General features: G+C 44.1%; 46 protein-coding genes (2 of these 46 cut by a window edge). 26 read left to right on the top strand and 20 right to left on the bottom strand.

All coding sequences use genetic code 11. The annotated features are described in order from the left end of the window. From OZ660_RS16115 to OZ660_RS16105, 3 genes are all read left to right on the top strand, one after another. Positions 1 to 2,445, top strand: the 3' portion of a protein-coding gene (locus tag OZ660_RS16115) for an HWE histidine kinase domain-containing protein (RefSeq protein WP_274741627.1). It extends 138 nt beyond the left edge of the window; the window shows 2,445 of its 2,583 coding nt (coding positions 139-2,583); the start codon falls outside the window, past its left edge; its stop codon occupies positions 2,443 to 2,445. Next, positions 2,436 to 4,838, top strand: coding sequence for a GGDEF domain-containing response regulator (locus tag OZ660_RS16110; RefSeq protein ID WP_274741626.1), 2,403 nt, complete (start codon positions 2,436 to 2,438; stop codon positions 4,836 to 4,838). Before OZ660_RS16115 ends, OZ660_RS16110 begins: the two co-directional genes overlap by 10 nt. Positions 4,839 to 5,093: 255 nt before the next feature. Beyond that, the gene (locus tag OZ660_RS16105) at positions 5,094 to 6,485 is read left to right on the top strand and encodes a DEAD/DEAH box helicase (RefSeq protein WP_274741625.1); all 1,392 of its coding nucleotides are present in this window, start codon (positions 5,094 to 5,096) and stop codon (positions 6,483 to 6,485) included. A 16-nt stretch (positions 6,486 to 6,501) separates the two neighbouring features. Here the strand turns inward: OZ660_RS16105 and OZ660_RS16100 are convergent, their stop codons facing one another. The 4 genes from OZ660_RS16100 to OZ660_RS16085 form a co-directional block, all read right to left on the bottom strand. Then, positions 6,502 to 7,335: a thioredoxin family protein gene (locus OZ660_RS16100; RefSeq protein WP_274741624.1), complete on the bottom strand. Its 834-nt coding sequence runs from the start codon at positions 7,333 to 7,335 to the stop codon at positions 6,502 to 6,504. Positions 7,336 to 7,400: 65 nt separating this feature from the next. Next, positions 7,401 to 8,987 carry an MASE1 domain-containing protein gene (locus tag OZ660_RS16095; protein WP_274741623.1) on the bottom strand — a complete coding sequence of 529 codons (1,587 nt, stop codon included), beginning with the start codon at positions 8,985 to 8,987 and terminating at the stop codon, positions 7,401 to 7,403. Between the two features lie 90 nt (positions 8,988 to 9,077). Next, positions 9,078 to 9,728 carry a response regulator transcription factor gene (locus tag OZ660_RS16090; RefSeq protein ID WP_274741622.1) on the bottom strand — a complete coding sequence of 217 codons (651 nt, stop codon included), beginning with the start codon at positions 9,726 to 9,728 and terminating at the stop codon, positions 9,078 to 9,080. A gap of 165 nt (positions 9,729 to 9,893) precedes the next feature. Continuing rightward, positions 9,894 to 12,413, bottom strand: coding sequence for a S8 family serine peptidase (locus OZ660_RS16085; RefSeq protein ID WP_274741621.1), 2,520 nt, complete (start codon positions 12,411 to 12,413; stop codon positions 9,894 to 9,896). Between the two features lie 670 nt (positions 12,414 to 13,083). Here OZ660_RS16085 and OZ660_RS16080 point away from each other — a divergent pair. From OZ660_RS16080 to OZ660_RS16060, 5 genes are read left to right on the top strand one after another with little or no spacing between them, the layout of a single operon-like run. After that, on the top strand, positions 13,084 to 13,587 hold the full coding sequence (locus OZ660_RS16080) for a curlin subunit CsgB (RefSeq protein ID WP_274741620.1): 504 nt from the start codon (positions 13,084 to 13,086) through the stop codon (positions 13,585 to 13,587). A 23-nt stretch (positions 13,588 to 13,610) separates the two neighbouring features. After that, complete coding sequence (locus tag OZ660_RS16075; protein ID WP_274741619.1) at positions 13,611 to 15,059, top strand: curlin; 1,449 nt, start codon at positions 13,611 to 13,613, stop codon at positions 15,057 to 15,059. A 39-nt stretch (positions 15,060 to 15,098) separates the two neighbouring features. Further along, on the top strand, positions 15,099 to 15,491 hold the full coding sequence (locus OZ660_RS16070; protein WP_201283921.1) for a CsgE family curli-type amyloid fiber assembly protein: 393 nt from the start codon (positions 15,099 to 15,101) through the stop codon (positions 15,489 to 15,491). Next, on the top strand, positions 15,491 to 15,940 hold the full coding sequence (locus tag OZ660_RS16065) for a curli assembly protein CsgF (protein ID WP_274741618.1): 450 nt from the start codon (positions 15,491 to 15,493) through the stop codon (positions 15,938 to 15,940). Before OZ660_RS16070 ends, OZ660_RS16065 begins: the two co-directional genes overlap by 1 nt. Before the next feature lie 8 nt (positions 15,941 to 15,948). Further along, positions 15,949 to 16,710: a CsgG/HfaB family protein gene (locus OZ660_RS16060; RefSeq protein ID WP_159626404.1), complete on the top strand. Its 762-nt coding sequence runs from the start codon at positions 15,949 to 15,951 to the stop codon at positions 16,708 to 16,710. Positions 16,711 to 16,769: 59 nt separating this feature from the next. Here OZ660_RS16060 and OZ660_RS16055 read toward each other — a convergent pair whose 3' ends face one another. Then, positions 16,770 to 17,447, bottom strand: coding sequence for a helix-turn-helix transcriptional regulator (locus tag OZ660_RS16055; RefSeq protein ID WP_202262456.1), 678 nt, complete (start codon positions 17,445 to 17,447; stop codon positions 16,770 to 16,772). Between the two features lie 249 nt (positions 17,448 to 17,696). Between OZ660_RS16055 and dld the strand changes: the two genes are divergently transcribed. Continuing rightward, positions 17,697 to 19,430, top strand: a complete 1,734-nt coding sequence (dld, locus tag OZ660_RS16050; RefSeq protein WP_274741617.1) for a D-lactate dehydrogenase — start codon at positions 17,697 to 17,699, stop codon at positions 19,428 to 19,430. An 87-nt stretch (positions 19,431 to 19,517) separates the two neighbouring features. On the opposite strand, the gene mmsB is transcribed toward dld, so the two are convergent. Together mmsB and OZ660_RS16040 are read right to left on the bottom strand one after the other, a co-directional pair. Continuing rightward, entirely contained in the window at positions 19,518 to 20,393 is an 876-nt protein-coding gene (mmsB, locus tag OZ660_RS16045) for a 3-hydroxyisobutyrate dehydrogenase (protein ID WP_274741616.1), read from the bottom strand. Between the two features lie 18 nt (positions 20,394 to 20,411). After that, the gene (locus OZ660_RS16040; protein WP_274741615.1) at positions 20,412 to 21,911 is read right to left on the bottom strand and encodes a CoA-acylating methylmalonate-semialdehyde dehydrogenase; all 1,500 of its coding nucleotides are present in this window, start codon (positions 21,909 to 21,911) and stop codon (positions 20,412 to 20,414) included. A 113-nt stretch (positions 21,912 to 22,024) separates the two neighbouring features. Here OZ660_RS16040 and OZ660_RS16035 point away from each other — a divergent pair, with 113 nt between their 5' ends. Together OZ660_RS16035 and OZ660_RS16030 are read left to right on the top strand one after the other, a co-directional pair. Further along, on the top strand, positions 22,025 to 22,909 hold the full coding sequence (locus OZ660_RS16035; protein WP_274741614.1) for a LysR family transcriptional regulator: 885 nt from the start codon (positions 22,025 to 22,027) through the stop codon (positions 22,907 to 22,909). 141 nt (positions 22,910 to 23,050) lie between these two features. Further along, entirely contained in the window at positions 23,051 to 23,989 is a 939-nt protein-coding gene (locus OZ660_RS16030; RefSeq protein WP_274741613.1) for a 2OG-Fe(II) oxygenase, read from the top strand. A gap of 90 nt (positions 23,990 to 24,079) precedes the next feature. Here the strand turns inward: OZ660_RS16030 and OZ660_RS16025 are convergent, their stop codons facing one another. Both OZ660_RS16025 and OZ660_RS16020 read right to left on the bottom strand, forming a co-directional pair. After that, on the bottom strand, positions 24,080 to 24,841 hold the full coding sequence (locus OZ660_RS16025) for a reprolysin-like metallopeptidase (protein WP_274741612.1): 762 nt from the start codon (positions 24,839 to 24,841) through the stop codon (positions 24,080 to 24,082). Positions 24,842 to 24,862: 21 nt separating this feature from the next. Continuing rightward, the gene (locus OZ660_RS16020; protein ID WP_274741611.1) at positions 24,863 to 25,600 is read right to left on the bottom strand and encodes a hypothetical protein; all 738 of its coding nucleotides are present in this window, start codon (positions 25,598 to 25,600) and stop codon (positions 24,863 to 24,865) included. Between the two features lie 441 nt (positions 25,601 to 26,041). Here OZ660_RS16020 and OZ660_RS16015 point away from each other — a divergent pair, with 441 nt between their 5' ends. Both OZ660_RS16015 and OZ660_RS16010 read left to right on the top strand, forming a co-directional pair. Further along, complete coding sequence (locus OZ660_RS16015) at positions 26,042 to 27,115, top strand: adenosylhomocysteinase (protein WP_274741610.1); 1,074 nt, start codon at positions 26,042 to 26,044, stop codon at positions 27,113 to 27,115. A 97-nt stretch (positions 27,116 to 27,212) separates the two neighbouring features. Next, positions 27,213 to 28,421: a M24 family metallopeptidase gene (locus tag OZ660_RS16010; protein ID WP_274741609.1), complete on the top strand. Its 1,209-nt coding sequence runs from the start codon at positions 27,213 to 27,215 to the stop codon at positions 28,419 to 28,421. A gap of 76 nt (positions 28,422 to 28,497) precedes the next feature. Here OZ660_RS16010 and OZ660_RS16005 read toward each other — a convergent pair whose 3' ends face one another. Genes OZ660_RS16005 through OZ660_RS15990 form a run of 4 tightly spaced genes read right to left on the bottom strand, consistent with a single transcriptional unit; the run spans position 28,498 to position 33,905 of the window. Further along, positions 28,498 to 29,100 carry a hypothetical protein gene (locus OZ660_RS16005; RefSeq protein ID WP_274741608.1) on the bottom strand — a complete coding sequence of 201 codons (603 nt, stop codon included), beginning with the start codon at positions 29,098 to 29,100 and terminating at the stop codon, positions 28,498 to 28,500. 24 nt (positions 29,101 to 29,124) lie between these two features. Beyond that, complete coding sequence (locus OZ660_RS16000; protein WP_274741607.1) at positions 29,125 to 30,078, bottom strand: hypothetical protein; 954 nt, start codon at positions 30,076 to 30,078, stop codon at positions 29,125 to 29,127. 19 nt (positions 30,079 to 30,097) lie between these two features. Then, on the bottom strand, positions 30,098 to 32,929 hold the full coding sequence (locus tag OZ660_RS15995) for a polysaccharide biosynthesis/export family protein (protein WP_274741606.1): 2,832 nt from the start codon (positions 32,927 to 32,929) through the stop codon (positions 30,098 to 30,100). A 13-nt stretch (positions 32,930 to 32,942) separates the two neighbouring features. Next, positions 32,943 to 33,905: a hypothetical protein gene (locus OZ660_RS15990; RefSeq protein ID WP_274741605.1), complete on the bottom strand. Its 963-nt coding sequence runs from the start codon at positions 33,903 to 33,905 to the stop codon at positions 32,943 to 32,945. A 471-nt stretch (positions 33,906 to 34,376) separates the two neighbouring features. Here OZ660_RS15990 and OZ660_RS15985 point away from each other — a divergent pair, with 471 nt between their 5' ends. The 10 genes from OZ660_RS15985 (at position 34,377) to OZ660_RS15940 (ending at position 45,513) form a co-directional block, all read left to right on the top strand. Then, positions 34,377 to 35,264 carry a sulfotransferase family protein gene (locus tag OZ660_RS15985; RefSeq protein WP_274741604.1) on the top strand — a complete coding sequence of 296 codons (888 nt, stop codon included), beginning with the start codon at positions 34,377 to 34,379 and terminating at the stop codon, positions 35,262 to 35,264. Continuing rightward, complete coding sequence (locus OZ660_RS15980) at positions 35,261 to 36,526, top strand: hypothetical protein (RefSeq protein WP_274741603.1); 1,266 nt, start codon at positions 35,261 to 35,263, stop codon at positions 36,524 to 36,526. The genes OZ660_RS15985 and OZ660_RS15980 overlap by 4 nt, the downstream gene beginning before the upstream one ends. A gap of 23 nt (positions 36,527 to 36,549) precedes the next feature. Next, complete coding sequence (locus OZ660_RS15975; protein WP_202262441.1) at positions 36,550 to 37,656, top strand: glycosyltransferase family 4 protein; 1,107 nt, start codon at positions 36,550 to 36,552, stop codon at positions 37,654 to 37,656. Positions 37,657 to 37,670: 14 nt separating this feature from the next. After that, on the top strand, positions 37,671 to 38,597 hold the full coding sequence (locus tag OZ660_RS15970) for a glycosyltransferase family 2 protein (RefSeq protein ID WP_274741602.1): 927 nt from the start codon (positions 37,671 to 37,673) through the stop codon (positions 38,595 to 38,597). A gap of 193 nt (positions 38,598 to 38,790) precedes the next feature. Beyond that, positions 38,791 to 39,234 carry a UDP-N-acetylglucosamine--LPS N-acetylglucosamine transferase gene (locus tag OZ660_RS15965; RefSeq protein WP_159626437.1) on the top strand — a complete coding sequence of 148 codons (444 nt, stop codon included), beginning with the start codon at positions 38,791 to 38,793 and terminating at the stop codon, positions 39,232 to 39,234. Continuing rightward, entirely contained in the window at positions 39,231 to 39,710 is a 480-nt protein-coding gene (locus tag OZ660_RS15960; RefSeq protein ID WP_274741601.1) for a glycosyltransferase, read from the top strand. The genes OZ660_RS15965 and OZ660_RS15960 overlap by 4 nt, the downstream gene beginning before the upstream one ends. 16 nt (positions 39,711 to 39,726) lie before the next feature. Then, on the top strand, positions 39,727 to 41,052 hold the full coding sequence (locus OZ660_RS15955) for an oligosaccharide flippase family protein (protein WP_274741600.1): 1,326 nt from the start codon (positions 39,727 to 39,729) through the stop codon (positions 41,050 to 41,052). A gap of 87 nt (positions 41,053 to 41,139) precedes the next feature. Further along, a complete protein-coding gene (locus OZ660_RS15950; protein ID WP_274741599.1) occupies positions 41,140 to 42,216 on the top strand; it encodes a Kelch repeat-containing protein in 1,077 nt (358 codons plus the stop codon). 206 nt (positions 42,217 to 42,422) lie between these two features. Then, positions 42,423 to 44,066, top strand: coding sequence for a Na/Pi cotransporter family protein (locus tag OZ660_RS15945; RefSeq protein ID WP_226433828.1), 1,644 nt, complete (start codon positions 42,423 to 42,425; stop codon positions 44,064 to 44,066). Between the two features lie 31 nt (positions 44,067 to 44,097). Further along, positions 44,098 to 45,513 (top strand): MBL fold metallo-hydrolase RNA specificity domain-containing protein, encoded by a 1,416-nt coding sequence (locus tag OZ660_RS15940; RefSeq protein ID WP_274741598.1) that lies wholly within the window; start codon positions 44,098 to 44,100, stop codon positions 45,511 to 45,513. A 21-nt stretch (positions 45,514 to 45,534) separates the two neighbouring features. Here OZ660_RS15940 and OZ660_RS15935 read toward each other — a convergent pair whose 3' ends face one another. From OZ660_RS15935 to OZ660_RS15915, 5 genes are all read right to left on the bottom strand, one after another. Further along, positions 45,535 to 46,320 (bottom strand): crotonase/enoyl-CoA hydratase family protein, encoded by a 786-nt coding sequence (locus tag OZ660_RS15935; protein ID WP_274741597.1) that lies wholly within the window; start codon positions 46,318 to 46,320, stop codon positions 45,535 to 45,537. A 58-nt stretch (positions 46,321 to 46,378) separates the two neighbouring features. Beyond that, positions 46,379 to 48,454: an ATP-dependent helicase gene (locus OZ660_RS15930; protein ID WP_274741596.1), complete on the bottom strand. Its 2,076-nt coding sequence runs from the start codon at positions 48,452 to 48,454 to the stop codon at positions 46,379 to 46,381. 101 nt (positions 48,455 to 48,555) lie between these two features. Continuing rightward, complete coding sequence (locus OZ660_RS15925; RefSeq protein WP_274741595.1) at positions 48,556 to 50,289, bottom strand: protein adenylyltransferase SelO; 1,734 nt, start codon at positions 50,287 to 50,289, stop codon at positions 48,556 to 48,558. A gap of 96 nt (positions 50,290 to 50,385) precedes the next feature. After that, positions 50,386 to 50,943, bottom strand: coding sequence for a DUF1439 domain-containing protein (locus tag OZ660_RS15920; protein ID WP_274741594.1), 558 nt, complete (start codon positions 50,941 to 50,943; stop codon positions 50,386 to 50,388). Positions 50,944 to 50,990: 47 nt separating this feature from the next. Next, positions 50,991 to 52,370 carry a winged helix-turn-helix domain-containing protein gene (locus OZ660_RS15915; protein ID WP_274741593.1) on the bottom strand — a complete coding sequence of 460 codons (1,380 nt, stop codon included), beginning with the start codon at positions 52,368 to 52,370 and terminating at the stop codon, positions 50,991 to 50,993. 122 nt (positions 52,371 to 52,492) lie between these two features. Here OZ660_RS15915 and OZ660_RS15910 point away from each other — a divergent pair, with 122 nt between their 5' ends. Further along, positions 52,493 to 53,941: a S41 family peptidase gene (locus OZ660_RS15910; protein ID WP_274741592.1), complete on the top strand. Its 1,449-nt coding sequence runs from the start codon at positions 52,493 to 52,495 to the stop codon at positions 53,939 to 53,941. Positions 53,942 to 54,100: 159 nt separating this feature from the next. Then, entirely contained in the window at positions 54,101 to 55,804 is a 1,704-nt protein-coding gene (locus OZ660_RS15905) for a substrate-binding domain-containing protein (protein WP_274741591.1), read from the top strand. A 46-nt stretch (positions 55,805 to 55,850) separates the two neighbouring features. On the opposite strand, the gene OZ660_RS15900 is transcribed toward OZ660_RS15905, so the two are convergent. Beyond that, positions 55,851 to 56,720, bottom strand: coding sequence for a LysR family transcriptional regulator (locus tag OZ660_RS15900; protein WP_274741589.1), 870 nt, complete (start codon positions 56,718 to 56,720; stop codon positions 55,851 to 55,853). Between the two features lie 172 nt (positions 56,721 to 56,892). Here OZ660_RS15900 and OZ660_RS15895 point away from each other — a divergent pair, with 172 nt between their 5' ends. Further along, on the top strand, positions 56,893 to 57,576 hold the full coding sequence (locus OZ660_RS15895; RefSeq protein ID WP_274741588.1) for a hypothetical protein: 684 nt from the start codon (positions 56,893 to 56,895) through the stop codon (positions 57,574 to 57,576). 74 nt (positions 57,577 to 57,650) lie between these two features. Here the strand turns inward: OZ660_RS15895 and OZ660_RS15890 are convergent, their stop codons facing one another. Continuing rightward, positions 57,651 to 57,671 carry the final stretch of an EAL domain-containing protein gene (locus OZ660_RS15890; RefSeq protein WP_274741586.1) on the bottom strand. The gene runs 4,500 nt beyond the window's last position, so 21 of the gene's 4,521 nt are visible here — the last part of the coding sequence; its start codon lies beyond the right edge, outside the window — the gene reads right to left on this strand; its stop codon occupies positions 57,651 to 57,653.

The raw sequence follows: 57,671 nt of genomic DNA, 5'->3' as shown, positions 1-57,671 counted from the left end.
AATATAGCCGAGTTATTTGCTTTATCTCCACAAGAGCTACTAGGTACCAACCTGTGGGAGCGTTTCGATAGGGAATTTGTTCATAGTATTCGAGGGGCTCAGCAACAGTCGGCGATTATTAATAGAGCGTGCCATATTTACAGTGCTTCTTTGCCTAATAGCAATGATGTGTTTGATATTGCAGTACATCAAACTAGTGCGTTTATCGTGATTGAATTTGAGAAAACGCCCCAGTCGAGTAATCAAGATAACCTCGTTACAGCCTTGATGAAGCAGGTTTCCGGTTCTCAAAAGGTAAAGGAGCTCAATGAAAACGTTGTGGAAGGGGTGAGGTACGCCACAGGCTTTGATAGGGTAATGTTGTATCAGTTCCTAGACGATGGTTCAGGTGAGGTGGTCGCAGAGTCAAAGTCGCAAGATATAGAGACATTTATGGGTCTTCGTTATCCAGCCTCTGACATTCCCGCTCAGGCTCGGCGCTTATACAAGCAAAACCTAATCAGGCATGTTGTTGACGTCAATGCCGACACGCCTTCTATTGTGTCATCTAGTGAAGAGACCGCTGAGTTAGACTTATCACTGTCGAAGCTGCGGGCAGTATCCGAAGTTCATATTCAGTATTTAAAAAATATGGGCGTTGGTGCTTCGATGTCCATTTCCGTGATTGTAGACGGCGAGCTCTGGGGACTTATTGCCTGTCATCACGGTTCAAGTAGGCATCTTCCTGGAAGGCTGTTATCTCAGCTAGAGCTATTTGGTGAAATGTTTTCTTTGGAGTTATCACACAAGTTAGTTAGCGAGAGAATTAAGATTAGTGAGCGTGCCAATGGTGCTTTCACGCGTGTTCTAAGTAACTTGTCATTAGGTTCTTCACTTGCTAGGGCCATTGTTGACCAGCTTTCGCTTATAAGAAGTTTGATTGATATCGACGGTATCGGCTGTAGCTTTAGCGACGAATATACCAAAGCAGGTGTTGCGCTTAGCAAGAGCAAAGTAAAAATGCTAACGGATTTTCTTTCTCAAAACCCGAACGAAGAAATATACCAATTAGATAAATTGGTAACGGCAGACCCGAGACTTTCAAATAGTAACGTTGCAGGCGTCTTGGCTATAAAAATATCTTCTTCGCCAATGGATTTTATTTTTTTGTATCGAACTTCTGTGGTTCAACATGTTGCTTGGGCTGGTAATCCAGAAAAACGTGTCGAAAAAACAGAAAGCGGGGCCATACTTACACCACGTGCTAGCTTTGAAAAATGGCTTGAAACCAATGAAGAGCAGTCTAGAGTTTGGTCTACTTTGGATCTAGAACGTGCAAAATCTCTCAGATCTGGAGTAATGGAACTAAGCATACGCCACTTACATGAAAAAGAAGCGCTTCAGCGGGAAGCGAAAAAAAGACTTGAGTTACTTATTGGTGAGCTTAATCATAGGGTGCGCAACATTCTCAATCTCGTTAGCGCAATCGTCGGGCAAACATCACAGACTAAAAACGATATTGAATCCTTTGTATCATCACTATCATCGCGCATATCTGCGCTGGCCTTAGGTCACGACCAGCTTACACACGCCTCGTGGAACAGTATTGTTTTTAAACAACTTCTTGTTAATGAACTAAAGGCATACATGGTTAATGAATCTGCTTTTACCATTGATGGCCCCTCTATAAAGTTGACCTCTTATGCTGTTACTCCCATCGTGCTTGTTTTTCACGAAATGATTACGAATGCTGCTAAATATGGCGCGCTCAGCGCTACTAGCAATGACGGTAAAGTGTCGATTACGTGGCAATATAATACTCATGGCGACGTTGAAATAAAGTGGAGTGAAGCCGGGGGGCCACCAATTGCCTCAATTGAAAAAGAGGGGTTCGGGATGACGATTATTAAATCAGTCATTCCACACGAACTTGGTGGGAACGTAGTTTTAACCCCATCTGTTGAAGGGCTCAATGCTCTTTTTGTCATTCCGAGTAAATACGTGGAAGCGAATGAAGACGAAAGGGATGATGGGCAAATTAGGGTTTCTAATTCTGAGTCATTGCATTGCGACGGCGAGGTATTACAGGCCGTTGAACGCAATAGTGCGTATATTGTCGAAGACAATTTACTTATTTCACTTAATTTGCAAAAGCTCCTCAAAGCTACTGGTTTTACTAATGTAGAGATTTTTGGCGATGTAGGCACTGCCAAAAAAGCACTAGGTAAGCGCTCGCCTCAAGTTGTGTTTTTAGATGTTCATCTAGGCAGTGAAAATACGTTTCCATTGGGTATAGAGTTAAAAGAACGGGGAATACCCTTTGTGTTTATTACTGGGTACGGTTCGTCTCTAGAATTGCCTGAAGTATTGGCAGGCACGACAATATTAACAAAGCCAGTCGACCCTCTGTTGCTTAGTGAAACCATTAACGCTATGGGCTTTGAGACGAGGTCAGTATGTTATTAGTTCACAGAGCACAAATATTGATTGTTGAAGATCAAATTGTGGAGGCAATGCATACCAGCAGCTTTATTAAGAATTTTGGTATGGATGTCGCAGGTATATCTTCAGATATCGATAGTATCTTAAATATGCTGAAAAAGGTCAAAGTAGACCTGGTTTTGATGGACATCAACCTCGGTAGTGAAAAGTCGGGAGTGGATGTAGCGAAAGCTATTGTCGATGTTTACGACATTCCCATTGTATTTACTACCAGTTATAGCGATGACGCAACCATCGCGAAAGCACTAGCTATTTCGCCCTATGGTTATTTGATGAAGCCTTACAGTGAAGTATCATTACAAACCACCATTCAAATTGCGCTGAAGCGCAAGCGAATAGAGCATGAGTTGGTGAGTTCAAATAAGCGTTTTGCGATGGCTTCTAAAGTAGCGAAACTAGGTGTGCTTGAGGTGGATTCTAGCTCTCGGTCTGTAGTAGTCAAGAGTGTTGATAACCTCTTTAATTTTCCCAAATCATTGTCACTCGACAGTTTTACGGCTCTGTTCCCCGACGAAGAAATAGATAGTTTAAAGCAAGCAATAGAAAATAAAACTGACTTTCTTTCTGTACTTCAACTGGACTTAGACGGAAGAGAAACACAGTGGTATCAAGTTGTACTATCTGATGTAACTTTGGCAAATAACCAAGTACAGATAGGTGCAATCCAAGATATATCGGTATTGCAAAACACCCAATCTAATTTAGGCATTGCTAACAAAATAGTAAACGAGATCCAAGAAGGTGTCTTGGTGTGTGATGAGAAAGGTAAAATCATAAAAGCCAACAATGCTTTCTGTGAAATGATGGATAAGCTTTTGCTTGATATTATTTCAGCACCATTTGAAAGTGTCTTTCCACGTGCGAGAAAAGAAGACCCTCCCATTGATTATTTAAAGGACGGCTTAAGAACCGATATAACCGTAGTCAGTGAAAAAGGAGAGAGACGGCACCTCGTCATGTCGGTATCGTCGTTTTCGACGACTGCACTAAATCAATATTATGTCGCAATATTCACTGATGTAACCGACCTCAAATTATCAGAAAACCAGCTGAAATACCTTGCGTTTACTGACGCTTTAACCGGCGTTGGAAACAGAAACTACCTCAACCGTGTTGTCGAGAGCTTTAAGGAATCGAATGATGTCTGTACGGTCATATTTATTGATTTAGATGAATTTAAACTTATTAACGATACTCATGGCCACGAAGTAGGGGATGAAATTTTACGCGTATGTGCCAGTCGTTTTAAATCGGTATTAAGAGAGTCAGACAGTGTTATTCGTTTTGGTGGCGATGAATTTGTTGTTGTTACCCGCACTACCTGCCGTACTGAACTGCATCGAATCACGTCCCGAATTAATACCGTTTTTCAGCGAGCCTTTAAAACAACCTCTGGGGACTTTCAAATTTCGGCAAGTATTGGCGTAGCCAGTGCTTCAGAAAGTATAACGACAACGGAGTTGCTAAAAAATGCGGACATCGCTATGTATTCCGCAAAGCAATTCGGAAAAAACAACACGGTAATGTTCAATGACGGATTAACTAAAGATATCGAATATCGATTATTCATTCAGCAAGGTTTAGGCTCGGCTATTGCCGAAAAGGACATAGTGGCGCATTTCCAGCCCATTATTGGTGCTTGCGGAAATATTTTGGCTGTTGAAGCGTTAGCTAGGTGGTATTTAGCGGATGGGAATATAGTAAGACCAGACAAGTTTATTCCAATCGCTGAGCGCAGCAAGTATATCCACGAACTCGGGCTGTTGATGTTAGAAGAAGCTTGTGAAGCAATTAAAAAACTAACTCGCTGTGGCTTTGGCGATGTTCTCGTCAATCTTAATATGTCGGCAGCACAGTTACAAAATGATTTGGTGTTAGGCATATTTGAAGAGCGCATACGGGCGCATAACGTTAACGCTGGTAGAATTGTATTAGAAATAACAGAGTCGACATTACAAAGCGCAAAAGCAAGGCAGACTATTAAACGCCTAAAATCGTTGGGCATTAAAGTGTCCATTGATGATTTTGGTACGGGGTATTCTTGTGTGTCTGAACTTGCCGAAGATACGTATGATGCCATTAAGATTGATAGGTCATTGCTTCCCAATTTTCCGCTCGACGGAGATGGTAATCATCGCAGGGCATTGATCATACAGAATGTAGTAGATATGTGTCGTCAGTTAACCTTGCCTTGCACGCTAGAGGGGCTGGAAACCGATGAACAGGTAGCATTTGCAAAGAAAATTGGTGCAACTGCTATGCAAGGCTACTTTTTCGCAAGACCAATGAAACTCAGTGATTTAATGGAATATCTTCAAACAGACTATGCTGTGCCAATTTTAAATATCAATAAATGAACGTGCTGACAGCTGACTAAAAAATGTGCTAGCGAACGTGGCATATTGGTGGTAGACTCCGCGCCGCGTTGTGTAAGAGTAAATATCATTCTTCCTTAATCGACAATTCTTGGTGTTATTGGCATCGGCGAATTGGCGTATCACTATAGAATTTCTTCTTAAGCTATAATCTCACACGGTAAGTGCTATAGCTGCCACGCTACTAATCATTCTTCGACCTATATTTAGGCAAATAGCTATTTCAGGAGTTAGTTAATGTCATTTACCCAGCTTGGGCTTGCTGAACCGTTGCTAAAAGCAATTGAAAAGCGTGGTTTTACCACACCGTCACCGATACAGGAAAAAGCAATACCCGAGGTATTAAAAGGGCGTGATGTGTTAGCGGCTGCGCAAACCGGAACAGGCAAAACGGCCGGTTTTGGTTTACCTATTCTTCAAAAGCTCATGCAGGGTAACAAAGTTTCTGCCAACAACGTAAGAGCGCTAATATTAACGCCTACCCGAGAACTCGCTGCACAAGTAGAAGAAAGTATTCGTCATTTTGGTGAATTCTTGCCGCTAAAAACTGCAGTGGTATTCGGTGGTGTTGGTATAAACCCGCAAATGATGAAGCTTAGAAAAGGCGTTGATGTGCTTATTGCAACGCCCGGCAGACTGCTAGACCTTTATCAGCAGAATGCAGTGAAATTTTCTCAGCTTGAAGTGTTGGTGCTTGATGAAGCCGACAGAATGCTGGATATGGGGTTTATCCACGACATCAAAAAAGTGCTTAAATTACTTCCTGAGAAAAGACAGAGCTTATTGTTTTCAGCAACATTCTCACCTGAAATAACCGCATTGGCTCAAACCATTACTCAAGATCCTGTTAGCATTTCTACAACACCTGCAAATTCAACAGTTGATGCTGTAGAGCAGCATCTTGTTACCATTGATAAGTCAAAAAAGACAACGGCACTTATTTGTCTTATTAAGCAACAAAAATGGGAGCAAGTGCTCGTTTTTAGTCGTACCAAGCACGGCGCCAACAGAATTGCAGAGAAACTTACTCGTTCTAAAATTCCAAGTGCAGCTATTCACGGAAATAAAAGCCAAGGTGCAAGAACAAAAGCCTTGGCCGATTTCAAAAGCGGTGACATCAAAGTGCTTGTGGCTACCGATATTGCAGCTCGAGGCATCGATATTAGCGAGCTACCCATAGTGGTTAATCTTGATTTACCAAATACGGCGGCAGATTATGTGCATCGTATAGGTCGTACCGGGCGTGCTGGTGCCAGTGGTCAGGCTTGGTCGTTTGTCTGTGCCGAAGAACTTCAAAGCTTAAAAGATATTGAAACGCTTATTCAAAAGCTATTACCAAGAGAAACGCTTGAAGGGTTCGAGCCACAACAAGCAGTACCGCCAACAACGTTGTCGAAGCCCAAAAAACCGAAAAAGCCCAAGAAGCCAAAAACGCCCAAAACGCTAAGTAGCGCATCGTCGACAAAGGCGCCTTCTGCGAATACTAAAAGTGATGCCAAGGCCAATAGAAGTGGGGCCAAAAAACAGCATTCACGGCCCAAGCATCGCAACAATAACGCCAATCGCTCAAGAAGCGGCAATACGAACAATAGTGGCAAACACACCCCACAGCGTGCTACTGCACAGTAGCACGCAGATTCTGTCGCTACTTTGATTCCCATGAGAAAGGATGATAATGACGCAGAGCTGGCGAGACTTGGGCGTCAGCTTTCTCATTGTCATTCTGCTCTAGTTGAGTTTCAGCGCGCTTAACCATCGTTTCCTGTAAATCACTTCTATAACCTCGTACTTCTTTCCACAGATCGTAAAAACCTTCAGGTGGCTCTCCAGCAATATCCTTTTGCAATAATGGGCCTAATAAGTCGTACGCTTTTTGCAAACGCGCTGCGTGTTGAGTGTCATACGCAGCAACTTGTGGGTCGGCTTGCCAATTCATCATGGGTAACTTTTGTTTATCAGAAAGTTGAGCAAACTTAGTAAAGTAGTCTACATAATCAGCAAGGGCTATACTGTCTGCCCGTCCCCATATTGCCATGCTAGCGCGATTCAATAATGCACTTGAAGCAGGGTCCACTATCATTACCGTGGGAGTGGCATAATAGGTTGGATAGTCAAATCGTTGAGTAATTGCTCTTCGGTCTTCCAGTAAGCCTACGTCTACAAATATGGTTTCGTAATGAGATGTAAGAATAGGCTGCATTTCTTGAGTTTGGAAACGTTTTGCTAGGCCTGTACTGTCATGGCACCACTGAGCGCCGAGCACTACGAGTAGTAACTTTCCATTTTCTAGAGCACTTTTCTGTGCGTTAACTACGTCATCATAAGCCGTTGCTGATACCTCATAGGTATATTGCGGTGGCTGCTCAGTACTCTTACAGGCAGTAAGTAACGCAATAGAGGCGAATACGGCGGCAATGAGTTTAGCGAATTGTCGCTTTAGTAAGGGAGGCTGGTGATGTACGTTTTTATGCAAATCCATGTGTAGTACCAAAAAGGGAAACTTGGCAGCAATGTATCATAAAAACAAAGGGTAACGCGGGATTATTACACTTCAATAGCGATACTGACTACTGTGCCAGAAGGCGTATTTTTCAAAATGCTGAGCTTACCGCTTATCAAATGCGCTCGCTCGTGCATTGAAAGTATACCCATTGAAAAATCGACGGGTGCGTCTTTGATGCTATCTGTCAGGTAGGAAGCGGGAATACCCATGCCATTATCCGAGATGGTAAACGTAGCAACAGTGGGATGATACACAACGTCAATATTAAGTCTTGTGGCGTTTGCGTGTTTGATACAGTTGGTCACCGCTTCTTGAATTATTCGATAGATGTGAATTTTCTTTTCATTCTCTAGTGCGACCGCTGCTCCAGATACGTTCAAAGTGTAGGCAATATTAGATGCATTGAGCGACGATATAATTTCAGAACGTTGTAGTACGGCTTCGATAGAAAGCGTGTCGATACCACTGGGTCGAAGACTTCCTAAGCTTTTCTTCATAGCAAAGTAAAGACTATCAATTTTCTCTGACAGAACCGTTGATAAATCTTCTTTCTTTCTGAGAGAAAGTTGAAGTTTTAAATCTACTATTCTATGACCAAAATCGTCATGCAAATCACGTGAAAGCGTTCTTCTCTCTTCTTCTTGCACCGCCACGAGCTTTGCGGTCACTGCGCGAGTATTATCGATTGCTTTGTTAAGTAATGCGTTTTTTTCGCGAATTTTCGCGTTAGATAGTGCAAGGGTCGTGTTCATTCTTTTAGCTTGTGTTACTGATGCTCCTAGGATCAAGCTACTTACACACAAGGCAATGATATAGAACTGATGCTCTAACGGATTCAATGTTGTTTGTGAAGAAACTAAAAATGCGGTTACTCCGATAAGAATACAAGACAAAGAGCTTCCATAAATGCCAAACCGATGGGCAAGATAAAGAGCCGGAAGTACAGCGATATATTTTAGTTGGTAGCTTAGGTTTATACCGTTATCGAATGCTAAGACACTGCCACTTAAAGCGAGCAACCAGCCCGCGACGATATAATAGAGCTGCCCCCCGCCATGCTTGAAACACTGTTTGGTATAAAGCGTTATTAATATAGGAACAATAACAATTATTCCTACGAAGTCACCTAATGAGAATTCGAAAAGGGTAACTAAAAACGATACTAAATCCATGTTGGATTCCAATGCTCTTCGCCCCAAAAACATAAACCCCAGTGCGATACTCAGTAACATTGAAAAGCTGAGTAAAGACAGTGTACTCGATACATTATCGAGATAAGGGCTGCTATAGAAACGACGAAAGGTATATACCGCAGCGCACAGCAATAAAGGGGTAATCATTAAGTGGACTAAATACCAATAAACACTACCACTCATAAATTGGCTATTGTCTAAAATCCCACCTGGGGAAAATAAAAGTAGATGAGTAAGTTTCTCGCAAAGTAACAAAGCAGGCCAGCTTCGCATTGGCAGCAGTAAAAATGCGCCTAACCTTACACCTGCAGGTAAGTACCAACTTACGGTACTGGTAACGGTTTCAAAATGGCTGCTAATTAGCCAAAGCCCGTGAAAACAACACGTATAGAGCAAGCCATAAAGAAGATAGTGTGGTGAAAAAATGGAAGACATAGCGGATTGTGTCGAAATAGTGCGGGAGCTGTCAGAGGATTCCATTTAAACAGTGGAAGTGTCTTGTTAATAAGTCAAATATCACAGAGTTTACTGCGATACTGTATCTTCATTGATGAAGTCTGCTAAGTCTAGCATGCCGGTTTCCAGCGCAATCTTTAACAATCCAAACTGTGAGGTGGTATTAAGTTTTCGGTAGATATTCGTTCTGTGAACCATCACTGTTTTGGGCGCGGTATCTATTCGATAAGCAATTTGCTTTGGTTGTAGTCCCTTCGCCAGTAATAAAAAAACTTCTTTTTCTCGTTCAGTGAGCTGGGCAATCACGCGCTTTTCTCCAAATGCCAGCTTACTACTGATATCTGAACTCAAGTAGTTTTCATCTCGCTCTAGCGCTTCAAGTGCATCCATTAGTTCTTTCGTTGCCGCTGTTTTTGTCACGTATCCATCGGCACCAAGCTCTAATGCTTTAGTTATGTATGCCACGTGATCGTACATACTTAACATCAGGCACTTTACATGGGGTGCTTGCGATTTAATTGTGGTTAGTACATCGAAACCAGACTCATTAGCAAGCGAAATGTCTAATACCACAACATCGACATCATCGAGACTAGTGTGAGAGGGCAGAGCGGAAAGGGTACTGACGGAGTGCTTAACATGCCACCCATATTCTTGCTCAATAAGTGCGGCAATACCATCTCTTACTACTTCGTGATCGTCAATTAATACAATTTCCATATACTTACACACGGCTCCAATATTCTTGTAAGTGTATGACTAAAATAGTTAATGTGGAATAAGCCAAAGGCTTAGATGACGAAGTTATAGTCAAAAAAGACCGGCCCTTCCATGGGCCAGTATTTACTTCAACTTGCGCTGTGTAAATTCACAGCACTCACACGATTAAAGATTAACCGTTACAGGCGCAGAGCACGCTGATGTATAGTCACACACCATATAGGTGAAGCTACCAGGATTAACGCCACGGCTTCTATCGCGATAGCGACCTGTGTTGCTTACCTCTTCCAGTAATTCACCATTGCGATAAATCATAACGGTGTCAGCGGTAGAGCCGCTATACGAAAGGTCAACACGTAGCGAACCAAAACGAGATAGCATAGCGCGATCGATCTCGGTCACGATATTGCTATTGGAAACCGAGACAGTTTGAGTAGAAACACCTGTTTGACCCTCGGCATCTGTGACAGTGAGTGTTACGTCATAGGCCCCAGTCGCTGCATAAACGTGAGTGGGGTTTTCATCTGATGACATTGCTCCATCGCCAAAGTCCCAGCTGTAACTCACAATATCGTCATTTACATCACTACTGTCGTTGGTAAAGTCTACAGACAGTCCCGAAGCGTCGAATGTGAATGCTGAATTTGGAGGTGTTGGACCAACTTCACCAATACCCGTTACCACAATGCTCCACGTGTTTACGGTTCCGTTGTCACCGTTGAAGGTGTCTAATACATTGAGTGTCCAATCTCCCGTCGCAACTTCACCATTGAATGCGTCGGTATTGTAACTTTCAACAATGTCATCAGTGCCGCCACCTTGATTCTGGCGAAGAACTGTCGTTGTGCCTTGAGGCGATGTAAGTGACAACACTAAGTCGCCGCTGTAGGTGTGCGTGATATCTACTGAAGCTTGCATGCCAAATACAGTGATATCGTCTGGTACATTAATAACAAGATCTATACCCACATCATCTGGATCATCTTCGTTAGGCAATGTTGGGACTGCCTCGCCTGAATAGCTGTAAGGGAAGTCGTTCAGTCCTACCGGGTAAACGTAAAGGTTGGCTGTTTTCGATTTTTCGATGTCGCCACTCACCCCGTTAATGGTAAAGCTGTACTGTCCCCACGCTGTATCTTCTGTTGTAGTAACCGTAAGTGTAACTGTGTCACCAGGCATTGCGCTGGTAGCACTTAGCGTTGCAATAGCGCTTGGTTCTGATAGCGATAGAGTAACGGCTTGGTCGTAGCCTGCAATCGCACCCACCTCAATATCAAACGTGGCGGTTTCACCGGCAACAATTTCAGCTGAGCCTGGTGTAATACCTAACTTGAAACCAGGCGTTGGGTCAGCTTCTTCAAGTGCATTAAGTACATTTAAGCGATTGCCTGATGCCGTGCGTCCATCTGCCCACAAACTGGTTTCGCCAGTCAGCATAAGTAGTTCTTTCATTTCTGAAGGTGTTAGCTCAGGGTTGAGAGACCAAACGAGTGCAGCTGCGCCTGCCACGTGGGGTGTTGCCATTGATGTGCCTGAATAAGCAGCATATCCGTTACCTGGGACGGTCGATAAGATAGCTGTGCCGGGCGCAGCCAAATCAACGGTTTCAACGCCATACGAATAACCGCTATCGCCGTCGTTACGGTTAATACTCGCCACTGCCAGAACACTGTTTGTTGAGGTCTGGTAGTTTGAAGGGTAATTATCAACATTGTCGTTGTTAGAGCCAGAGTTACCTGCAGCAGCAACGAATAGAATGCCCGCTTGACCCGCTTCTTCAATAGCGGTTTCTAAGGCTTCACTGTAGCCACCACCACCCCAACTATTATTGGTCGCTTTAATATTGATTCCGCGGTTAACCTTTAGGTCCGTGAAGTAGTCGATACACTCAATTGCGCCAGCAGTAGAGCCACCGTCAGGGCCTAAGAATTTACATGCAGCAATAGACACTTGATGGTTAACGCCCACGACGCCAATGCCGTTATCGCCAACAGCACCGATGGTTCCCGCTACATGGGTACCATGAGAGTCATCATCCATCGGATCGGTGTCGACGTTGAACGCATCTATCCCATACACATCGTCAATGTAGCCGTTACCATCATCATCAACACCGTTACCTGCTATTTCACCAGGGTTAACCCATGCATTGTCAGCAAGGTCTTCGTGGTTGTAGTCAACGCCCGTATCGATAACACCGATAACAACGTCGCGATCACCGGTTGTGATATCCCATGCTTCTGGCGCATCAATATCTACATCGTTCGTACCGCCAGCTTGTCCAGTGTTATTCAATCCCCAGAGATCGCCCAAAGAGGGATCGTTCGGAATAAGTGCTTTTCGGTATAAATAGTTTGGCTCTGCAATTTTGACAGCAGGGTTTTTGCTCAGGATCTCAATAGCTTCTTTTACCGATTTACCGCGTAGCTGTAATTTTGCAATTCGGCCATTTAGCAGGTTTGAAAAGCGATCATCAATTTCGTCGCGATTTGCGTCGCTAATACGTGCACCTACTGATGAACGCGCGCGCATCTTGTCGGTTTTGCTGACATTTTCTTTGTAAACAACAATAACGCTGTCATCAAATATTTCGGCTTTTGAAGCATGCGCATGGCCTGCAGCAAAAAGTGGAAGTAAAGCTACAGATAATGCTGAAAGACCCGTTTTAAAAGGCTTTGTTTTCATTTTTAGATTCCATAATTAGGACAATGCGTACAATTACGAAATCCTCTCATTCGGTCTGATATAACTAACGGTTAAAACTTATAACCGAAATTTTAGCCATCGCCAGTAATTAAACTCAAAATACAACTATTCGATGAGGAAAAAGTGTATTTGCTAGAGAAATTAGTACTAATTTACTAGAGCGTGTTGACCTTTGCAGTACACTTTTTGTTCATTCCAAGCGAGTATCAGGCAATGAACGAGTTGCGTGGTTTGGTTATTCCAAATTAGCGACGAGTAAAGCCGCATGAGGCTCGCTTGGATGAACCTTTCAGGCAGCAATTGTTTAGCATTTATACTGCGTCTGCGCACACTTATGTAGATGGCTACACGACGTGTGCACTTCCTTGTCTAAATGCTAAACACTTTGCTGCAAAAACGTACGGCAAAGGTCAACACGCTCTAGAGCGTTTTGTTCTCACTGTGTGGTCTTACCAAACCAAATTACGTGATTACTTTCTGTGCAAAACTAGCACTAAGGTGCGACAAAAAGTCGTTAAGCTGCTGATTTTTCGTAGTCAAGTAGTATTAAGTTCGTCATAAATACAACTTAAAGGTGATGGATTCTGAAACAATTACAGAGTGATATAGAAGGGTCACATTTGTTGTTTCTCAGGAAGTCATTGTTCACATGGATAAGAAGTTCGCAGACCTAGAGTGCCAAGCACCGTTTTCTTTGCAAGTAAAAAGACTCGCGATGTTTGGGCTTCTACTTGGCGCTATGCTTCCTCTGTCAGTTCGAGCGGAGTCTTCCGACCTATCAACAAATGCAGACATGGTGGAATCTTCTCTTTCAATGAGTCTAAATACCCAAGCGATCACGGTAGACAATGAAACGGTCCTCATCTCTGTCAGTCAGTTTGGGTTAAATAACATAACTAACATCATTCAAAGCGGTAACGCGTCAAACCTTTCAAATGTAGTACAAGCCGGCAATAACAACGAAGCCATCATCACACAGCTTGGTGAAGGAAATGTAGTGAATTTATTGCAGCAAAACGACAACAACTACTTTGAAATTGTTCAAGACGGTTTTGACAACGTTGCCAATGTTAATCAATTAGGTGAGCAGGCCTTTACTGTTTATCAAATAGGGAACGAGATGGTGATCAACATCACACAATATCAACAATGATGTGATTACCATAGGGAGACAAAATGAAAAGAACAAAAATCGCCAGTGCATTATTACTTGTTGCAGCAACAGGATGGGCATCTGCGCAGGAAGTACCTGACAGCAAAAATGTAGAATTTAGCGCAGCGGCAGATTTTCTTGCTGCGGCAGAGGGCAACAGCATCACGCTAACCCAAACTGCGCCAGAAGGTAATGAAATTGGTAACGAGTCAGTACTTAGCCAAGAAGGTGACCTGAATGTTATTGATGTTGAAGTTGTAGGAGATGCCAATGAAGTGATGGCCTCTCAAATGCAAACGGGTAATACGTTCCTAACCAACATTTCTGGTAATGGTAACCTTGTTGAAGCTGAGCAGGACAGTATCCAAAGTACAGCTGAATTTGCGATAGAGGGTGATGATAACGCGGTGTCGCTAACACAACTGGGTGATGGTGGACCAATCGGCTTTATCTTCAATCGTTCAATTAACAGTATTACTGGTAGCGGTAATACCATGTCGATTGTGCAAGGTGACGGGGGCCATTGGGCAAATAACACTGTGTCTGGTAATGACAATACGCTCTTTGTTGAACAAGAAGGCGATTGGCACGAGTCTTATGTACGTGATCTTAGCGGCGATGCCAACGTGATTGAAGTTGTCCAAGACGGCTATTACAACGTATCTAACCTGACCGCAGTAGTGGGCTCTGAAAACGAAATTGTGATTGATCAAGATGGTGATCGAAATGCAATTGAGTGGAGTGTTGTAGGTGATGGTAATACGATTGAATTTGAACAAGATGGCGATGGCAATGAAATTGCCACAGGTGTTTTTGAAGGTTCTAGCAACGAAGTCAATATCGACCAAATTGGTGATGTGAACCTGGCAACGGTTGAAACGATTGACGGTATTCTAAATACCTTCGAGATTAATCAAGCGGGTAGTGAAAACACAGCTTATGCGGGTGTTATTGGTTTATTCAACGAATTTGATTTAACACAAGTAGGCAGCGGCAACGAAATAAGCACGGTCAATTTTAACGGCTTCTTTAATACTGTAGAAATTGAGCAAAGTGGTGAAGCTAACTTAGCCTTAGCGCAAGCCGGTATCGGTGAAACTAACTATTATGCTGATGGCAACATTATTGAAATGGCGCAAGACGGCATTGAAAATACCGCATCTGTAGAGTTAGCGAGTGCAGTACCGACAAACTACAACGCCATTACAGTAGAACAAAGTGGTGAACTGAACTTACTTGATTTACTCGTTAACGGCAGTGATAACACGATTAGTGTTATGCAAGAAGGTGTGGGTAACTGGGTGACGAATGATGCCGGTGGCCAGTTTGCTATTAGTGGAGATGCTAATACCTTTGAGGTAACGCAAATGGGTAACGACAACTTGGTTACGGGCAGCATGACCGGTAGTGGTGGTACTATCAGCGTAACTCAAGTGGGTGACTACAACGTTGCAACTGTTGTTCAGATGTAACAAGAAGCAGGCCGAGTTCTCTCGGCCTTTAACACAGTTATGAAACTTCTCTCTTTTTGTTTTGCGTACGTTGTGGTGGCGTGCGCTTTTTTAACTATCTCTCACGCCGAAGAAATAAGACTCGGTGGATTACTCCTTGATAACAGCATTAGTCGTCAGGGCCATGAGTTTGCCTCCAAAATAAGCCAGTACTGGCGAGAAGTACCAGATAGCTCAGGCAAAAATCTTATTGTAAAAGAAATTATTGTACCTCAGGCAGGCACGCTACTTTCTGTTATTTATGATAACAAAGTGGTGTATCAAACCTATATGGGAAGAAGGCAAGTGCCATTGGATGAGAAAGTGCAACAAGCAATCATGTTAGTGCTCGATGCAGTAGCAAATGCAAATGTGGACAGTCGAAGTCCAGATCTAGCAGCGGATGAATTCTAATGAAAAAAATAACGAAGACAGCATGGGTTTTAGTCGGCGGTATCGTCTTATCGCTTACAACATCTGCAACTGAATTGGTCTATGAACCTATAAACCCTTCTTTTGGTGGAAATCCGCTTAATGGATCTTTTCTGTTAAGCAAAGCGAACTCTCAAAATGCGCATTCGGCGCCTTTTAATGAACGTTCATACGATGAAAGACTTCAAGAGTCGCTAGAGCGTGCTTACATCAATCGTATTGTCAGAGAAATCACTGATCTTGCGTTTGGAGAGCAAGAGCTCGATGAAAACGGTAATCCCATTCAAAGTATTTTTGACCAAGATAGTTTATTTGTAAGTGGCGACTTTCAGGTTGAGCTAATAACTAGTAACCCTGATAGCATTATTGTCAATATCACCAACTTATTGACGGGTGAAGTCACAGTTGTAGAAATTCCACGGTTTGGGTAGGGACGCACATGAGAAGTACCGTATTTATTGTATTAACTATTTTGTTATCAGGGTGTCAATCAATTACCAATACATTGCCACCTGACACCACAGAAGCAGCCATTATTAAAGAAAGTGACACGCTTTCTGAAGTAAAAAGTTTACCGCAACCTATGGGGCAAATACCGGTGTCGGTATATGCATTTCGCGATCAAACAGGTCAGTATAAGCCGAGCTCTGGTGCAAGCTCGTTTTCCACAGCAGTTACCCAAGGCGCAACCTCTATATTAGTGCAGACATTAAGTGAAACAGCGTGGTTTCTTCCTGTTGAACGGGAAGGGTTACAAAACATCCTTACTGAAAGAAAGATTATTCGAGCAGATGAAAACAATAATGCCGACTTACCACCTTTGACGACGGCGCGCATTATTATTGAAGGGGGAATCATCAGCTATGATACGAATATTCGAACAGGCGGTGCTGGTGTAGAGTATTTTGGCATTGGTGCAAGCGAGCTATTTCGTGAAGATCTTATTTCTATTTATATGCGTGCGGTGGATGTAAGAACCGGGCAGGTACTCGTGTCTGTGTCTACGTCGAAAAAAGTACTAAGCCAAGAAGTCAGAGCGGGCTTATTCCGCTATGTTTCATTGAAGCGTTTACTTGAGGCAGAAACCGGCTACACAACCAACGAGCCAATGTTTGAATGTGTTAAGCAAAGCATTGAAAAAGCGGTAGCTGAATTAGTTATACAAGGAATGGAAAAAGGAGTTTGGCGCGCTAAGGCTTAAGCGCTTTCCACTGTAAAGCGCCACTTACCTGTAAGAGGATATGGCGCTTTTGCCTCTATTTAATAGTTTACTGACTGTACTTGGTCGAACTGACTGTCAAACCATTTGATCAATTCAACACGATTTCTGCAATCGGTTTTGCGAAAGATGCTGTATACATGTGTTTTTACCGTATTCACACTAATGTGAAAGCTATCAGCAATTTCTTGATTTTGGGCGCCTTCTGCAATTTTGCGGGTAATAGCCATCTCTCTTTTCGTTAGCACAGACGCGGTTGCTTGAATAGTCGAAGTCGCCTTGGTTTTGGTGGCCAAATTAGCATCTATATAGCGGCTCATAATTTCTCTGCTAAACCACTTATTTCCAGCCTGAACCTGTTGAACGCCTCGAACAATCAATTCCAAGTTATCTTCGGCGTGAAAAATCCCGTTGATCCCTTTTTGAAGTGCGTTGAAGTGAAATTCAACGTTACTTTCGGGAGCATTAAAAATAACCTTATTGAGATGTGGATAGTCACTGACAACCGGAAGATTGAGCATAGCTTGAGGATTACAGTAGTCCGCGTCTATAAAAAAAGTATGAGTGTTAGCTAATACGCTTCTAGGTGGATGAATTGCACCCGTTGTAATGGTAAAACCACAAGAAGGTAAAATTGACAGAAAACGCTCGTGAACCCCTTTATTTTGAGTGCTTTCAACATGGTTATTTCTTGTTAGTACAAACGCTTGGTGTGACATGAAAGCTCCTTTTCCTATCACTCAACCTTACGAGCATAACCCTATCTTTACAATAGGTGTGTGGTCTTACTTGATGTGTCAAAGCGTAACAAAATGTAACAGTCAGAAACGGGCAATTAGGGGGCCTAAAAGCAGCATTAAATATAAGTAAATTGTCAGCTTAAAATGCACTCGCCCTCTTTGTTAAAAATGTGATTAGTGTATAGTTCGTCACCAATGTCATTTTCCACTATTACCACAGAGAGAACCATGACCGTAAATGTTGACACTCAGTCTTTGATTGCATCAATGCGCGATGTAGTAGGGCAAGCCTATTTGTTAACTGACCAAGCGAAAAAACAGCCTTATTGTAAAGGTTTTCGCTTTGGCGCGGGTGAGGCCCTCGCTGTCGTGCGTCCTGGTTCACTTGTTGAAATTTGGCGCGTGCTAAAGCTGTGTGTTGAAGCCGATGTGGCGGTAATCATGCAAGCCGCGAACACTGGTCTTACTGGCGGTTCAACTCCTGATGGTAAAGACTACGATCGCCCGCTTGTTATTATTAGCACAATGCGAATTGATGCTATTCAACTTGTTGACGATGGCAAGCAGATAGTTGGTTTAGCGGGAAGCACATTATTTGGCCTTGAAGAGACATTAGCGCCTTATGGCCGTGAGCCTCATTCGGTCATTGGTTCATCCTGCATTGGCGCGTCTATTGTTGGTGGTATTTGTAATAATTCAGGTGGCGCATTAGTTAAACGTGGACCTGCTTATACCGAGCTTTCTTTATTTGCTCAAATAAATGCAAACGGTGAACTTTCGTTGGTTAACAACTTAGGCATTGAGCTTGGAAGTGAACCAGAAGAGATACTGGCTAACCTTGAGCAACAACGCTATCAAGCAAGTGATGTTAAACATCCCGATGCGAGGGCGTCTGACAATGAATACGATGAGCGCGTGCGCGATGTCGATTCAGATACGCCGTCACGTTTCAACAATGATGGCCGCAGATTACATGAGGCATCAGGGTGTGCAGGCAAACTTGCAGTATTTGCAGTTCGATTAGACACCTTTCCTATTCCTGAAAAGAAACAGGTATTCTATGTAGGGTCCAATGACGCAGCCGTATTTACAAAAGTACGCCGCGATATTCTCTCTACGTTTAAAAACCTGCCTGATTCGGGTGAGTATTTGCACCGCGACTGTTATGACGTATCTAAAAAGTACGGCAAAGACATGTTTATCGTTATTAGTAAGCTAGGCGCAAAATTCATTCCCAAGCTTTTTGCGTTTAAACGCAAGTTCGATGCATTTACCGACAAGTTGGGGTTTTTACCGAACAAAATGTCAGATCGTGTAATGCAATACATGAGCTACCTTTTCCCCAACCATCTGCCGAAACGCATGGAGTTGTACCGCGATAAATATCAGCATCACTGGATTTTAGAGATGAGTAATGAGGGAGTTGATGAAGCTAGAGCGTACCTTGATGAATTCTTCAAAACTAACGAGGGTAGCTACTTCGAATGTACTGAAGAAGAGGCAGATAAAGCCATTTTACATCGCTTTGTGGCGGGTGGCGCAATAGGCCGCTATCACGTTATGCACAGCAAAGAGGTCGGCGCTATGATGACCATTGATGTGGCACTTCGACGAAATGATCCCGACTGGTTTGAAGTACTGCCTAAAGAAATAGACGATCAAATAGATACTAAGTTGTACTACGGCCACTTGTTTTGCCACGTGATGCACCAGAACTATGTGTTGAAAAAGGGTGCCGACGCGAAAGTGCTTAAAGGTAAAATTCTTGAAACGTTCGACGCGCGAAGCGCCGAGTACCCAGCTGAGCACAATGTGGGGCATGAGTACTTTGCAAAAGATGCGCTTAAAAACTTTTATCGTGAACTTGACCCGACAAACAGCTTTAACCCGGGCATTGGTAAAACCACAAAATTAAAGAATTGGGCAGAGCATTCTTCGTCCTGCTGCGGTGGCCACGATTAGCGTGCTGTCATCATTACGCTAAATTACTGCACACACAAAAAAGCCAACATTGTTGGCTTTTTGTTTTTAAGAGCGTGTAAGTTGGGACTACGCGAGGCGATTGATGATAGATGAGAAGTCCATGCTCGCATTGCCTTCTTCGCAGTGCATTTCAAACCATTTTGCTGCAAGCTCTCCCATAGGCACCTGAGCATTCACACCCTTAGCGCCCTGCATAGCAAGCCCTAAGTCTTTAAGCATTAATGCTGATGCAAAGCCGCCAGCAAAGTCATTGTCGGCTGGGCTCTGCGGGCCTACGCCTTTCACTGGGCAGTAGCTTGTCATAGACCAAGTTTGGCCTGATGCATTAGAGGCAATATCGAAGAAGACTTGGGCGTCTAAGCCAAGCTTGTTGGCAAGCTGAAAGCTTTCACACGTGGCTATCATAGTTGCGCCAAGCAGCATGTTGTTGCAAATTTTAGCTGCCTGTCCAGCGCCGTGTCCGCCAGCGTGCACAATTTTCTTACCCATGGCGCCAAGCACGCCTTGTGCTTTTTCAAACGCTTCTTTGTCTCCACCAACCATAAAGGTGAGTGTGCCACCAGCTGCGGCTGCAATGCCACCAGACACCGGAGCATCAAGCATTTGAAGCCCTTTGCTTGCAGCCAGCTCAGAGACCTTATTAGCGGTTTCAACATCAATGGTCGAGCAGTCGATAAGTAGCGTGTTTCCACCAACATTATCAAGGATCTGCGATGTGTATATGTCCATTACATGTTTGCCCGCTGGCAACATAGTTACCACGATATCGGCATTACTTACGGCTTCTTGTGTACTTTGCGCAATAGCGCAGCCAGCGTCTTTCGCTTTAGTCAGTGCCGCTTCACTTAAGTCAAAAGCAACTACATTAAAGCCATTTTTGACAAGGTTATCCGCCATGCCTGAGCCCATATTACCTAGGCCAATAAATGCTACTGGTGTCATTGTCATGTCCTCGCTGATTTAGCCCATGGTTGGAATAACAAAAGCGTTATCGTTAGAGTCTGAGCCATCAGGCCAGCGCTGGGTAATGGTCTTCACTTTTGTCCAGAACTTCACGCCTTCCATGCCGTGTTGGTTTGTATCGCCAAATGCAGAACGCTTCCATCCGCCAAACGTGTGGTAGGCCACAGGCACAGGGATAGGTACGTTAATACCAACCATGCCTACATTAACGCGCTGGGCAAACTCACGTGCGGCATGGCCATTTCGCGTATACATAGCAACACCGTTACCGTATTGATGATCGCTTGCTAGGTTTACTGCTTCGTTGAAGTCTTTAGCGCGCACCATCTGGAGTACCGGGCCAAAGATTTCCTCTTGGTAAGAACGCATGTCTTTGGTGACATGGTCAAAGAATGTTGGGCCAATGAAATACCCATTGCTATCCGCTGGTATTTGACTGTTTCTGCCGTCGTATACTAGCTCTGCGCCTTCTTCGATGGCTAAATCGATATAGCCTTCTACGCGCGCTTTGTGCGCTGCAGTAACAACAGGGCCGTAGTGCGCGTTAGGATCTTCACTGTTACTTACCATAATCTCTTTAATGGCTGGAATAAGTTTGGCTTTAAGTTTTTCTGCGGTCTCGTCACCGACAGGTACTACAACAGGTAAAGCCATGCAGCGTTCACCGGCAGAACCATAGGCTGCGCCTACAAGGTCGGTGACTACCTGATCTAGATCAGCGTCTGGCATAACAATACCGTGGTTTTTTGCTCCACCCATTGCTTGCACTCGCTTACCTGCGCGTGCACCACGTTCGTAGACGTAATTAGCAATATCTGATGAGCCAACGAAACTGACGGCCTTAACGGTTTGATGATCTAAAATACCGTCCACCGCTTCTTTGTCGCCATGAACAACGTTAAGCACGCCTGCAGGTAAACCAGCTTCAATCATTAACTTTGCAAGTTCCACCGGAACCGATGGATCGCGCTCAGAAGGTTTGAGGATAAAAGCATTGCCGCACGCTATAGCCACACCAAACATCCACATAGGGATCATGGCTGGAAAGTTAAACGGCGTAATACCCGCAACAACGCCTAACGCTTGACGCATTGAGTAAACGTCAATACCAGGGCCTGCACCTTCGGTATATTCTCCTTTTTGAGCATGAGGAATACCGCACGCGAACTCGATAACTTCAAGGCCACGCTGAATATCACCTTGCGCATCAACAAGTACTTTACCGTGTTCGCTTGAAAGTAGTGCGGCAAGTCGATCGCGGTTAGCTTCTACCAACTCCTTAAATTTGAACATAACACGAGCGCGTCGCTGAGGGTTGGTAGCGGCCCATTCAGCTTGCGCTGCTTTTGCCGTTTCAATTGCATATTCTAGCGTTGCTTTGTTTGCCAAACTTACTTCAGCTTGAACCTCGCCGGTATTAGGGGCATACACCGGCGATGTGCGCTCGCTGCTATCCTCAAAATCTTTACCAGCAATAAAGTGAACAATTTTTCTCATGACATGGCTCCTGACTAAGCGCTTCAATTATCTATTAACAATATTGAAACCTTGTGTTTGCAATAGCAATACATATACTTGCAGCTAGGTGCTGTAAAAGTGCAGGTCAAATTATGAATTGGGATGACATGAGACTGTTTCTTGGGTTGGCAAGAAATGGTCGTGTAGCTATTGCTGCTAAAGGTTTAGGTGTGGACCCGACAACATTAATACGTCGTGTAAAAAAGCTGGAAGACTCGCTAAATTGCAAATTATTTGAACTAACAAAAAAAGGTTATGTACTCACGACCCAAGGCAGTGAACTCGTTCGTTATATCGAAAAAGCCGAGCATTATTTTTTAGAGGCTCAAAACGAGCTTAGCGATGAACGTTCTCATTTAGCCGGCACCATTCGCGTAAGCGTATCAGAAGGCTTCGGTAGCTGGTTTTTGGCACCACTATTACCTGAATTTAAACGACTATACCCCGGTATTTGTATTGAATTAGTGGCGACCAGCGGCTTTTTGAACCTGAATAAACGCGAAGCAGACATGGCTATTTTGCTAGAAAAGCCAAGCAAGGGGCTACTCGTTACGCAAAAGCTTACCGACTATAGCCTTTACTTGTATACGCATCAGTCGCTTGTTGAAACGTCTAAGCCTAAAACACTACAAGAGCTCAGCCAGTTCAATTTAGTGAGTTATGTTCCAGACCTTGTTTATGCGCCTCAGCTAAAATTTATTGAAGAAACTGCATTAGCGCAGCTTAGCGCGTTAAGCAGTACAAGTATTAATGCGCAATATCAAATGCTGATAAATGGTGCTGGCGTTGGGATCCTGCCTACTTTTATTGCTGAAGCAAACGAAGGGCTTGTAAGACTATTAGATAATGACATCCATATTAAACGCACCTTTTGGTTAGCAACGCATAAAGAGACGCACTCGCAAGCTAGGTTTCAGGTATTTACCAAGTGGTTAATTGAAAAGGTTGAAGCAAGCCGAGCGCGGTTTGTCGGTTAAGAATATAGCATTATCAATATAATCTATATTCTGATTATAAAATGCGTCTATTTTTATACTATTTGATGTGTAATAACATTGTCCTATTGAAATGTTGGCACTGCGTTTCGCATAGCCTCAACATGTTTAGGAGAAATTGTTATGCATTCACCACAATCTTTGTCATCTTCGGGTTTAGGCGCACTCACTAGCGCACGAGCGCTTGCTCTTCCTTCTAGAGACGAAATGCTAAAACGCGCACCAAGTGTGCAGCAATTCTGGGATAGTAACCGCGAGTTGCTAGAAGCTGCTTGGTCTGAATGGGACATTGAGCATGCCGCTTTTGGAAAGCATATTAATGAATCACTGATTGCCAAGCCGCTGCGCGATGCTGTAAGTCAAGCATGGCAACATCCAGAGCGCGAGGTTGAGGTTGCGAACTTGTGGGAAGAAGTGCTGCCAGGTGTATATCAAGCACAATTTTTCGATGTAGATAAACTTGCGCAACTTCGTTCGTATTTAGATGAAGTGGCCAAAGCTGGCATTCCGCTTAGACCACCCTATGGTATTGCGCTGAATCGCAACGGTGGCATGTTGGACAAGCGCTCAGAAGGGTATTTGGCGGCCCCGGCTTTTCAACAGTTTTACCAGTTAGTTATGGATAGGTACATGCGCCCGATATCTCGTTTGTTGTTTCCTGAAATAATGGGGTTTGATACGCAGACGTTTGGTTTTTCTATTCAGTACCAAGAAGGAATGGATACTTCATTGCGCCCGCATACTGATGCATCGGCCGCCACAATGAACATAAATATGAACCTTGAAGGCGAGAGTTTTACGGGGTCTGAAGTTGATTTCTTTAACTCGTCAACATCAAAAGTTACGCGTACGGTTTTTCAACCCGGCGTTGCGATGTTGCATCGAGGAAGTGTTGCACACGCGGCACAGCCAATAACCAGCGGTAGTCGCAGTAACATGGTGCTTTGGTTATACGGTGATCGCATGCAAATTCCACGCGGCGTTTTAAATACAAGAACGAGTAGCGCGGCTACGCGATGGACTATTCCAACTAATCAGAAAGACACATTAGCGCCTTTTTAACTGGCAAGTAAGAAAAGGAATAACAGCGTTAAGTTCTCTTAACGCTGTTACATTTCTTATTATTATTTATATCCCCTGAAGGTCACTTAATTAATAGTAATTAGCAATTTGGTCGATGACGGCATTAACCGCGCGGTATGCGTTTGATTCGTTGACGACTCCACAGGCTTGGCCATTACATCCAGACCAGTATGGATCTGAGAAATAGTCTAATTGAGTCGCACTTCCAAATGCTTGTGGATAGGCCATAATAGTTGAGAAGTTGTTATCTACACCGTGGCCAATACCATCATTGTAAACCCCACCAACTGAGCCCTGACGGACTGAGTGGCCTAAACCCATATTGTGACCCAGTTCATGAACAAAAGTAGAAAGCCCACAATCTACAGCACTAATGCTATACATCCGGCTTTTAGAACTAGAGTAAAGTGTACCGTTATTACCTTGACCTACCCAGCCAATACCACAGACATAGCCCACAAGCTGGCCGTTTTCATAGATATTTTCTCGTTTTCCGAGTAGCACAACCATATCTGCGCTTACTGATGTTCTAGCGTTCTGAACGCCGGAGCTATCAGTCAGTAGGTTTAATGCACTGTCCGTAGGTTGTAAGTCGCTTGACGTTGCCGCAGAAGATTGTGCACCAACAAGGCGAAGTTCAAGGTCAACGGCATTGTTGCGATAAACCCTATTAGCATGGGAGATATATTGATTAATCTTAGTATCAATACTCGACACACTACTGGCGGCCGGTTGTGTATAAAGTACCATCACATCAATGGTTGCCGCAGAGGCTGTCGAGCATAGCAACGAAACTGCCAATGCCGTTAAACACTTAAATGTGTGTTTCATTTTTATTTCCTTCTTGTCGTTCTAGTTTCCTACAGGGGATTCGGTGTCATGCAAATCAAACACATCGTCAGTATTGCTGTTATCTGGCGTGGCGTGTTGCTGTTGAGTAGGCTCTCGCTCAATGTGGTTTTTCATCATTGCCGATTTAGGTGCGATCCAAGCGTATTGATCGTTGCCTTCTAAAATGAATACATCACGTGGAGTAGCGAGGTTTCCGTAAGTGGCGTTTTCCCCAACCGTGATAACTGCCGCGAAAAGCGTACCTGCTCCGGGTATGTGGGCTTCTACTGTTCGATCGCCGTTGGGGTGCGTCTGGATATGATCAACTTCACCAGTGTAGCTACCACCAAATTGGGGGATGTATAAATCAAGATATTCACCCACTTCCACACTAAGTAACTCTTCGCGATCAAGCTCGATATATGCTTCATCGGTCACATCAGCGGGAATGAGGCCGGCTTGTGTTAAGACCTGTTGGCCTTTATCCGATTCTTGCCAAACTATTGTGTCTTTGACGGCATTTGAGATTGAGTCGGGTGACTCTTTGGATTTCGTTTTCGGTTTAAAAGTATCAATGCCTGTTGAAAGTACTTTGTCTTGTCTTACTTTTTGTACCTCGTTGGGAAGCACTGGCGTGTGTTCATTGTCTTCTAGTTGTGCTAGGGCATCTTCCGTGTCGTTTGAAGAAAAATTGTAGTTTATCGATAGGTATACTCCTGCAATAACAATGCTAGATACCAAAATAATACGCTTAAGCATACTGCTTTCTCCTTGTTGTAATTTGTATCCGAATCAAAAAGCGCTAATGCCTATGAAGGGCGGCATCTTTGAATGAAAGAGTGCTGATCAAGAAAACGTTGAATGAATGTTTAATAAAAATGTAACTGCTTTTAATTTTTATTTAGGTATAAGTGAGGATACGAGGGTATAGAATATCAATTCAATTAGGTTGTTGTTTTTGTTGGTTTATTTTTTGTAAGCCTTGCTGCGCAAGGCGTTAGCCGATAATGAGTAAGCTGAAAGAACAGCACAGAGGTGAATAAAAAATAGTCTTTTAGGGTGTTTTATGACCCATCAATATTGCTGAAAACATAATTTTCACAGATCCGCTTCAGTAACGTATCATTACTTTTTTCTTTTAATTTAATCCTTGTCATGTACCAAAATTTTAACGCTGAACTGGCGTGGGCATCGCTGCACATGCCACGTACTCGCCAGGCAATCGCCGCACTTCCTGATTTAAGTGGAATAAGACTCGCTTGCAATATGCATCTTGACTTGAAAATGGCTCCGCTTGTTGAAGGGTTATTGTCTCGTGGTTGTGAAGTTTTTCTTACTACCTGCAATCCCACTACCGTGCAAAACGATGTGGTTAACTACCTTGTAGAAAAAGGGGCAACTGCGAAAGCATGGCGCGATATGAACAATGAAGAGTGGTCTGCGTCATTTGACGACGCACTTGTGTGGCAGCCCACACACCTTTGTGAAATGGGGGCCGATCTGACAACGCGTTTACACGAAAATGTAGCGTTGGGTAAGTCAGTACCTACTATTGCAGCTAGTCTCGAAGCCACCGGATCTGGCATTAACCGTTTAAAGGGTATGAAGCCGCAATATCCTATTTACAATTGGGATGATCTGCCGGTTAAAGAGGGGTTGCATAACCGTCATATGGTGGGGTTAAGCGCATGGCAAACTTTCTTCCAAACTACCCATCTAACACTGCACGAAAAGGTTGTTGTCGTTATTGGGTATGGGCTTGTTGGTCAGGGCGTTGCTGCGTCAGCTAGGGCTTTCGGAGCCCAAGTTCAGGTCGCTGAACTTGATGCTGCGCGTGCCCTTCAAGCAAAGTATGACGGTTGGCCAGTAGTCGATTTACATGATGCAGTTAAAACTGCTGATGTGGTGGCTACTGCAACAGGTGCCAACGATGTGGTTAGTGCAAAGCATCTCGATAACATGAAAAGCGGGACTTTTATTCTAAATGTTGGTCATGTGGCGAAAGAAATTGATGTTGATTATTTAAAGACCAACGCTACACATAATGAGCCCATGCCGTATGTTAATGCTTATACGCTGTCTGATAAAACGCTCTATTTGCTCGCTGATGGTTCGATGTTTAATTTAACCGCTGGGTATGGCGATAGCCTAAATGCGTTTGATGTCACATTGGCGGTTATGGCAGCAGGAATAGGTCATATTGTGGGTGAAGGTGCCACCAGTGAGAGCGGGTTGTACTTGTTACCTGAAATGGTATGGAAGCGCGCGCTGTAGTGAGCGCGCATTGATTCATACGAAACACCTTGTTGTAAAAACGCAGTACTTTGGTCAATACACGCTATTTGACCTACTTATGAAAACAGGAAAAAAAATGTCAAATGGTATCGGCGGTAAAACGCAGCAGCAGGCGCTTGCTGAACTGTCTAATATGACGTCAGACTTAACGCCAATTCAGCTACATGAATATCAAGCTCGTATTGAAAAAGCGCAACTATATATGCGCAATAACAATATAGGCGCTTTGTATTTAAATGCAGGCACGAACCTTACCTATTTTACCGGTATGCAGTGGTATCCGAGTGAGCGTTTGGTTGGTGCAATACTGCCTGCTGAAGGCGATGTTGTTTACCTCGCGCCAGCGTTTGAGATTGATTCTCTCAAAGAACGCCAAGTTGTAGATGGCGAGATTAAGGGATGGCACGAGCATGAAAGTCCTTACGCACTTTTTGTTGACGAACTTAATTCATTATCACTAAGTGGCAGCACTAAAATTGCCATCGATGAATCAACGCCGTTTTTTATCGTAGACGGTATTAACACCTTATTGGATAGCACATGGCCTGTGATCAACGGTGCAGAGGTTTCTGCGCACTGCCGTATGCACAAGTCTGATAATGAACTTGCCCTTATTCAACGTGCCATGGATATGACCCTTGAGGTACATAAAGCCGCCGCCAGTATACTTTGCGAAGGAATTACAACTAAAGAGGTTGAAGATTTTATCAACCTAGCGCACCAGAAGGTGGGTGCGAGCGGTAGTTACTTCTGTATCGTATTGTTTGGCAGAGCAACATCCTTTCCTCATGGCGTTAAAGATCCACAAGTCTTAAAGCAAAACGACTTGGTTTTAATCGATACTGGCTGCAAGGTACATGGGTATCTCTCAGATATAACTCGAACCTACTGTTACGGCACACCTACCGAGAAACAAGTGGAAATGTGGGAAAGTGAAAAACGTGCTCAGCAAGCGGCTTTTGATGCTGCACAACTTGGCGTTAGCTGTGGTGATGTAGACAATGCCGCTAGGTTGAGTTTACAACACGATGGTCTAGGCCCAGACTACAACCTGCCTGGCTTACCTCATCGAACTGGGCACGGTATTGGTATGGATATTCATGAGTGGCCGTATTTGGTGAAAGACAATCCACAGCCACTAGCTAAAGGAATGTGCTTTAGCAATGAGCCTATGATTGTGGTGCCAGGTGAATTTGGTATTCGACTTGAAGACCATTTCTACATGACAGATTCAGGGCCTAAATGGTTTACTCAGCCTAGCCATAAAATAGATGCGCCCTTTTAAAAAGGGCGACAGTTCGCGGCTGTTTTTCGATACGATATTTAGCCACTAAATCAAGCAGGAGTTAGACAAGCTCAAGTCAGGTAGATTGAACCGAAAACACAGCGTGCTTTAGTTCGGTGCCTAGCGGTTTTCGGTTCATAACTTTGGCTTCAATAATACCTATTAGCGCCATGCTCACTGCTGTAACAAAGTACACTTTAAGCGCAAATCCATCGGAATAAGGCGCTAATTCATGATCCCAATTCCAAATGAGTACAGGGATAATACTGATAAACCCACTTAAAATCGCATAGCCGCAGTTACGTACACAACGATAGAGAAATAAAGTGAGTTGATTGACTTGATGTGCGGGCTGGTTGTTAAAGGCCAAATAAAAGGCAGCGCTGTGTACCATACCGACCACGACCAGTGACACAAAGAAAACGTCAATACGATAGGTTTCATACAACGTATTGCCCATCGAGCTTTCCACTAATGCCGCAAGAATGAGTACAACCGCAATACGTACAATAAGCTCAACTGCCACCACAAAGTAAGTAGGAAACTTGGCCAATTCGCCACCACTGGCATGTTCGTTTATTTTAATTTGAAACGCTCTCGGCGGCGCAAGTAATAAAAAATACAACACCGTGTATGTCAAAAAATGATTATCGAAACGGTATGCCCGAATGGATTCCATGATGCTTCTCATTACATACTACTCCTAGAGATCATGATAGCGGTTAGGTGGGTTAAGCTTTTTAGGCTCAAATCTTTCTGCATAGGCTTTAAGGTCGCGACGCAGTGCTCTAACTGCATTCATTGAAACCACGAAAACAACACCTAAGAACAGCAGCAGTACAAAGGTGATAGCGACCCACTGTTTGCGCGCGGGGTAAGATTCAAAAAGCGGTATGGTTGCCGGTTGGATCACTTCAAGTGGATAGTTTGCCCGTGCGTTAATCAGCGACTCAACCGCAAGTTGTGTTTCAAGCAGCCGGAAGATAGAACGCTGAATTTCCGCGTTTTTTATTTCACTAAGACGCTGCTCCAGGTAACTACGTCTGCTTTGGATCTCTTCTAAATCTAGTGTGCGTAAATACTCATTAAATGACCTTACAAAGGTATTGGCAAGCTTAGTGGAAAACTCAGGTGATTTTGAGGTAATACGAATGTTTAAAAGGTCGGTTTTTTTATCAATGAATACATACAGCGCATCAGATTTAAACTTCTTAACGGCCTCTCGCATGTCAGGCTCAAAACCATCTATCCAGCTTTGTGTTGTGGCATCCCAATTTTCCTCGTACAACCACTGTAGTAGGTTTTGCTCCACAATAAATGCACTGATATAGCCAAAGGAGTCCATCCTAGCGAGTAAGCGTTCTCGTTCATTTGCTTGGATCCCATCAATGATAAAGTCGTACTCCAGTACACCAATGGTGTTTACACCACGATAATTGTTGGGCTGAATGCCACCGGGATCTTCGCTAATATTTATTGCCACCGTGGCTTGCGCCGAATAACGGTTGTCTAACATAAGCGATATGCCTGCTACAATTGCTGCTCCCACAATAGCCACCATGGCAATGCGGAACTTGTAGCTGAACAGTTGGTGCAAAAACTTAAGCAGTAATTCATATTCAGCGACATGTTGGCTTTCGTCATTGTTATTTGCCATAACATCCTTACTCCATTCGCTAGTTCATTAAGTTCGCAATCATTGCGGTAGCGATAATATTTTTGTAGAAAATATCTACCCATTTTTCTACTGACTCGCGACCGTTTATGCGATCTACGCTCAGTGGTACAAATATTGTTGAACCTGGCGTAACTTTTACGTTCGCTGGAGAGTTGAACCAACCCCAAGAGCTTGTACTAGAGCGGACCGACATGACTTCACCGTTAGCCTGAACAATATACGCGTGCTCGTACTGACCAAGCTCTTTCACACCACCACTTAGGCCTATATAGTCAAGTGCGGCGCGATCGTCTCGATACTTATGTGATGTGGGGAAGTACACTTGACCAATAACACTTACGTCATCTTGATATTTTGGCACTAAGATACGATCACCGTCTTCAAGCACGATATCAGATGACTCGTCACAGCGTGTTACGGCGCTATGAACATCAACAACCATTCTTCCTAATGCTTTTTCTGGCGACATTTTTTTAAGTACGTCAAATACATCCTTGGCGCGTTGATCTTTAGGCATCTTCTCGTCTTTATTAACCCCCTGTGATACATGAGTATCAGCAAGTAACCGTTCTAGTTGGTCAAACATTCTATCAAGTGCTTTTTGCTCTTTCTGACGCACACTTTCTCGCAAAAATACGGTGCCAAATAGATACGCATCTTCGGTAAAACCACCTACTTTTTGCATAAGCGAACAGAGGGTTTCTCTTTTGTCGATGCGGTATTTACCCGGGAAGGTAATTTCACCTTCGATTTCTACAAACTGTGGTGTTTGCACCCACTCAGGCTTAACGCGCAGTACCAAATGATCTTTCGGATGTAAGATTAAATTGGTGGTATCTAAAAGCGGATCGTTTTTAGTCAAGCTTATGGCACGGGAGTCTGTTCTGCTAAACTCACTATCCATCAACACTTGGCGAGACAACGTCGCCGCTAATCCATAGGCTTCTTCTTTCATGCCGCCGGCGGCCGCAATTAAATCGTCAATGCGCATGCCTGGCACCATAGGGTAGGCACCTGGATGAAATACTGAACCAGTAACCTGAACAATAGGCGCTTGTTGGCCAAACTGAGTTTCTCGTTTGACCCGTTCTAGCGGCGTTTTTATTAGTGCAGCTCGGTCGATATCTTTATTAAACAGATAAACTTTGTCTTTAGGCTGCAAAATAGGGTTGTGGTCGGGCTTATTGTTTAGCGCCTCTTTAAGCGAAACGTGAATAAAATAAAGACGGTCTGACTGAAGGTCGGTACGTGCAAGCAACGCGTAATCAAGGTCAACACCTGCTTCTAAACCGCCCGCGTATTTGACCATATCAAGTAGGCGCTTGCCCATGTGCAGCGGATAGGTACCCGGGTGAGGGACCGCACCTTTGAAGTCTACAACTTTAACCGGGTCACTAGCGGTAGCTTCATTTTGTAGCTTCGCCACTACCTTTGATAACTGACCGGCACGAGGTGAATGCGTATCGAAGATAATGATCTGATCACGGGGGTGAAGCACAATATTATCTTTAGAATATTCGTCGGTTATTGCATTCCAAAGGTTAAAGTAAATAGCTTCGGTACGTTTGTCTTCGCGGTTTTCGCGTTGGATCATGGCTGCATCAAACTCAGCTCCCTGTCGTAGAATATTTTTAGACTGGATCAGGTCAGACACTTTCATTCCCTTAAACCATTGATAACCGCCGGGCGTTAATACGTGACCTGAGAGTAATACTACGTCGTCCATTTTATCTAGCACCGGAAAGATGCGAATAAGATCGCCGTTTTTAACGGCCACAGTGTTGCCGTTACGATCCAAATTAGCCTGCATTAAGGTATACATGCCGCTATTTGACACTCGCTCAATTTGGGCATTCTTTGCATTTGCTGTTGGTAGTAAACCGCCTGCTAATGACAAAATTTCTGACACGTTTTGCTCGTTCGCTAACTCATAAATTGCTGGACGCAATATTTCGCCTGCAATGCCAACTGTCGGGCCAACAGGTGGAACAAAAATAAGGTCGCCCTGACGCAGATAAATGTTGGCGCTGTCGTCACCTTTTAGCAATAAGGCGTAAAGATCGAAAGTGGCGACAACACTACCATGACGCTTCACTTGGATGTTGCGCAACGAGCCAGTGCGCTTTACCCCGCCGCTGGAGACCAGTGCGTTAATCAGCGTAGAAAAGCCGCTTACGGAATAACTGCCAGGTTTAGATACCTCTCCTACAAGCATAATTTGAATAGAGCGGAACTCAGAAAGTGTAACTATGGTTTTTATACCAATGCGTCTGGTTTCAATGGCCTCTGATATAACAACTTTTGCTTCCTCAAAGGTAAGGCCGCTTAAGTTAACGGCGCCGGCGTCTGGGATAAGTAGCATACCTTCTCGGGTTACCGTTAAGTTGTATTGAACGTTGGTGGCCGCAAATGCTTGTATAGTGAAAGTGTCGCCAGGCCCGATAACGTAATCGTAGGGCACAGGCATATCTGAAACAGGTGCAAACGTAGTAGCAACACTGTTAAACATTTCATAACCGAAAAGCTCTAGTTTACTTTGCACTCGCTGTTGTTGAATTTCTTCTTCCAGTGTTACCGGCCGGAGTGACTGAGAAACGTTCTGTTCTAGTTGCGTAGGCGCTTGGTTCTGTGTATTTGGCTCTTCAGTAATAACGACTTGAAAGCTTGAATTATCTTGCTCAGCATTCGCCGTTTGCGCAGACATTATGGCTTCTTTACGCTGCTGATCTTCAACTGTCGCTACGCGAACAGTGTCAACTTGCGCTACGCTGACATTCATTAGGAAGCCTACAACCAATAAACCCGAAAATATTACTTTTACCATCTTCATGATCTACATCTCCCTAATGATTCGTTGGAAAGCGCGGACAGCCGCTATAATCAACCATTTTGCCCGGTGAGGTATCTGGGCAGCGATCTTGATAGTCGTAAATACCATCGTTATCGCTGTCAGAGGGGCCTCGATAAAGCACGGTTTCCACGAAATTAGCCATATTGCTGGGTTGCGCTACTTTATCAACAGCTGCCGAAAAGCCACAGCTGTCAGCACTTTCTAGTCGACTACGTGACATGCGATTGCCAACGCCGACAGTGTAAAAGCAAAGGCCCGAGTAGCTTTGCGGCCACGCTATTGACGCCGATTCTGGAACAACAACATGCGCGTTTGTTGTGAAATCGGCGCGTTGACGCATACGCATTACTGCATGCTCGACTGACTCATCTATTTGCTCCCACTCCGTAACCAATACAACGGCTGATGGACCGTGTAAATTGCCTACAAGCTCCGACACAAAATCAAGCGCAACCGACAAAGATTGCACTTCAACATGTTGCAGTGCACGGTGCTGGCCTAACTGCTTTTCAAGTTCGATTGGAAGCAATGGTGAAACACTCAAACGCGCATCTAAAGGCGCATAAAGTTGCGGGTTAATGGCATCATCATAAGTGACGATAGTACTGCTAAAGCGTCGAGTGGGCATTGTTTTGATAAATCTGCGGACCACTTCTTTAGCGTAGAACTGAGTATTGAGACCACGAAACGAATCACTGAGCGCTGAACTTTGGTCGATAACAAAAACGATGTGGTCAACACGTGGTTGAAGCTTAAACTGCGCTACACGCTCGTCTATTGGCATGGGGTTAAAAATATGAACAGACTGACGGTGTAGACCAGTATCGTAGTCTTCAACTTTAGCCATATGCTCATGTTCTGGCACATGAACTAGGTTTTCAGTCGCCATACAGCCGCTTAGGCAGAGTATGACTAACGATGAAAGCAACCCATTTTTCCAATTTTTCCATGCCATCGTAATCACTCCCAAATCCATCCTTCAACGGTCGCTTAAAAGATGCTTTGAATTGAAAATTGTTAATTCGCTAACGGCACGCGTGCCTTTAACTCTGTATTAACTTTAGCAAGAAGCCTTCCTTTTCGATGTTTTAGGGGGCTAAAAATCTATATTTCGAGTCTAAGTTATTGTTTTTTATTGATTGATTTTTGGTCTTTTTTTGATGTGGAGGAAGGGGATCACAGTCAGCTTTTTTATTTTACAAACTGCAAATCGCGGTTATTTACCGGTTTTCTCAATTGTATTTGCAAAATGCGAATTACCTCGTGCTATAAGCGGTGTCGCTGTATCTCTTTAATTTCGCTCATCCTTTTATAAATAACCGATAGCGACGAATTTTTAGTGGTTGGTATAGATTTAGCTATAGTTGATGTAAGTGGCCAACATAAAACGAAGCCAAAGCGTATTTAAAAGGAAAGGAGAGTGCCAATGCCTGATGTGTTTATTCTAGGATTTACAAAATGCGCTACAACCAGTCTGTACAATCAGTTGATGCAGCATGAGGATGTTTCGCACACTAAACGCAAAGAGCCTCATTATCATTTTGCGCAAGTGAAAGGAACGCAGTTTGATGGGCCTGCAGACAACGACACTGTAAGCCAAATGTTTGTTACTGAAGAAGATAAGTATCATGCGCTTTACGAACCCGGCAAGCTTTCCATTGATGGGTCGGCCATGTCAATTGAGGCGCCCGAAATACTCGATAGCATTAATGCTCAATACCCAAATGCAAAATACATTTTAATGTTGCGTAGCCCCATTGAGCGGGCATTCTCTGCTTATTCGCACCTAATTAGAGATGCGAGAGAAACGCGAACATTCAAGGAAGCTCTCGAGCATGAGCTGTCAGGTGCACGAGATAATTACTTACCCATATGGCATAACCTTAAGTCGAGCCGTTTTGTTGAGGCAACGCAATACGCTCGAAATTTATTTGGTGATCGACTAAATGTCATCGACTACCGTGACTACGCCAAAAACAATGAGCAGGTAATGAATGAAGTTGCCCAGTTTCTTGGACTCTCACCAGCTACCTGGACACAAGACTTTGCGAATCGTTCTGGGGTTCCTCGTTCACCTACATTGCAAAAAGTACTGATGCGCAAATCGTTCGCAAAGAGCGCGTTTGTAGCGCTGTTTCCGGAAAAATTTGTAACATCCTTAAAACGCTCTTTAATGGAACGAAATACCGGTGACAAACCTGTGTTGAGTGAAGAAGACCGCACTTATTTTGCAGAGCTCATCAGCGATGAGCGCGACAAAATTATTCCGTATATGCCCGATGCACAATTGTTGGAGTCGCTTTATTCGTTATGAGTGATACAAAGCAAGTCTCAATCGTGCCACATATTTTGTTCACCATGTTCATTCTTGAAATCTTTTTCTTGATGGTGAAAAAAATCAACTTAGCCTTGTACGGCCCGTTTGACTTATTTGAAAAGCTCTTCCCCATAATAGCAATTGGACTTTTGATAACTGTCATTAGGCCAAGGCTCAATGTTCAATGGTGGGCGGCACTATTTCTCTATCTAGGGTATCTGACTTACGGTGTGCTTATCTCACTTGCTAACCAGAAAGGTATGAAGATTATTCTGGTTCAGCTTTACCACGAGCTAAAGTTCTTCCCAATGGTCATGCTGTTTTCTGTTGCGCGTGTTGATGAGATATGGACCCAAAGAACACTTAAGGTGATTAAGCCCTTAATGGTCATGTGTATATTGCTCATTCTTTTTCAAGCAGGCGCATCAGGTGCATACGATGCATTATTTAAAAGCGGCGGACATTTTGAGCCCGGTCATTTAGGCGGGATGTTGGTGCCGCGCTTTGTGGGGTGGTTTTGGCACCCGGGTCAATCTGCGTTGTTCTTTACCATCGCCGCAATACTGATAAAAGTGGAATACCAGCGCGGTAATATTCGTTTTGGCCATTCTCTCGTTTTTCTGTGCATTGTTTTTGTCTTTGTTGCCATTCAGCGTTTAGAACTCATGCTGTTGTTTATGGCGCTAATGGCTATGAAGGTTCAGCGCGCCTTTAACTTTGATTACCGCCTTATTTTGGCACTTGCTGTATTTGCGTTTTTTACTTGGCTCATCAGTTTTTTGAGCATGGATAAAGACAACGCTTGGTACGTGCTTGAAAACTTCGAGTCACCTCGCGTCATCTTTTTGGTAGAAGCTGTATTTGAACTGTTTGAAAGCAATTTTTGGGGAGCCGGGTGGGGAACAATTGGTAGCCATTCGGCGGCCGATGTGGCAAACGTTTATGAATATAATGCAATGAAAGATTTATGGTGGGTTCAGTTAGGTCAATACTTCTATGATACCTACTGGCCGCACGTTATTGGTGAGACAGGTATTCCTGGCTATTTCCTTTTATTACTATCGATGACGTTCATGGTATGTGCACTGAAGCGTCCAGAAGCAAGTTTATTGTTATTTCTACTATTATTAACCAGTGCGCTGTCATCAAATGCGCAGTCGCTTTATCACCTTACGATTTTTGGCTGGTTCATTACGTTGTTGGAAAGCGATCCGAATGGTTGGAAAAAGCCGAAAGCAAAACCTGTTTTAACCACGTGAAGCTACGTTGTAGGAGAACAACTATGAGCGATACTATTCAACGAAAGGGCGTTGCGATTATAGGAACAAAAGCACGTGGTGGGATCCATGCTGTCATCGAAAACCACATTCAAGCAGGGGTCTATGATGATTATGAACGCTACGTCATTGTGTCTCATGATGATGGCAGTATGCTAAAACGCTTTTACGTTTATTTCAGCGCGTTAGCGTCATTACTCGGACTACTGTTTAGAAGCAAAGTCGACATTTGTCATCTGCACGGTTCGCATAAAGGCAGTATCTACCGAAAAGCACTGTTTATTCTTGTGTGCAAGCTATTTAACTGTAAAGTTATTTTCCATCTACATGGCTCGGTGTTTGCGCGCACCTATGACAGTGCGGGTGGTTTCTACAAGGGCCTTGTTAGATATGTCTTAAATAATGCCGATAGCGTTTTTGTGCTTTCTGAGTATTGGGCAAAATACGTCAGCGCTATTTCAAGTAACGATGACATTCGCGTTATAAACAACTTCCCGTCTCCTATTTTTGAGTCTCTCTACCAACAGAAAACCTTTACCTTTACTCAGCCAATTAATTTTTTGTTCTTAGGCTATATTGGTCAGCGAAAAGGCATATACGACCTTGTTGACGCTGTAGAAAGTCTAAAACGACGAGGAGTCGGAGGGTTTAAGATAAAGGTGGGCGGTAACGGAGAAATAGATAAGCTGAAGGCGTTGATAACGGAAAAGGCGTTATCTGACTACTTTGACGTGATTGGCTGGGTGACTGGAGACCAAAAATACCAGCTAATGAACGAAGCTGATGTTCTATTACTCCCTTCACATAACGAAGGGCTTCCTATCGCTATTTTAGAAGCTATGTCGGCAGGTCTTGCGGTGATAAGTACGACGGTAGGCGGCATCCCTGAGGCAATCCCTGACGACAGTGCGGGGTTACTTATTGAGCCCGGTGACAAACAGGCGTTAGCGCAAGCAATTGAGACATATATTACAGATAAGGCGCTAATAGCACGCGCAGCCGAAATCTCACGGCAACGCTACGATTCTGCCTATTCGTCGACATCAAATGTAAAAATCATAAGAGATGTCCTCGAAAAACTGATTAATGGCGAATTGTCTACTGCGGGCTAAACCGCTGTGAGGGCATGATGAAGATAGACGTCACTGTCATTATTGCGGCGTATAACGCCGCGCAAACGATAGCTACAGCAATTGATTCTGTGCTCAATCAAACTCACTATAATCTAGAGCTTATTGTGGTGGACGATTGTTCGGCCGACGATACTTTCTCTATTGCCATGGCGTATGCCCAACATGACTCTCGAGTAAAGGTACTAAAAACACCTCAAAATATGGGGCCGAGTGCTGCGCGAAATACAGCGATACGCGCAGCGAGTGGCGCTTTCTTCACCGTACTTGATGCTGATGACTGGTTTACAAGCGACAGGCTAACCACGCTTTTAAACGCCGCTTTAAACAACAATGCCGATGTGGTGATAGATAGTTACTTTCTTGCCAACCCGAAAACTAAAGCTTGCTATGCGGCAAAGCATACAAATTTGTGCCCGCTTAACGCGCACCAATACATTGATGGGGTCTTTTTTATTGCTAACGGCTTGGGTTCAACCAAACCTTTAATAAGCATGGCACTTATTAGGCAAAGCAACGCGGAATTCAATGAGCACATAAATGGTGGCGAAGACCTATTACTCTATGCTCAGCTGGTATTGATTGCGCCAACGAGCTTGTTTATCAATTGCCCTACGTATTGTCGTACTGAGTCACCCCAGTCAATTTCAAGGGGCAATCGAATTCGCTTTCTTAATGATGTGCTGAATGCCTATGCGATACTTCGACAGCTTGTTCACTCCAATAATCGCGTTACCCCGCAACTTTTAAACGCGTTAAGCTACAGAGAAATGGTGGTTGAAGACGCGTTAGTCGCTGCCAAGTGGAAACACTGGTTATCCCAACAATGTAAACCGCCCGTTCCTTCTACAAAGAGTTTATTACGGCTTATACGACATATATGGTGTCGCAAAGCGCGATATTCCATAAATGTACTATCATAAATATCGTGATTTGCATTCTGCATAAAACCTTATGAAATCGCATTTTCATTTTGCGAAATGCAAATAAGTAAAAACGATGTTTTTTGTGTAACTTTTTGATATTTATTGCTTTTTAAGTTTGGCCTGAGCTTTGCTCTTACTACAGTGTAGTGACTATTCGGTCCCGAGACCGTTTCTATACTGGAGTATCATCATGAAGCAGAAAAAACTTTTAGCAGTAGCATCTCAAGGCGGTCATTTAATTCAGTTGTTGCGTTTAAAGCCTGTTTTTGACCGCTATGACACCAGCTATGTTTCCAACCATTATCGCGAAGGTATGGGAAGTAAGTTTTTTAAGGTTATTGATGCGAACGGCAATGAGAAAATGAAGTTGCTTGTGCTGTTTGTGCAAATGGCATGGATAATGGCTATCAAGCGTCCAGATGTCGTAATTTCAAGTGGTGCCGCACCTGGCTTTTTTGCTGTAATGCTCGGTAAGTTTTTTGGCGCTAAAACAATTTGGATAGACAGTATAGCTAACGCAGAAGAGCTGTCACTGTCGGGTAAGAAAGTAGGTGCATTTGCTGATCTTTGGTTAACGCAGTGGCCAAACTTAGTCCAGCCTTCTGGCCCTCAATATCAAGGGAGAGTTTTATGATATTTTTGACTGTAGGTACACAGTTACCTTTTGACCGTTTTGTTGAAGCTGTCGACACATGGGCAGCAAACCATCCAGAAGTTGAAATATTTGGTCAAATTGGTGAAGGAGAGTATCAGCCAAAGCACATTAAATACTGTGCGTTTTTGGATGAAAAAGCCTACAAGCAAGAATTCGATAAGGCAGAAGCGGTGCTGGCACATGCGGCAATGGGCTCTATTATCACCTCACTGATTGAGTCGAAGCCTGTTGTCGTGTTTCCTAGGGTGGCAGCGTTAGGTGAACACCGTAATGAGCACCAATTGGCTACATGTAGAAATTTTGAACAGCTTGACGGTTGCTATGTCACGTATGACGTAGAGCAACTTTATAAAACCCTCGATGAGGTCTCATCGCTTAAAGCTGGATCGTTAGGCCAGTTTGCCAATACTGATTTAATGGATAGCATAGAGAGTTTTATTCTTTCTGATAGCTAAGAAAAGGACTCACTTTATGGAAAAAGTGCCAAAGTGGCGTCTTTATCTTGCCGACCCCCATATGAGAGAAATGCTTCTTGGTAGCGCAGTAGGGCTTACGGTCAAGGTACTTGCGGCGTTAAGTTTGTTCGCAATGAACGTTGTGGTTACTCGCACCGTTGGCGCTACTCAAGCCGGTTTGTTCTTTCTCTCTTTCACACTCATAACTATCATTGCCACAGTTGGTCGCATTGGGTTAGATCAGGCGGTCGTGCGATTTATAGCGAAAGAAGGGGGCACAGACAGTTCAGATAAAGAAAGTCAGGTTCACAGTGTCTATATAAAAGCAGTGATTTGGACATTGATAGCATCAACATCGTGCTCTTTGATTTTTTATTTTGCTGCGCCTTGGCTTAATAATGCGGTATTTCAGTTACTTGGTTTTACGGCTGTTTTCAAAACCATGCTGTTAGCCGCCCCCGTTATTGCCATTTACATTATCCATGCTCAAGCCCTACAAGGACTGAAGAAAATCTCTCAATCGATGCTGGTTTCAAGTGTATTGTTACCCAGTGTGATTCTGGTTTTATTAGTGATTGTGCCAGTTAATAGTGCTCAGGATATTGGCAACTATTTCGTTATTGCGAGCGCATCAACACTTATTATCGGCGTGTGTTTTTGGGCTTATTCGGCTCCCAAGCCGATGAACAAAACAGCGTTTCCATCAGCAGTGCTGCGCAGCACATGTATGCCGCTGTGGACTGTGGCCATTGTGCATCAAGTGATCCAATGGTCTTCCCAACTTATGTTAGGGGTATGGGAAGATGCACAGGGTGTGGCATTTTTTGCCACTGCACAGCGCACAGCTATGCTGACCAGCTTTATTTTATTTGCTGTTAACACAATTGCAGCACCAAAGTTTGCCGCCATGCACGCAGCACATGATATGGACGGGGTTAGGCGCATGGCCATTATGTCAGTACGCATGATGTTACTTGTTGCGAGCCCCACTACCTTGTTTATTTTCTTATTCCCTGAATGGTTGATGAGTATATTCGGTGAGGAATTTAGGGCTGCTTCTTATGCGTTAATGATCTTGGCGGCAGGGCAATTTGTGAATATTGCCACAGGTTCCGTGGGTTATTTGCTAAGCATGACTGGGCTTGAGAAAAAAGTGCGCGATAATGTGCTAGTAAGTGGCGCGCTAACAGTGGCGCTGGGGTTAGCGTTAATACCATCATATGGCGTCATTGGAGCCGCAATAGCGTATGCCTGCGGAGTAGCTTCACAGAATTTACTAGGGGTATATCAGGTGAAGAAACATCTTGGTTTTAATACGTTGTGTTTTTGGCGCACCGCTTAACAACGCATATTCAATCGATATCATTGCTAAGTAAACCCACCCCTGCTAGCGTAGCAATACCGCATTAGATTATTCAAAGAAAACGCTATGCAAGAAAAGGCCAGAAATCGCTCAGTACAACCGGGTGTGCTACTGACACTAATCACCTTCATGTTTACCTCGCAGGTGGCTCTAGCTAATACTGTCGATGAAGTGAGCGGGCTTAAGATGTGGCAGGATGCACCGTCATTACCCTACAGAGTGCAAGAGATTTATCCAACCGTTTTTGAAAACCATATTGTTGTGGCCGGAGGGCTATCGCCAGATGTAGACGCAAACAAAATTGGTGTGTCCAAACGGGTTATTGCATTTAATATCGAAAACTCTCGATGGATTGAATGGCATGCGTTACCTGAACCACGTCATCATCCCATGTTAATCGTGGTAAGCGATAGGCTATTTGCATTTGGTGGTTTTGTTCAAGGTAGCAATGGCATGTGGCATAACAGCGTTGATGTGCTTGAACTCATTAGAAAAGATGACACAAAAAGCAACGCAGGCGCAACATGGAATAAAGTGGCCAAGCTCCCCGGGCCTCTAGCTGAAACACTATCAGCGGTGCACAACAATAAAGTACATCTGGTCAGTGGTAGAGCTCCTTCTACAGCGTCTAATAATAGTCAGTGGAATGATCAAAGCGACGTAAACACGCATTACGTTTTTGACCCACAAACCCTTTCTTTTACTCAAGCACCCGCCATACCGACCGCCCGAAACAGCGCATGCAGTGTTGTTGTTAACAACTCGCTTCACACCATTGGCGGCAGAACCGTAGCAGGCGGTAACTTGAACACGCACGAAGTGTACAGTTTTACTACGCAAAAATGGGAAACCCGTTCCCCACTGCCAGATGCCCAAGGCGGGTTGGCATGTGCCTCGTTGAACAACCGGATTTATGTATTTGGTGGTGAGTATTTTAATAATGGCGGTGGCGTGTATTCAACGGTATGGGAATACGATATAGCTCAAGATAAGTGGCAAGCGATTAGCGAAATGCCCAACCCAAGACATGGTTTAGGAGCGTTAACCGTGGACAAACGTATTTACGTTATTGGTGGTGCGCTTCAAGCAGGTGGTAACCAAACAAGCGCCCTAATGACAGTGTTTCAACCCGATACACACTAGTTGAGCCATATTCTTACCTTATTAGCCAAAGCGATGGCGTTCAAACGGGCATGTTTTCTCTTGTTTTTCGTAGCTGGCGAATGACTTTTTCTTGATTAAGAACAAAGTGTCTGTCGGCCTTGTGACTATACTCAATGCAATATTATTAGCAACTTCGGTCTAGATTTGTGATTTAACGCGCGTCGTAGGCCTGCTGACGAGGGACCATGGAAAACCTGATATTGCTAGGAAGTGTCATTGGAGGCTTAGGGTTGTTCTTATTGGCAATAGGAATGATGACCGAAGGCCTAAAATTAGCCGCAGGTAATTCATTAAGAGGACTACTTGCTAAGTACAGTGATACTCCTATTAAAGGTGTCATTTCAGGCGCCATTATGACAGCAATTGTTCAGTCGTCGAGTGCAGTAACCGTTGCATCATTGGGGTTTGTAAATGCTGGCTTATTACGTATGCGCCATGCACTTGGTATCGTGTATGGAGCGAATGTTGGCACTACAATGACTGGATGGCTCGTTGCCGCAGTAGGATTCAAAATCAATATTGCCGCATTCGCATTACCGATGATTGGGATTGGCATGATACTAAAATTGCTCAATCCAAAAGGGCGCCTTGCTTCAATAGGCATTGCGCTTGCAGGCTTTGGACTGTTTTTTGTTGGAATAGACACTCTGAAAGCTGCCTTTGAAGGCATAGTGATTACATTGGATCTAAGTCAGATAACTGCCGAAGGTGCTACAGGTTTTGTTACATTCTTACTCATAGGCGTAACGATGACCGTGTTAACCCAATCATCAAGTGCTTCCATAGCGTTGACGATAACTGCAGCTACGTCGGGGATTGTTGGATTATACGCAGCTGGTGCAATGGTCATTGGTGCAAACATAGGAACAACTTCAACTGCACTTTTAGCCTCTGTAGGCGCAACATCCAGTGCTAAGCGAGTTGCCGCTGCACAAGTGCTTTTTAACGTCGCCACCGCGCTAGTGGCCGTCGTTACCCTACCAATCTTATTTGGTACGGTTTCACTGCTTACGCAATGGTTAAATGTCCCTGCTGCTCCAGGTATTACACTTGCACTTTTCCATACGTTATTTAATGTGCTTGGTGTCTTTTTAGTGTTTCCCTTCAATGATACGATTGTGAATTTTTTAGAGCAACGATTCACATCGATTGAAGAAAAAGAGTCACACCCTCAATACCTTGATAAAAACATTGCTCAAACTCCCGTTCTCGCAGTCAATGCTACTATCCTTGAGCTCCTAGTCATTGCAGACAAGTTTTTAGCACTATATCCAAGCCTGTTTTCGACGGAAACGAATAAGCAAGACACAAGGCAGAGTGAGCTAGAAATTATAACAAAGCGCTGCTCCCATGTTTCTCAATTCATTGTCAACGTTGAGGGAGCTGCACTCAATGAAGATACAACCATTGCCCTTTCTGCGCTAATGCGAGTTGAACATTATTTTGTCTCTTGTACACACAGTGCTAAAAGCATTATCGAGAGTGATAGCGTGGGAGCGATGCAAGATAACTCGGAACTTAAAAAGCGCGTTTTTGAGTTCATAGAAGCAACGTCAGTTTTTTTACGAATGGTACGGTGGCGTCAGTTCGATAGCGAAGCATCACTCAATGTACAAATGGAGTTGCTAAGCAAAGAGTATCACGACTTAAAATCAAACTTAATTATAAGTGCTACTCGAAGCCAAATTTCAGTATCGCAAATGACCAAACTAGCAGACGCTATAGCATGTTGTTTTCAGATTTCTCAATGGTGGTTTAAAGCGTTCGAGCGATTGCAGTATGTCGAAGATGAAATCAATCAGCCACATCTCTCCATTAGCGATAAATAAAGTGAAACTGATAGAGTAGTAAGGAGATCCCATGGCAACATTAACTTTTTTAGGCGCGGTCGAGGGCGTAACGGGCTCTATGTACTTGCTTGAAACAACAAAAAGTAAGGTCCTACTAGACTGTGGATTGTATCAGGGTAAAAGGGAAGAAGAAGCGAAAAATTCAGCGCCTTTACCGATAGATGTGAAAAACATAGATGCTGTCGTGTTGTCTCATGCTCATTTGGATCACTCGGGACGGTTACCGATTTTAGTCCGCGAAGGTTATGCAGGGCCTATCTTCATGACTAGACCAACAGCAGACCTTATCGAAGTATTGTTAAAAGATGCCGCCTCACTTCAAGAGCGAGATGCAGAGTGGGAAAACAAGCGCCGTAAACGCTCAGGTAAGGCGCTGATTGAACCACTTTTTCGGGAAGGTGAAGTGGAAGGCGTAATGACTCTTACTAAACGTGTCCGCTATCAGCAAGTCATATCAATTACCAATGACATTACAGTTAATTTTGCAGAAGCGGGCCATATTCTGGGGTCAGCCATCATTGAATTAGTCGTTGAAGAAGAGGGAACTAAGAAAAAGCTCGTTTTCTCAGGTGACTTGGGAAATTCACAAGCCGCACTCTTGCGAGACCCTGAGGTCATAACCGAAGCTGATATTCTTCTGATTGAGTCTACTTACGGCGATAGAAATCATCGCTCTATGGAAGAGACTTTGGATGAGTTTGAAAAGGTTATTTTGCAAGCTAGTCAAAATGGTGGAAATATTCTTATACCATCTTTCGCCGTCGGTCGTACGCAAGAAATAATCTTTCGTCTAGGAGAGCTCTACCAGCAAGGCAAGCTAAGACACCAAAAAGTCTATTTAGATAGCCCAATGGCTATTGCTGTAACAGAGATTTATCATCGGTATCAGGACGTTTACAACGATGAAGATCTTGATGCTATAGAAGAGGGGGCACATAAAATACATAGTCGCAACTTAAGCCTACATTCTCTATTACCCATTCTGAGTTATACAACTTCAACCGAAGAATCAATAGCCTTAAACAAACTGGTTAGTGGAGCGATTATCATCGCGGGAAGTGGTATGTGTAATGGCGGGCGAATTCGGCACCACCTTAAACAAAATTTGTGGCGAAGACAGTCTCACGTTATTTTTGTTGGCTTTCAAGCGGTGGGTACGCCAGGGAGGCTCCTTGTCGATGGTGCTAAACGTATGAAAATTGTGGGAGAAGACATTGCCGTTAATGCGAGCATTCATACATTAGGCGGTTTTTCCGCTCACGCTAGCCAAGCGCAATTAATTGATTGGCTCTCAAATTTTGCTAATACACCGCGAGTTTTTTTAGTTCACGGCGAAGACAATGCTAAATTAGCGCTTCAAAAAGCAATGCTGTCAAAAGGGTACAAGTCTACTATCCCGGCATTGAATCAACGTGTGGAGTTCTAATCACGAATAATAAGTTGTGGATTACAGCTCATATTCCGAATCACTATTTCCAAGCGAGCGCTTAACGGCAATCTTTTGGTTTTTGCCCATAAAAATTTTTATTTGGTTTATGGTTTCTTTAGCCAGAATTTGTCGCTCATTGGTTCCCCATACTTGCTGATACATACGTTTTACACGCCTATTAACATCAGGTGAGCGCGCCATAAGCTGAAGCGCTAACTGTTGCGCTTCCTCTTTGGGTGAGTCTGAAGTTTTCGAGATAAGCCCAATAGTCAGTGCTTTTTCTGGCGTAAGTTCTTCTGCGGTAATCGCAATACGTTTAGCGTGGTCAATACCCATACACTCTCGCATGCCTAACGTGCCGCCCATGTCGGGTATCAGCCCCCATTTGGCTTCTAGCACCGACAACGAGCTGTCTGGTGTGGCAATTCTATAGTCACCGCCTAACGCTATTTGCATACCGCCACCCCAACACTTTCCGTGTATTGCCATAATGACGGGAACCGGTAAGCGTCGCCAGCCAACACTGACTTGTTGGGCCAAATTGGGGTTGCCAGGAAGCCACTTCCACATCAGCTTTAGCGCGCTTTTAGGGTTTCCCATAACCGATTTAACATCTAAACCGCTACAAAAACTGGCTCCGTTGCCTGACACAATAACTACACGCACGGCCCTGTCTTTTTTGATGCGGCTGATGCAATCTGCAATGGCGGTAAACATGCCTTCGTTTAAGGCATTGTGTTTGTCAGGACGATTTAGCTCAACATAGGCAATGCCATTTTCGACGTGGTAGTGTAGGTAGCTCATTATTTTTCTCTGTTAGGCAATACAGCGTTTCAACGTATAAAAATAAATGTACCTTAGTTCAGCCTTGGTTGTCCCACATTCCTAGAATGTTTTTCTTTATATCAGCAATAGCGCCTTTGGCTATTTTCTTTTCGCCCTCAGACGCGGTGCGTTTTGGATAGAATACTGGCTCCATATGGGCGCATAGGCTGTCAGTGAAGAAGCGGCTCTTTGCACCGTATACATGCTTGTCGCCAAATTTTTGTTGTTCCGGTACCCAATACTTTAAAGGTTGAATAAGGCTTAACTCATCTTTTGCTCGCGTAATTGCCACATAAAGTAAGCGGCGCTCTTCCTCTAACGCGCGCTTATCGCCTGCGGCATATTCGTTGGGAAAGTTGCCATCGGCCACATTGAGCACAAATACATTTTTCCATTCTTGCCCCTTAGCACTATGCACGGTAGACAGAATAAGGTAATCGTCGTCAATAAGTGGCGCACCGGCCAGATCGCCGGAGCTTTGAGGTGGGTCTAACGTGAGCTCTGTTAAAAAGCGCTCTCGAGAGGTGAATTGCTGAGAAATCATCGATAGCTGTTCTATATCGCCATAACGGACAAAATGATCGTCGTAGTTTACTTCCAGCAATTCTTTGTAAAACGTTGCTATTGCGCTGGTTTGCTCTGCCCACACTAGCTTGTTGCTTTGAATATCATCAAGCAAGGTGGCTAAAGTTTTAAACGTCGACTTCGCAGACTCAGGTATGGCATAAGTGTGCAGCGAAGACAGCAAAAAGTTTTGTGATTCAAGGTAACTAAACACTTTATCGGCAATCTTAGGCCCTATACCTGGTAGCAATTTAAGCACGCGAAATGCAGAAATTTTATGTTTCGGGTTGTCAGCCCAGCGCAATATGCAAAGTACATCTTTCACATGTGCAGCTTCTAAAAACTTAAGTCCACCGTGCTTTACAAAGGGAATGTTGCGCCGCGTAAGTTCAAGCTCAAGGCGATCGCTGTGATAGCTAGAGCGAAACAGTACCGCTTGCTGTTTTAATTCAATACCTTCTTCGCGGGCTGCCAATATGCGCTCTACGATAAATTCAGCTTGTTTAACGTCGTTTTCAACGGTAACCCATTTAGGCTTAGGGCCAGCTTTACGCTCGCTATACAACTCAACTTTATAGCCTTCACTACTTTCATCTAACAAGGCATTTGAAAGGGCCAAGATTTGCGGGTGAGAGCGGTAGTTTTGCTGAAGTGATATTACCTTGCCAGGTAACGAAAACGCCGTGGGGAAGTTAAGAATATTATCAACGGTAGCTGAACGAAATGAGTAGATTGATTGAGCGTCATCGCCTACTACAGTAAGTCCTTCGCCTGTCGGGAAAAAGCCTTTTAATATGCCTGCTTGAAGAACGTTTGTATCTTGGTATTCATCGACCAAAATATAGTCAAACTGCTTGCGTACCTCAGTGGCTATTGCTTCTACCTGAGCCATGTGAAAGCAATACAGCAGTAGGTCGTCATAATCTAAACTGACTTGTTCAATTTTAGTCTTCGCGTATTGGGAAAACAGTGTGGTTAGCTCGTCTTCCCACTCAGCGCAATAGGGGAAGTGGCTCTCAAGAATGTCGCCAAGGCTGGCTTGTGCGTTGACACAGCGAGAGTAGATTTCTAAGCATGTTTTTTTCTTTGGAAAACGACGGTTAACGCTGCTGAATCCGAGCTCATGACGAATAAGGTCGATCATGTCTGCACTGTCGTTTCTATCCATTACCGTGAAATCGGCCTGCAGGCCAATAGACGAGGCGTGCTCTCTTAATAGCCGTGAAGCAATAGAGTGAAAGGTGCCCATCCAAGGTAGTGTTACGGGGTGATAGGCAGCTTGTTTCTCGCGTAAGGTTCTCTCGACAATGCGATTGGCCCGTGAGCTGAGCTCAGATGCGGCACGACGCGCAAAGGTCATCAACAAAATGCGCTCTGGCGCAACCCCCTTTAATATGAGTTGCGCTGTTTTGTGTGCAAGTGTATTGGTTTTACCTGTGCCCGCGCCAGCAATGATAAGAAGCGGGTGATGGTGAGCAGGCTTACTCGAACTAAGACCGAAGGTTACCGCTTCTTGCTGCTGGGCGTTTAATTCTGTTGTTAATAGCATAACGACTTATCCGAGTAATGAATGATTACAGGATAAATCAAAATACTGTATGTTTAAACAGTTTTGATGTTCACGACTTCCTCATCAATTGAAGTAAGCGGTCATGAAGAGCAGCTGTAATGCGAAACACCGCCAGCACCAAAAAACTCAAGTGGGCGTCGCTTGTAAAACTCCTGCTCTATTGCCTGCGTTTGTTCTTCATAGGGTTTACTTAGAACGTCTTGCAGGTAATGAATACGCGTAAAGTCGCCGGTTTCGGCGCGCTTGTAAGCAGGCACGACAAGCCATTCGCGCCAAGTATATTTAGGGTTGGTACGCCGCATTTGCGCCGCGATAGCTTCCTTGTCACCGCTGCTTTCAATCTGCTTTTGCCACGCACCGAGCCATGCTTTCCACTGTGATAACAACAACTCTTTCGGCGCGTTGTAGAAGCTTGGTGAAAAGGCGCTAACATCTTTAGGAAGTGATGATAGTTCTCTAAAGAATATGGTGTAGTCTACGCCCGTGCGCACCATTAGCTGCAACAACTCAACAAGAAGCGTGTGATCATATTGACTAAGCCCAAGTTTAGCTGCCCACATCCCTTGCATCTTGCTTTCCATCACCTCAGGGAATTCGTCGGAAACAAGTGATAGGGCGTTGGCTTCATTCTTGGCGTCTTCAAGTAGGACAGCCAAAGCACTACACAACATTTCAAAATTCTTATGTGCGGCAATAGGCTGATTCAAAAACGAGAAGTGACGACCACCCCCTGTCCACGGCTGATAGACGGGGTCGAACATTTCGCAAAAGCCAAAAGGGCCATAGTCGAGTGTATAACCACCACCTGCGCAGTTGTCGCTGTTGAAATTGCCTTGGCAGTATCCCACTCTTACCCAGTGTGAAACTAATGTTGTTAGTCGCTCTCGAAATGCGATAGCTAGTTCGACCACCTGCTTTTCAAAGGGCAGGGTGGTATCGATGTCTTCTTTGTATTCTCTTTCAATAAGGTGCGCAACAATGGCTTTCAATTCATTTAATGCATTTGGATGCTCATGCCTGCGTGCGCGCCGTCCAAACAATTCAACTTGGCCTACGCGCAAGAACGAGGGAGCGACGCGGGTGGAAATAGCAACCAGATTTGGCACCATAATTTCAGGATCTTGAGAGTCTGAACCTTCAAGATACCAGGGTCTGTCTACTGTTTCAGATTGTGACATAAACAAGCTAAGCGAACGGGATGTGGGTACGCCAAGCGCATGCATATGCTCTTGAGCTAAAAACTCGCGCACACTTGAGCGCAGCACCGCGCGTCCATCTGCGCCGCGACAATAAGGCGTTCTGCCAGCCCCTTTTAGCTGCATTTCCCATCGTTTGCCGTTAAGTTCTACCTCTAATACAGATAGCGCACGTCCATCACCGTAGCCATTGCCTGTTTGAAATGGGCACTGCTGTGTATATTCCGTTCCGTAAATAGACAGGGCGTAGCCCGTTGCCCAACCATATGGATGTATGTTGCTGTCAATATTAGACATATCGCCGGAAAACAGACGTTTAAAGTCATGCTCAAGCGCGAGGCTTTCGTCAAAACCAAGTTCATCAAAAAAGGCTTGGCTGTGAGCGACATAAAGCGGATCAGCAATAGGCGTTGGGGTGACAGGTACATAATGGCCGCTAAAAACCTGACGGGGTTTGTGATCGTTACCATCTTCAGTTGCCTGCGGGTCAGCCGTTAGGGTGTTTAACAATGAGTAGTCGACATGCTGTGCCAGCTCATGCATGGTTTTTATCTTAACGCTGGTGGCTGTGCTGGTATCTGGGCTGGGCGTTTTCTTTGAATGCGTATTAGTGGCCATAAAATGAGTTACCTTTCAAATCGACGAAGATATTTGTGAAAACACGCTCAAGGTATATTAATTCCAAGGCTTCTGAATTCTAAGTGCTTTGAATTTTTAGCGCTTTGGGCGTAGAACAAGTCGGCCTTGTTCAACATCAAGGCTTAAAGGCACGGAAGACAACAGCCCAATGACGTCATTACTTGTGTCTAGTGTGTAAACTGGGTTTGAGGCAAGGTATCCATTGACTAGCATCATCATTTCACCGCTCACTGGTGCAATGTTACCTCGGTAGCCTCCTGCATCAATTGTACTATCCAATAGCGAGAGGGAACGAACGAAAATCGCCTTTTTTTCACTGTCATAGTAAGGCGTACCTTCAATCATCAAACTGACTTTCATGGGATAGTTAAAGCCAAACGCACTAACTGTTGCTGTAGCCTGAGTGCCAAGTGAAACCACATCTCTTCCCTTAGGACCGATATCAACTGTTAAGTCGTCCACGCTGAGCATAAGCGGAATACCGGCCAAGTAGGCCTTTTTTTGTAATTGAACCAATTGTTCGTCTAGGGCTTGCTCTATTTCACTGTCTGAAATACTAAATACCGACCACTGTGGTAGGTTGGCGCAGCCATTTAAGAAAAGCATTGCTGCCAACATAATAAAAAATCGCATTAATTGTCTTCTCGCTAATTGTCTAGTTCTTCGCTTGATTACAGGGTTTATTGTTGGCTGATACACACGGAACTGCCCAACTTTTCTTTGAACTGAGTGCACATGCGCTCAGCTTCTGCGCTTCGACCTGTTTGCGCAAGCACTAAGGCCAGGCCACGTGTTGCTGGCCCGTCATAAGGCGCAAATGATAGTACGTGACGGTACCATATCTCAGCTTCATTCATATTGTTTTGCGCAAAATATTTGTTACCAATAGCGGCGCCTAAGTTTGCGCGCCACGGTCTGCCATGGTTGGTATTGCCAGCTTGCTCAAGGTTCATTGCATTGAGTGCTTTTTTGAAATAACTGATAGCGTCAGAGGTGTGCCCTAAAATCTCGTGAACATCACCCATATTAATAAGCACATCCCAGGCGTTAGGGTTTAACTCAAGTGCCTTTTCATAATGCTGTAACGCACGTGTTAACTTATTTTGCGCTGATAAGACAAAGCCATGGGCTTTGTGAGCTTTAGCATCATATGGCGCAATGGCAATCGCGTTGCTTGAATATTGGTAGGCCCGTAGAAGTATTTGTCTGGCTTCATCGCTATTTAACCGGCCAGATAACAGCGCTTTTTCCAGGTTCATTGCTTTCCAATCTGCAGAATTACCGTTCGGTACTAAGCGAATAGCACGTTGCACAAGCGCATTGGCGATCCCTGCGTTTGCCTGCACCGAATCAGGGGCAGCGGCCAATGCTTGTTGGTACAGCGTTAACGCCATTTCGTTGTCTGCACGTGTAATGTAATGATAGTACTCATCGGCCTGGCGCAACAATGAAGAAACGTGTTCTGTTTGCTGATTTGGGCTATGCTTTGATGCCGATTGTAAAGGCAATAAGAATACAAAAATGCCAATAGCGATAGCAGCTGCCAGTAGCCCAGTAAGAGTATAGCGCTTAATCATATTGGATTGAGAGGGGCGTATGGGCGAACTTGCCGTTGACTCGGTAGCAGAATTGGTAGTTGTAGCTTTAGCTGAATCATTAGCTAAATCAACAGGCGACTCGGTATCCTCTGAAGTGATACTTTCAATACTTTCCCAACGACAAGTTTGTGCAATAAGCCGATAGCCGCGTTTTGGGAGTGTTTCAATGATACTTGGCTTGCGCGGGTTATCACCCAAGATTTTTCTCACTCGTGATACACAGCGAGCCAATGCGTCTTCATTGACGACAGTGTTTGGCCATAAGCTTTCCAACAACTCATCTTTTGATACCAAACGGTGTTTGTTTTGCGCCAATAGCAGTAACAGGGCAACGCCAAGAGGGTCAATTCGTAGCTCTTCAGACGGCGTGCTAAGATGGAATTGGTCAGCGCTGAGTTCACCTGTGTCAGTATTTATGACCCACTGGTTAATTCTAAGTAATTTTGAAGCGCTTGTTTTCATTGGTTTTTATCTTTATTAACACCGGGTGGAAACTTTGTCAGGAAAATAGGAAGCTTTTGTCATGACTTGAAAGTGATAAGGTTTCAGTCTCACTGCGTGTTGACAACGTTATGAGTACGATTATGAATAAAAAATGTTTTTATCTCAAAGCCCTTTCTGTTTTTCCTTTAATAACCTTACTGTGTTGCGCCTTGGGTAATAAAAGCGCAGTGGCCTCGGAGGCGGTAACGCCCTCTACAAACGATAGCGCCAGTGAAACGCTGTTTAGCAACGAGATGATTCGGAGCGATTTTGATGTGCTGTATCAATCGCTGCTTGATACTCATTACAACCCCTACGCGTACGTTTCCAAAGACACGCTAGAAAGCCGCTATTCGTCGCTAAAAGCACAGATAGGGAATAAACCTTATTCTCCATTAGCGGCGACTAAATTATTTCAAACTCTGGTTTCTTCTCTTAATAATGGCCACACAGAAGTCGACTTTCCGGTTTCATCTTACCTTGCTTATGCAGAAGCTGGAGGGACGCTTTTTCCTTTGGACCTGGCTTTTGAAAATGGAAAGGCGCTGATAAGGGCCAACTATTCAGGCAATGTGAGTATTTCAAAAGGCTCGCAGCTTCTATCGATTAACAATGTAGAAATTAACGACATACTTAGCACTATATCGCCACTGATTTCGGCAGAAAGGGCGTACTTTAAATTGGCTAAGTTAGAAGTGTTATCGTTCCCACGTTATTACTGGTACGCGTTTGGTGAAAGTGATTCCTATAGCGTAAAAATATTAAATGAAGGCGTTGTAAGTACACACTCACTAAGTCCCGTTTCTGTGTTTGAAGGGTTTGAAGAGAAGAAAGATGAAGTGCTTAGAGCACAGCAATTACTTACTTTTTACGACAACGTCGCTTATTTAAACCCAGGACATTTTTCAGGCGACGAAAAGCAGTTTAAAGCGTTTATTGATGAGGCATTTTCAACGATTAACAAAAAGCGCAGTAAAGCGCTCATTATTGATTTGCGATACAACGGCGGTGGAAACGATTCATTCAGCGATCATATGGTGTCGTATATTGCTGATGCTCCCTTCAAATGGAATGCGACCTTCCAACTACGTACCAGCAAGCGCTTAAAAGAAGATACAAGGGAGCGTCGTGACCTTGATAACCCGTATTGGCAAGCAATACTAAAGCACAACGCTGGTGAGCGGTATAGCTACGAATTTGATGAATATCCACCCGTTGCCCAAAACAAGCGTTACAGTGGCGATGTTTATGTACTGGTGAATCGTCATTCCCATTCTCAGGCCAGTGTCACGGCAGCACAAATACAAGATTACGGGTGGGCAACACTAGTAGGGGAAGAAACCGGTGACTACCCAACGCTGTATGCCTCACAGTTTCAGTTCGCGCTACCTAATACTGGTATCACAGTAAAGATTGCCAAAGGCTACATAGTGCGTGTAAGCGGGAGCGAAGCAGAGCAGGGGGTACAGCCAGATATTGTTATACGCGACCATCTACTTGACGATGAAGACGAAATTCTTGACCACCTCTTGAATGAATTAAGCTACTGATTTTAGTGTTTAATGCTCTACATCTATAAACTGGAATAATTGAAACGAGCGTACTATTTTTACTTGAGTTTACTTAAACGGACGTGGGTAGTTATGCGAGTTACGCGCTCTTTTTTTCTTACTTTGGTGTTATTTGTAGGGTTTATACAGTGCCAGTGTTTGGCATTGGCAAGCGTCGAGAATAAAGCAAATTCAGTAACCTTGGTAACTGTAGAGCGTCCTCCATACACCAGCGACGAAAAGAACCGCCAAGGTTTCCTTACTGACATAGTCGAATCAGCCTTCAAAAAAGAGGGTTATCGGGTAAAGCGCCATACATTGCCATGGGCGCGCGCGAAGCTTCTGGTGATGTCCGGTGAGGCCGATGCGATTTACCCCGCAAGTTATGAAGATACTTTCGATATGAACGGCGAGCGGGTGTTGTTGTACAACACTTTGCCAATAGTGCTTGTAAAACATATTTTATCTGAAGATCGATGGAACGGTGATTTGTCCAGTCTAAAAGGTCGAAGTATAGCGTCACACCGGGGGATTCACTTTTCACAAGAATACAGCGTATTGAAAGACGTTGATAAAATCGATGTCGGTTCAACAGAGCAACTATTTAACTTGGTAAAACGAAAGCGTGTCGACTTTGCTATTACTGATGAACTGACAGCAAACTACATGCTTTCAAAGCCCGCTTACAGAGATTTAGTGGTGCTTTCTCCACCTTATATCGCATCGTCTGAGTTGTATTTAGGTATAAGTTCGCTAGATGAAAACGCTAACGATATGCAGGCTGCGTTTGAGCGTGGGTTAGCAAACATCAAAGCATCTGGAGAATATCAAGCTATATTGTCAGCGTATCGCATAGAAGAAAAAGTGAGGTTACTTAGCGATGAAACCAAACGGTTCACGCCCCTTGAGCCAAGTACCCTTAGAGATCTGAAAGGAAGTGGTTTATTACCAACACAAGAAAGAGCTAGCGTCAGCGAGATGCAAATAGCTGTTATTGGGTTTAACTGGGAAACGGATTCTTACCAGCAAACCTATAGAGATAAACTAGAAGCACTCGCTGCCCAAAAAGGCGTTAACCTATCAATCTATGATGCACAGGGGAGTATTGAGCAACAAATTGAGCTTGTGAGGCAAGCCGTGCAGTCAAAGCCTGATGTCATTGCATTGTGGCCTGTACATGGAGAAAAAATAGAGCCTGCACTTCAATTTGCTTATCAGCAAAATATTCCCGTGTTTTTAATCAATACTCCTGTTACGGAGTCGCTGTGGCAATATGTACGTGGCTATATTGGGCCAGATAATTATCAAGAAGGTGTTCTTGCCGCGAAGATGATGCACGAAGCGCTCGGGAACAAGGGGCGAGTGCTCGAAATTCAAGGCTTTCCTGGTTACAAAACGGCTGTGCTTCGCAGCCTTGGGTTTCACCAATATTTAAAGGATATGCGCCAGCAAAATAGTGAGTTTGATATAGAAGTCATTGATGTGGCAGCTGGGTACTGGTCTAGAGACAAAGCTTACCAAGCAATGCAACGTCTTTTAAGGCGACATGACAACTTTGATGGCCTCTATATTGCGGATGACAACATGGCAATAGGCGCAATAAGCGCTTTGAAAGAGGTTGAATGGAGCAAGGAATATAGCCCTAAAATAACATCGGCAACATTGTTTGGAGAAGGTTACGACGCGATAAAGAAAGGCGATATATGGGGGGCGGTATGGCAATCGCCCAAAGAAGAGGCGACGTTGACCATAGATACGCTGATTTTGTATCTGAGGGGCGAAGATGTCCCTCTACTTACTTTTTTACCAATCAAGCCTGTGACGCAAGACAACGTCGATGACATTCAGCGTCCAATGTTCTAAGGCATATTACGGGTTTGGTGTTCTCAAAGAGTGTTTAATTGCGACGTTATTGATGGCCCTCGATAAGCGGTTTCTTTTTTAGCAGCGCATCAATTAAGAACTGCATTAGCAACTTTACTTTTGGCTGATGATGAAGGTCAGGGTGCGTGAGCACCCAAATGTCGTATTTTAAAATGGGAGAACTGCCCTCAAGTCTCACCAAATCCGGATTAGTATCACCCATGAAGCACGCTGCGCGCCCCATGCCGACTCCCTGAACGATAGCGTGGTAGCGCGAAATAATATCGTCAAAAGCGATACCTATGGGGACATCGGGAAGAGGCGATTCGGCAAGCCACTCAGGCCAAACTTCGTTTTCAATAGGCGCTATCCATCGCCAGTCTTCATGCCCAACGTTACTGCAATAGTCTTTATGTGCATAAAAACACAAGCCGAGCTTGCACAATCTTCTACCAATAAGGTGATCAGGAAGTTTATACGCACCGCGTATTACAACATCAGCTTCGCCTTTATCGATGTCAGCGAAGGCAGTAGAGCTCTTAATACGCAAGTTAATATTAGGGTAAAGACGCGAAAATTCTCCTAGTTCTTTCACTAACAAAAACTGAGACATAGGTTCGCCTAATGAGAGTGTGATCGGACCTGAAAGCGCGTCGCTATTTGAACAAGCAAAGCGTTCAGATGCCATTATTACATCTTCTACTTTTTTGGCGGTCGCCACTAATTGCTCACCGAATGGCGTTGCTCGGTAGCCACCTGGGATCTTTTCAAATACATCTGCTTTGCGCTGTTTTTCAAGTATCGCGAGACGTCGAGCAACCGTAGTGTGAGTGGTGCCCAATGAAATTGCTGCGCCGCGCAATGTTCCTGTGCGGTGAAGCGCTAAGATAAGTGCATAATCATTCCAGTCATTCATGGAACGATAATGCACCATTTCGAATGAAAAACAAACCGTGTTAGCCAGTGTCTACGTTGGTAAAGTGGCCTAAAGCTAACAGAGAAAGTACGAGATAGAAATGAAGAGTGTAGATTTTTTTAGTGTAAGGTTTTGTATTATTTTGTTTTTTATTGTGTTTTGCGGCTTCATAATGCCCCGCGCAGCGGCGCAAGAAGAAAGTGGTGAATTGGTGGTGCATTTTTATCCGGGCGCTGTTATGCAACTTATTGCTCCGGTAACTGATCCTGCAAAACGCGCACTACGGGATAGTTATTTTAAGAAAAATGGCGATACTGCGCGCAGTTATGGCTACCAACAAGACGGTGTGCTGGTTGTTAAAGAAACCTTACTTGGCGATTTCAAACCCAATGTATTTGTCGTTAGTCATTGGTCTTCACTGAAAGCACAAAAAGCATTTCAGTCGCTTGCTCAATTCACTGATGTAAAATCGTTAAGACGCCAAGCATGGGAAGCGTTAAGACTTTACGATCATGAGTTAGACGCTCCGCTAACCTTAACGTTTAAAAAGAATAAAACCTATACATTGGCTTTTGCATGGACTAATCCTGAAAAGCCAAGTGAATACTTTGACTACATTAACAGCCTGCCGCCGCTTTTAGATAAAGTTGGGGGGCGCTTTTTATATAAAATAAATAATAGTGTGCTAAGTGCTCATGATTCCAATGCGTTAGCGCCTCAACAGATTACGTTGGTTGAGTGGGACACCTCAGATGGTGTCGAGAAATTGCAGGCGTTACCAGAGTTTGCCAGTCTTTCTGAACAGCTGCGAAATGGTACTGTGCGCTTTGAGTTGCATAAAGTGGCACTACGCTAAAGCGTGTAGACCTTTGCCGTACGTTTTTCAGCCTAAAGAGGTTCGCAAATTGAGGCTTAGCACATCTGAACAGGTTATTCAGATGTGCTAAGCAC

This window comes from Alteromonas sp. 009811495 (assembly GCF_028865455.1).
Taxonomy (GTDB): Bacteria; Pseudomonadota; Gammaproteobacteria; order Enterobacterales; family Alteromonadaceae; genus Alteromonas.
The sequence above is the reverse complement of the archived record's forward strand: the minus strand, read 5'-3'. Positions and strand labels throughout refer to the sequence as shown.

Bases quoted from the DNA above. Each gene is read 5' to 3' on its own strand.
- OZ660_RS16110 (WP_274741626.1), top strand. From the start codon at position 2,436: ATGTTATTAGTTCACAGAGCACAAATATTGATTGTTGAAGATCAAATT.
- OZ660_RS16105 (WP_274741625.1), top strand. From the start codon at position 5,094: ATGTCATTTACCCAGCTTGGGCTTGCTGAACCGTTGCTAAAAGCAATT.
- OZ660_RS16100 (WP_274741624.1), bottom strand. From the start codon at position 7,335: ATGGATTTGCATAAAAACGTACATCACCAGCCTCCCTTACTAAAGCGA.
- OZ660_RS16095 (WP_274741623.1), bottom strand. From the start codon at position 8,987: ATGTCTTCCATTTTTTCACCACACTATCTTCTTTATGGCTTGCTCTAT.
- OZ660_RS16090 (WP_274741622.1), bottom strand. From the start codon at position 9,728: ATGGAAATTGTATTAATTGACGATCACGAAGTAGTAAGAGATGGTATT.
- OZ660_RS16085 (WP_274741621.1), bottom strand. From the start codon at position 12,413: ATGAAAACAAAGCCTTTTAAAACGGGTCTTTCAGCATTATCTGTAGCT.
- OZ660_RS16080 (WP_274741620.1), top strand. From the start codon at position 13,084: ATGGATAAGAAGTTCGCAGACCTAGAGTGCCAAGCACCGTTTTCTTTG.
- OZ660_RS16075 (WP_274741619.1), top strand. From the start codon at position 13,611: ATGAAAAGAACAAAAATCGCCAGTGCATTATTACTTGTTGCAGCAACA.
- OZ660_RS16070 (WP_201283921.1), top strand. From the start codon at position 15,099: ATGAAACTTCTCTCTTTTTGTTTTGCGTACGTTGTGGTGGCGTGCGCT.
- OZ660_RS16065 (WP_274741618.1), top strand. From the start codon at position 15,491: ATGAAAAAAATAACGAAGACAGCATGGGTTTTAGTCGGCGGTATCGTC.
- OZ660_RS16060 (WP_159626404.1), top strand. From the start codon at position 15,949: ATGAGAAGTACCGTATTTATTGTATTAACTATTTTGTTATCAGGGTGT.
- OZ660_RS16055 (WP_202262456.1), bottom strand. From the start codon at position 17,447: ATGTCACACCAAGCGTTTGTACTAACAAGAAATAACCATGTTGAAAGC.
- dld (WP_274741617.1), top strand. From the start codon at position 17,697: ATGACCGTAAATGTTGACACTCAGTCTTTGATTGCATCAATGCGCGAT.
- mmsB (WP_274741616.1), bottom strand. From the start codon at position 20,393: ATGACACCAGTAGCATTTATTGGCCTAGGTAATATGGGCTCAGGCATG.
- OZ660_RS16040 (WP_274741615.1), bottom strand. From the start codon at position 21,911: ATGAGAAAAATTGTTCACTTTATTGCTGGTAAAGATTTTGAGGATAGC.
- OZ660_RS16035 (WP_274741614.1), top strand. From the start codon at position 22,025: ATGAATTGGGATGACATGAGACTGTTTCTTGGGTTGGCAAGAAATGGT.
- OZ660_RS16030 (WP_274741613.1), top strand. From the start codon at position 23,051: ATGCATTCACCACAATCTTTGTCATCTTCGGGTTTAGGCGCACTCACT.
- OZ660_RS16025 (WP_274741612.1), bottom strand. From the start codon at position 24,841: ATGAAACACACATTTAAGTGTTTAACGGCATTGGCAGTTTCGTTGCTA.
- OZ660_RS16020 (WP_274741611.1), bottom strand. From the start codon at position 25,600: ATGCTTAAGCGTATTATTTTGGTATCTAGCATTGTTATTGCAGGAGTA.
- OZ660_RS16015 (WP_274741610.1), top strand. From the start codon at position 26,042: ATGCCACGTACTCGCCAGGCAATCGCCGCACTTCCTGATTTAAGTGGA.
- OZ660_RS16010 (WP_274741609.1), top strand. From the start codon at position 27,213: ATGTCAAATGGTATCGGCGGTAAAACGCAGCAGCAGGCGCTTGCTGAA.
- OZ660_RS16005 (WP_274741608.1), bottom strand. From the start codon at position 29,100: ATGGAATCCATTCGGGCATACCGTTTCGATAATCATTTTTTGACATAC.
- OZ660_RS16000 (WP_274741607.1), bottom strand. From the start codon at position 30,078: ATGGCAAATAACAATGACGAAAGCCAACATGTCGCTGAATATGAATTA.
- OZ660_RS15995 (WP_274741606.1), bottom strand. From the start codon at position 32,929: ATGAAGATGGTAAAAGTAATATTTTCGGGTTTATTGGTTGTAGGCTTC.
- OZ660_RS15990 (WP_274741605.1), bottom strand. From the start codon at position 33,905: ATGGCATGGAAAAATTGGAAAAATGGGTTGCTTTCATCGTTAGTCATA.
- OZ660_RS15985 (WP_274741604.1), top strand. From the start codon at position 34,377: ATGCCTGATGTGTTTATTCTAGGATTTACAAAATGCGCTACAACCAGT.
- OZ660_RS15980 (WP_274741603.1), top strand. From the start codon at position 35,261: ATGAGTGATACAAAGCAAGTCTCAATCGTGCCACATATTTTGTTCACC.
- OZ660_RS15975 (WP_202262441.1), top strand. From the start codon at position 36,550: ATGAGCGATACTATTCAACGAAAGGGCGTTGCGATTATAGGAACAAAA.
- OZ660_RS15970 (WP_274741602.1), top strand. From the start codon at position 37,671: ATGATGAAGATAGACGTCACTGTCATTATTGCGGCGTATAACGCCGCG.
- OZ660_RS15965 (WP_159626437.1), top strand. From the start codon at position 38,791: ATGAAGCAGAAAAAACTTTTAGCAGTAGCATCTCAAGGCGGTCATTTA.
- OZ660_RS15960 (WP_274741601.1), top strand. From the start codon at position 39,231: ATGATATTTTTGACTGTAGGTACACAGTTACCTTTTGACCGTTTTGTT.
- OZ660_RS15955 (WP_274741600.1), top strand. From the start codon at position 39,727: ATGGAAAAAGTGCCAAAGTGGCGTCTTTATCTTGCCGACCCCCATATG.
- OZ660_RS15950 (WP_274741599.1), top strand. From the start codon at position 41,140: ATGCAAGAAAAGGCCAGAAATCGCTCAGTACAACCGGGTGTGCTACTG.
- OZ660_RS15945 (WP_226433828.1), top strand. From the start codon at position 42,423: ATGGAAAACCTGATATTGCTAGGAAGTGTCATTGGAGGCTTAGGGTTG.
- OZ660_RS15940 (WP_274741598.1), top strand. From the start codon at position 44,098: ATGGCAACATTAACTTTTTTAGGCGCGGTCGAGGGCGTAACGGGCTCT.
- OZ660_RS15935 (WP_274741597.1), bottom strand. From the start codon at position 46,320: ATGAGCTACCTACACTACCACGTCGAAAATGGCATTGCCTATGTTGAG.
- OZ660_RS15930 (WP_274741596.1), bottom strand. From the start codon at position 48,454: ATGCTATTAACAACAGAATTAAACGCCCAGCAGCAAGAAGCGGTAACC.
- OZ660_RS15925 (WP_274741595.1), bottom strand. From the start codon at position 50,289: ATGGCCACTAATACGCATTCAAAGAAAACGCCCAGCCCAGATACCAGC.
- OZ660_RS15920 (WP_274741594.1), bottom strand. From the start codon at position 50,943: ATGCGATTTTTTATTATGTTGGCAGCAATGCTTTTCTTAAATGGCTGC.
- OZ660_RS15915 (WP_274741593.1), bottom strand. From the start codon at position 52,370: ATGAAAACAAGCGCTTCAAAATTACTTAGAATTAACCAGTGGGTCATA.
- OZ660_RS15910 (WP_274741592.1), top strand. From the start codon at position 52,493: ATGAATAAAAAATGTTTTTATCTCAAAGCCCTTTCTGTTTTTCCTTTA.
- OZ660_RS15900 (WP_274741589.1), bottom strand. From the start codon at position 56,720: ATGAATGACTGGAATGATTATGCACTTATCTTAGCGCTTCACCGCACA.
- OZ660_RS15895 (WP_274741588.1), top strand. From the start codon at position 56,893: ATGCCCCGCGCAGCGGCGCAAGAAGAAAGTGGTGAATTGGTGGTGCAT.